The organism is Nonomuraea phyllanthi, from assembly GCF_006334985.2.
In the GTDB taxonomy this organism is placed as follows: domain Bacteria; phylum Actinomycetota; class Actinomycetes; order Streptosporangiales; family Streptosporangiaceae; genus Nonomuraea; species Nonomuraea phyllanthi.
Map to the genome: position 1 here is coordinate 515414 of NZ_VDLX02000003.1, position 57671 is coordinate 573084.

The window sequence follows — 57671 nt, forward strand, 5'->3', positions numbered from 1 at the left end:
CCGAGGGTCTTGAGCACGTACACGACGGGGATGACCAGCACCTGGCCCGGGATGAACGTCCCCGCGAGGAAGAACAGCATCAGGACGCGGAAGCGGCGCTTGGGGCTGCGCGCGATGACGTACGCGGCGGGGGCCGCCAGCAGCACCGACAGCACGTTGACCGCCACCACGAACAGCAACGTGATCGCGTAGCCCTTGAACACGTTGAACTGCGGGTTCGTCAGCGCCGTGCCCAGCGGCTCCAGCGTGAGGCCGCCGAAGCCGAACGGGTTCTCCAGGATGTCCTGCTGGCCCTTGAACGCGTTGACGGTCAGCACGTACAGGGGGATGAGCATGAAGGCGACGGTCGCCCAGAGGAATGGCTTTCTCACTGGTGCACCGCCAGTTCACCGCGCCTGCGCAGCTTCGTCACCACGAACGCCAGCGCCCCCGTGACCAGCATCAGCAGCACCGACTGCGCGGAGCCGAAGCCGAGGCGGGCGTCGTGGAAGGAGTTCCACAGGATGAGGTAGGCGACGGTCTGCGTCTGCCCGGCCGGGCCGCCCGCCGTGAGCGAGACCACCAGGTCGTACGTCTTGAGCAGCGTCACCAGCGACAGCACGATGTTGACCGTCACGGACGGGCCGAGCGCGGGCAGCGTCACGTTCCTGAACACCTGCCAGCGCGTCGCGCCGTCGATGCGCGCCGCCTCGACCAGCGAGTGCGGCACGGCCTGCAGCCCGGCCAGGTAGAGCACCACGTTGACGCCGAACCCGGCCCACACCAGCACCGCGATCATGGTGATCGTGGCCCACGTCGGGTCCGACAGGAACGGCAGCACCTCGCCGCCCCACCGGGTCACCAGGTTGTTGACCGCGCCGTTGGTGCCGAGGATCGCCGACCAGAGGAAGCCGACCACGAGGGCGCTGAGCACGTGCGGGTAGAACAGCACGATCCGGAAGAACGTGTTGGCCCGGGAGGCGCCGTTCACCAGGACGGCGAAGCCGAGGCCGAGCAGGTTGAGCCCGGCCGTGCCGGCCACGGCGACCAGCAGGGTCACCAGGGCGGCGCGGCGCAGTTCGGGGTCGTCCAGGAGGTCGACGTAGTTGGCGGCGCCGACGAAGGCGGGGTTCGCGCTGAAGCCGTCCCAGTCGGTGAGGCTCAGGTAGAGCGCCAGGGCGACCGGGACGATGAGCATCACGACGTAGAGGACGGTGGCGGGAGCGACCATGATCGCGTTCGCCCACCCGTCGCGCGGCCTGCGCTTCGGCGGGCCTGGCGGCTTGGTGACCACTGGGGGTGCTTCCCGGGTGAGGGTCATGATCGGCCGTCCACCCAGCGGTCGACGCCCTCGGCGACCTCCTTGGGCGACTTGCCCACGTACAGGCCCTGGATCTCGGTGTTCCACGCGGCGCCGAAGCCCTTCGGCAGCGTCGCGTCGCCGTACCCCTCACCCTGCGGGACCCCGGAGGGCGCCGCGTCGAGGATCTCCTGCACCTGCCTCTCCAGCGGGGTGAACTCGCGCTCCACGCCGGTGCGGAAGTTGCCGTCCTGCTTGAGCTGGCTCTTGACCGCCTCGGGGTCGGTGACGAGCCACTGCACCAGCTTGACCGCGGCGTCCTTGTTCGGGGTCGACTTGAGGATCATGTACGGGGCCGCCATCGTGGCGCCCTGCGGGCCCGGGTACTGCTGGCCCTTGGCGACCGGGGCCGGGAAGACGCCGATCTCGAAGTCCTTCTCGGCCTTGGACTCGGCGGCGGTGAACCAGCTGCCCATGACGTACATCGCCGACTTGCCGGACAGGAAGGCGGTCTCGGCGTCGGCGTACTTCAGGCCCAGGGCGTTCTTGTCGACGTACCCCTTGTCGATCCAGGTCTGGTAGCGCTCCAGGTACGGCAGCATCGACTCGCCCGCCTTGAGCTTGCCCGCCTTGATGTCCTGGTGCCAGGTGGGGTACTGCTGGGCGCGGGACGGGTTCGTCAGCTGGAGCAGCTGGAGGCCGGTGAGGAAGTCGCCGCCGGTCTGCAGCGGCAGCCACCCGGCCGCCTTGAGCTTGCCCATGGCGGCTTCGAGCTCCTCGAACGTGGCCGGCGGCTTGTCGATGCCGGCCTTGTCGAACGCGCTCTTGTTGTAGAAGACCAGCGACTGCGCCTGCACGCCGACGCCGACCGTGTAGATCCTGCCGCCCAGGGCGGCCTCCTGGGCCAGCGGAGTGTCCTTGGCCCACGGCTGGTCGGACAGATCGAGCATCTGCTTGGCGAGCGTCTCGTCCGCCATCAGCGTCTCGACCACGTCGGGCGCGTTGCCCGCGGCGAGCTGCTGGGGCAGCGTGTCGGCCACGCCCTTGCCCGTAGGCGCCTCGACCTTCACGTCGATGCCGGGGTTGGCCTGCTCGAACGGCTTGACCAGGCCGTCCCAGTAGGCCTGGGTGAGGTTCGGGGTGATGTTGACCAGCATCCTCACCGTGACCTGGCCACCCTCGCTCTGGCCGGCCTGCGACCCTTCGGAGTCGGAGAAGCCGCCCCCGCCGCAGCCGGTGAGCAGGAGCAGGCAGCCGAGCGCGGCGGGGACGAGGGATGGACGGGGGGAACGCATCGCACCTCCAAGGGGCGAGATCTGCGACGCCTTTTAATGGGTCGATACTCGATTAGCGATTATTTAATACGTTGGTCACATGGCCTCGTCAAGGGGCTATGTGGTGCTACAAATACATTTCCAGCGGGTGGCTGAGTCATAAATACGTTAAGGTGTGATCGTGGCAGGACGTACGGACGACAAACGGCTGGTGCTCGGCGAAGAGGAGCGCGCGACCCTTCGCGAGTGGGCGGGGCAGTCCTCGGGAGGGTTGGCGCTGCGCAGTCGCATCGTGCTCGCCTGCGCCGACGGGCTGGCGCGCAAGGAGATCGGCGACCGGCTGGGCGTGAGCCCGGCGACGGTGGCGAAGTGGCGGGCCCGCTTCGTCGAGCGAGGGCTGGACGGGCTCGCGGACGCGCCCCGGCCCGGCCGCCCGCGCAGCGCGGAGCGGGAGGAGGCCGAGCGCGTGATCGCCGCCGCGGCAGGCGGGGCGGCGGTGCCCTCGACCCGCACGATGGCGCGCCAGCTCGGGCTCTCGCAGTCCACCGTGGCGCGCATCTGGCAGGAGCAGCAGGTCGCGCCGCCCACCGCCCGGCTGCTGCCCAGAGAGCTGCTGTCCGACCGGGTCTACGCGCTGCTGCGCGGCTGGATCGTGTCGGGCGAGCTGCTGGCCGGGCAGCGGCTGGTGGAGGCCGAGATCGCCCGCCGGGTCGGCACCAGCCAGGCCCCGGCCAGAGAGGCGATCAAGCGGTTGGCGCACGAGGGGCTGGTCATCTCCTATCCCAACAGGGGCAGCTACGTCGCGGAGATCTCCGACGAGCAGGCCCGGGAGGTTCGCGACATCAGGGTGTTGCTGGAGGAGTATGCCGCACGCGGCGCCGCCGTCCGCATCCAGCCCGAGACGTTGCGTGAGCTCTCGGCCGACGTGCTGGCCATGCGGCGGGCCGCCCGCGACGGCGACATCGGCGCCTTCCGCGACGCCGACCTCGCCTTCCACCGGCGGGTCTGTGCCACCTGCGGCAACTCCTTCCTGCTGCGGCTGTGGCGGACGATCGAGTCGAACCTGTGGAGCCTGCACGTGGTGGGCAACCCGCTGTACGACGGCGACTGGTCGGCCATGGCGGGGCACCACGACGACCTGGTGGCGGCGCTGGCGTCGGGCGACCCCGACGAGGCGGCCCGGCTCTTCGCGGCCCACGCCCGCGGTGAAGCCTCCCGCACCCGCCCGGCACGGCGGGCGGGTGCGCCCCCTCAGGCCGACGGGGCCAGGTCGTAGGTGGCTCCGCGGCGGGTGTCGAAGACGAGCACGCCCGCCTCCGGCCGCGACACCTCGACCGGCCGCCCGCGTTCCGTGACCGCCAGCGGCCGCGCGGTGCGCAGCGTGAGCCGGCGCCCCAGGTCCGAGCGGATCCGGCCACCCGAGACCGCGCCGCCGCTCCACGACACGGACACCTCGAAGCCGCCCCGCGCCCGCAGCCCGCGGACGGACCCGGCGGGCCAGGCGGCGGGCAGGGCGGGCAGCAGGTGCACCTGGTCGCCGTGGCTCTGCAGGAGCATCTCCGTGATGCCCGACGTCCCGCCGAAGTTGCCGTCGATCTGGAACGGCGGGTGCAGGTCGAACATGTTGGGCGCCGTACGGGCGGGTATCAGCAGGTTCGACAGCCGCTTGTACGCCTCGGCGGCGTCCAGCAGCCGGGCCCAGAAGTTGATCTTCCAGGCCAGCGACCACCCGGCCCCCGCCTCGCCCCGGAGCTCGAGGGAGCGGCGGGCGGCGGCGGCGAGCTCGGGCGAGAGGCGCGGGTCGATCTGGTGGCCGGGGAAGAGACCCCACAGGTGGGAGGTGTGGCGGCTGCGCGACAGCGCGGCGTCGCCCCGGTAGTCCTCCTGCCACTCCTGGATCTGCCCGAGGTGCCCGATCTGGTTGGGGACGAGCCGCGAGCGGGCCTCCTGCGCCTTGGCCCGCATCCCGTCCTCCACCCCCAGGATCTCCGAGGCCTCCGCGAAGGCGCCGAACAGGTCCCGCAGGATCTGCATGTCCATGGTCGGGCCGGCGCAGATGCTGACGTTCTCCCCGTCGTCCTCGTGGTGGCCGACCTCGGGCGAGTGCGACGGGTTCGTCACCAGGTAGCCGGTCCTGGGGTCGGTCTGCAGCGTGTCGAGGAAGAACTCCACCGAGCCCTTGATGAGCGGGAAGTGCTCGCGCAGCCGCCGCTCGTCGCCCGTGTAGAGGTAGTGCTCCCAGAGGGTCAGGCAGAGCCACGCCCCGCCGCTCGGCCACACGCCGTAGAAGGCGAAGTCGACGGGCGCGGTGCCGCGCCAGCCGTCGGTGTTGTGGTGCGCCACCCAGCCCTTGGCGCCGTACTGCGTCGCGGCGGTCCTCGCCCCCGTCTCCGACAGGTCCTTGATCAGGTCGAACAGCGGGTCCATGCACTCGATCAGGTTGCCGGGCGCGGCGGGCCAGTAGTTCATCTCGCAGTTGATGTTGATGGTGTACTTCGACTCCCACGCCGGCGTGAGCGAGTCGTTCCAGACGCCCTGCAGGTTGGCGGCGTGGCCGGGCGCGCGCGAGCTGGAGATGAGCAGGTAGCGGCCGTACTGGAAGTACAGGGCGGCCAGGCCGGGGTCCGTGTCGAGCTGCTTGCGCGCGATCCGCTCGTCGGTGGGCAGCGCCGCAGCCTCCGAGGTGCCGAGGTCGATCTCCACCCGGCCGAAGAGCCGCTGGTGGTCGCGTACGTGCTTGCGCCGCAGCACCTCGTACGGCTGACCGCTCGCGCGCCTGAGATGCCGCCCCGCCACCTCGGCGGGGTCGCCGCCGACGTCGTCGTAGCGGCGGTAGCTGGAGCCCATGGAGATGAGCAGCGTGACCTCGTCGGCGCCCTCGACGATCAGCGTGCCGCCGTCCGTGCGGACCGTGCCGCCGCGGGCCTCGGCCTTGACCACGGCGCGGAAGCGGACCTCGCCCTCCCGGCCCTCCCAGGCGGTGCTCACGCCGTCGATCGCGATCGCGTCACGCCCGGCGGAGGACGAGGTGGACTCCTGCGGGCTGGTGAAGGCCGCCTGGAAGCCGACCGAGCCCGGCTTGTCGGCCTTGTGGCGCAGGACGATGACCTGGTCGGGGTTGCTGGCGAACGCCTCGCGGGTGTGGCGCACGCCGTCCCGTACGTACGTGACGGTCGTGACGGCCTGGGTCAGGTCCAGCTCGCGGCGGTAGTCGGTGAACTCGGCGGAGCCCGGGTAGGTCAGCGTGAGGTCGCCCAGCACCTGGTAGGCCGCCTGCTCGCTCGGCCTGCCGAGGAACTTCTCGTCCGCCAGGTTCTGCGCGAGCTTCCACTTGTCCTCCCAGACCCACTGCCTGATCTGGGGGAGCGCGGCCAGCGCCTCGGGGTTGTCGTACACGTGCGGCCCGCCGGCCCAGATGCTGTCCTCGTTGAGCTGCAGCCGCTCGGTGGCGACGCCGCCGAAGACCATGGCCCCGAGCCGTCCGCAGCCGATCGGCAGGGCTTCCAGCCATTCCGCGGCGGGGCGGGTGTACCAGAGCGTCAGGGGGTCGTCGCCGGGCGCGGACGCGAAGGCCGGGCTGGTCACGAGCAGGGATCCGGCGGCGGCTCCTAAGCCGGTCTTGAGCACGCCTCGTCGGGTGTAGCCGTCGTTGGACACCGTTCACTCCTGGGGGTGGAAGAGTTATAGGTAGGATGTATCTTTACGTGAATGCGGCGTTACCGTCCAGACCTGGCGTAAATCTGGGCAAAAGATAGGATGACTGTCATGGAGAAGATCGACGCCCACCACCACGTCTGGGACCTGGCAGCCCGCCCCCACCACTGGCTCGACCCCGACGCCATGTCGCCCGTCCGCCGCACGTTCACGCTCGACGACCTGGCCGCCCCGGCCGCCGCGGCAGGCGTCGGCGCCACCGTGCTGGTCCAGGTGCTGCCGGACCCCGACGAGACCAGGGAGTTCCTGGCCCTCGCCGCGGAGTCCGACCTGGTGGCCGGCGTCGTCGGCTGGATCGACCTCACCGCGCCCGGCGCCGCCGACACCCTGGCGAGCCTCCCCCCAGGGCTGGTGGGCGTGCGGCACGGCGTCCAGTCCGAGCCGGACCCCGCCTGGCTGGCCCGGCCCGACGTGCGCAGGGGGCTGGCCGCGGTGGCCGCCGCCGGGCTGGCGTACGACCTGCTCACCCTCCCGCACCAGCTGCCCGCCGCCATCGACACGGTGGCCGCGCTGCCCGAGCTGACGTTCGTGCTCGACCACCTGTCCAAGCCGCCGATCGCCGCGGGCGAGCTGGAGCCGTGGCGCGGCCGGATCCTGGAGCTGGCCGCCCACCCGAACGTCTACTGCAAGCTGTCCGGCATGGTCACCGAGGCCGACTGGGCATCCTGGCGGGTGGCCGACCTGCGGCCGTACGCCGAGACCGTCCTGGAGGCGTTCGGGCCCGAGCGGGTGATGTTCGGCTCCGACTGGCCCGTCTGCCTGCTCGCGGCGGACTACGCGCAGGTCGCCGGGGCCGCGGACGAGCTGTGCGCGGGGCTGTCGGACGGCGAGCGGGCCGAGGTCTTCGCCGGTACGGCCCGCCGCGCGTACAAGCTGCATTAGGACACGCGGAACGTGGTGTGGTACGACCGCGACTCCTGCGGCCCGAGCCAGATCATGCTGCCGTCCCGCCTGGCCGCCGCGTCGCCCGCCACGTGGTGGGTGGACGGTTCCAGGCCGACGGCGTAGTTGCCGGAGCGCAGGTTCAGCCACTCGAAGAAGTACGGGAACTCCGCCGCCGGCCACTCCACGCTGACCGTCATCCCGAGCCGGTCGTTGACCACCGCCACCCGGTGCAGCCCGTCCGCGCCGGGGTTCAGCGCGTGCTCGTACACCTGCTCCACGAACCCCGGCACCGGACCGGGGAAGGTCACGTGGTCGGCCTTCTGCTCGGCCACGCTGTCGCTCTGCCAGAGCGTCTCGCGGATGTCGGCCTCGAACCTGGCGCCCTCGTCGAGCAGCGGCCAGCCGAGGTTGATGTGGTAGAGGAACATGTGCGGAGCCGGCTCGAACCCGGCGTTGGTGACGGTGTCGACGAGCCTGATCTCGTCGCCGCCCAGGTCGGCCTCGATGCGGCGGACCAGGCGCAGGTTCTCGGCGAAGACCGCCGCCTGGCGCACCTCTCCCTCGGCCCACAGGACGCAGCGCTCGCCGTCCCAGCGCTCGCCGTACCCGGTGAGCCTGGCCGGGAGGTTGCCCGCGCGGCCGTGCAGCCCGTGCCGCACGGACTGGCGGGGCGGGTAGCGGTAGCTGTCGGCCGGCACCTCGTCGCCGAAGAGCGTGTGGTCGAGCCCGGCCGTGACGATGAGCCCCGAGAACGAGCGCAGCCACGACAGGCCGTCCTCGTCGGCGTTCTCGTGCAGGCCCGGGTGGCGGAAGCCGGTGGGGGAGCGCCAGCCGAACGAGCGCCCGGCGTGCTCGGCGTGCCCGATGTCCATGCACCGGTCCACCAGCACGTCGAACGCCAGCCCCGAGCCGGTCCTGAACTCCAGCGTCCTGATGCCGCGCTCGACGCCGTCCCCGAGCGTCACGAGCCGGACCCCGCCGGCCGCGCTCAGGTCCCCGGTCAGCTCGGCCAGCCGCCTGCGGTCGGGCGTCATGCCATCACCCACCCTCCGTTGACTTCGATGGTCTGCCCCGTCACGAACGAGGCGTCAGGTCCCGTCAGGAACGACACGACGGCCGCCAGCTCTTCGGGCGTGCCGCGCCGCTGGAGCGCCTGCCGCTCCAGGACGAACCGGTTGTACGCCTCCGGGTCCTCGTGGATCTCCTCGGCCGCCGTCGGGAACGCCCCGGGCGAGACGCAGTTGACCCGGATCTCGCCGGGCCCGAGCTCGCGGGCCAGCGCCCTGGTGAGGGAGGTCGCCGCGCCCTTGGTCGCCACGTACGCGGCCAGGTCGGACCAGCCGCCGTGCATGGTGATCGAGGCGACGTTGACGATGGCGCCGCCCGAGGTCATCTGCCTGGCGGCGTGCTGGGCCATCAGCCAGTAGGCCCGCTGGTTGACCGCGTGCACGTCCTCGTACTCGGCCAGCGGCACCTCCAGGAACGGCCGGGCCGGGTAGATCGCGGCGTTGTTGACCAGGATCCCGACCGGGCCGAGCCGGGCCGCCGTCTCGGCGAACGCGGCCTCGATCGCGTCCGCGTCGCGCAGGTCCACCTTGAGGTTGAGCGCGCCTTCCAGCGCGCTCGCGTCCAGGTCGAGCGCCGCCACCTGGTGGCCGTCGGCGGCCAGGCGGCGCACGATCGCCCGGCCGAGAGCGCCGGCGGCGCCTGTCACGAGCGCCGTGGTCATGTCTGCCTCCATTCGTTCCGCAGGGTCATGAGGAGGTCGCGGGGCTTGGCACGGGCGAGCAGCCCGTCCCGGATGAGCGCCGACGAGCGCTCCTGCAGCGCGATGTAGCCGGGGAAGCGCGGCCTGATCCAGGCGGCCTCCATCGTCGCGAGCGTGGGGGCGTCCCGCCAGGCCGAGCGGGCGGCCGGCTGCCCGCCGAGGGCGGGGAACAGCCCGGCCTGCACCGGCTCCGACAGCAGGCGGCGCAGGTGGGCGCGCACGGCGTCGCGGACCAGGTCCACCCGCCGCCGCGAGACGGCGAGCCCGGTGCCGCCCAGCACGCTCCCGGGCGCCCGGCCCGGCCAGGCCGGCGCGTCGGAGAAGGCCAGCGGGTACGTGCCGTACTCGTACACCAGGGGGCAGTACACGGGCCCGCCCGCCGCCATCGCGTCGAGCACGCCGATGGGGTTGAGCAGCGACACCTCGCGGTCGGCGAGCGCGAGCAGCTCGCCCATCACCTCCAGTGCCCGCAGCCCCGCCTCGGAGTCCTGGAAGTCGCCCGAGCACAGCGCGCAGAACATGAGGAACGCGTGCGGCCCGCCCAGGCACAGCGCCGTCCGCGTGCCCCGCGCGAATTCCGCCATCTCCGGCCACGTCCCCGGCGCCTCGACGCCCGACCGGGCGACGGCGACCTGGGTGGCGGCGTCCAGCGGCAGCGCCCACTGGCGGCCCTCCAGGTGGTAGCTCTCCCAGGTGCGGCCGACCGTGCCGGCCCGCATCCGCGCCAGCTCGCCCGCCTCGAACAACTCCTCCATCGGCACCAGCGCGTCCAGCGCCGCGCCCAGCCCCGGATGGTCGATCACGAGCACGTCGTACGTCTCGCACAGCGCGGCGATCGGCTCCGACTCGAACCCCTCCAGCGGCTGCCGGTCCCATGCGATCGGCTCCGGCACGGCGCCGTACGAGCGGTCGCCGGCCGCGTCGAGCCGGGTCAGCTCGTCCAGCGGGGCGTACCCCCGGGGATGGTCCCAGGTCAGTCCTCGCATGCCAGCACGCCCTCCGCCACCAGCTCGGCCGTGCGCTCCGGCGGGTAGCCGAGCTCCTCCAGCAGCTCTCTGGTGTGCTCGCCCACCAGCGGCGCGCCCCTGCGCACCTCCGGCGGCGTGGCGCTGAAGCCGTAGGGGAAGCCGGGCGTGGTGACCGTGCCCTCGGTGCGGTGCTCGTAGGTGACGAACGAGCCGTTGTGCCGGACCTGCGGGTCGGCCACCAGGTCCGCGTACCCGTACACCGGGCCCGCCCACAGGTCGTGGCGGGCGCAGATCTCCAGCCACTCGGCCGTCGTGCGCTCCGGCAGCCGCCGGGCGACCATCGCGGTGATCTCGTCGCGCCTGGTGTGGCCGTCGGCGTCGCCGTCCATGCCGGCCAGCTCCGGCAGGTCCAGCGCCACGGCCAGCGCGTCCAGCCGGGGCATGCCGAGCGCGAGGTAGCCGTCCTTCGTGGCGAACACGCCGTACGGCGCCCGGATGTAGGTGTGGCCGTGCGGCTCGCGCCCGCGCCGCTGCGGCACCCCGCCGACCGTGAAGATCGACAGCTCCTGCATCTGCACGGCGACGGCCGCGTCCAGCATGTTGACGCTCACCCGCTGGCCCTCGCCGGTACGCTCGCGGTGCAGCAGCGCGGCCAGCGCGCCCTCGAACGCGCTGTAGGCGGTGATGGCGTCGATGGCGTACGTGCCCGCGGGCGCGGGCGGGTCGCCGTCGCGGCCGGTGCTCAGCATGGCGCCGCTCATCGCCTGCAGCAGCAGGTCCTGGCCGGGCCTCGACAGGTACGGGCCCGTCTCGCCGTACCCGGACATGGAGACGTACACGACGGCGGGGTTGAGCCCGCTGATCGTGTCGTAGTCCATGCCGAGCCGCTCGGCCACGCCGGGGCGGTAGTTCTGCAGGAACACGTCCGCCGTCGCGGCGAGCTTGTGCACGATGGCGCGGCCCTCGTCCGACTTGAGGTTGACGGCGAGGCTGCGCTTGTTGCGGTTGAGCGACAGGAACGAGGCGTTGACCCGCTTGCCCGTCGCGCCGCCCGCGGGGGCGTGCCGCTGCCACTCGCCGGTCACCGGCTCCACCTTGACCACGTCCGCGCCCAGGTCGCCCAGCCGCATGGCGGCCAGCGGGCCCGCCATCGCGATGGACAGGTCGACCACGCGGTAGCCGTCGAGAACGCCCATCAGCGCCCCTCGAAGACCGGGTCGCGGCGCTCGGCGAAGGCGGCCCTGCCCTCGGCCGCGTCCCGCGTGGCGAAGCAGACGGTCTGCAGGTCGCGTTCGTACTGGATGGCCTGGTCGAGCGGCATCGAGTAGGCGGCCTTGAGGTTGGCCTTGGCGGTCTGCGCCGCGATGGGCGGGCGCTTGGCGATCGCGCCGGCCAGCTCCAGGGCCGCGGGCAGCAGCTCGTCCTGCGGGAACACGTCGGTGACCAGCCCCCAGGTCTGGGCGCGGGCGGCGCCGACCGGCTCGCCGGTCAGCAGCATGGTGGCCGCGTTGCTCGGCCCGACGGCGTGGGCCAGCAGCGCCGACTGGCCGCTGCCGCCGATCCAGCCGAGCTTGATCTCCGGCGCGGCGAACGTCGCCGTCTCGGCCGCCAGCCGGATGTCGCAGGCCATGGCCAGCTCCAGGCCGCCGCCGTAGGCGTAGCCGTTGACCGCCGCGACGATCGGCTTGCGCAGGGCGCGGACCGCGTCGCCGTAGTCGCCGCGGTTGCGGAACTCCCACGGCGTGGCGTACTCGTCCAGCTCCCTGATGTCGCTGCCCACGCAGAACGAGCGCTCGCCCGCGCCGGTGAGCACCGCCACCCGGATGGCGTCGTCGGTGTCGACGCGGGTCAGGCAGGCACGCAGCGCGGCGGCCATGTCGGGGGTGATCGCGTTGAGCTTGGCGGGTCTGTTGAGGGTGACGACGGCCACCGGGCCGTCGATGTCGATGAGGACGTCCAAGGGTCGGCTCTTTCTCGTTTCTAACAGCACAGGCGTGCGTGCTGCTCGGCATCGGCGCGCGCGACCTCGACCACCCCGCGCATGGCCTCCTCGGCCTTGCGGTGGTGGTGGCGCCTGATCGCGAGGGCCACGCGCTCGTGGCCGGGCAACGTCTCCTTGTTGTGCGCGACCGACCGGGTGTGCACCTGGCGTACGGACCGCAGGGCGATGCTGATCATGTCGTAGACGTAGAGCAGCAGGTCGTTGCCCGCCGCCGCGAACACCGCCTTGTGGAAGGCCAGGTCCGCCTCGATGAACGGCTCGGGGTCGTCGGCCGTGGCGTACAGGGCCGCCAGCGCCTCGTCGATGCGCTGGATCGCGCCCGCGTCCGCCCGCTCGGCCGCCACTCTGGCCGCGCCCGGCTCCAGGGCGACGCGCAGGTCGGCCAGCATCCGGACGTCCTCCGGGCGCGGCTCAGGCTCGAAGCGCCAGCTCAGCACGTCGGGGTCGAGCAGGTTCCAGGACGCGCGCGGGCGCACCCTGGTGCCGGCGCTGCGCCTGGTCTCCAGCAGGCCCTTGCCCGCCAGCACTTTCACGCCCTCACGCACGGCGGAGCGCCCGACGCCGAGCTCCCCGACGAGCTCCTCCTCGATGGGGATGGACGTGCCGGGCGGCAGGGAACCGCCGACGATGCGGGCGCCGAGGGCCTGGACGACCTGGGCGTGCCGGTCCGGCTTGGGATCGATTGCCACGCCCTGGACGCTACCGCTCGCGCCAGATTTTTCATAGCATTTCATCTGATGAAGATGAGATTTCATCCGATGAAGTGAGGCTCATGACCAAGAGGCTAGGACTCATCCACACCTCCGCGACGCTGGTCGACGTGTTCGCCGCCCTGTGCGCCGAGCACCTGCCGGGGGTCGAGACGTTCAACATCGTCGACGACAGCCTGATCAAGAACACCGTCGCCGCCGGCCGGCTCACCCCGCAGACCGCCCGGCGGGTCGCCGGGCACATCGGCTCGGCGGAGGCGGCCGGGGCCGATCACATCCTGGTGACGTGCTCCTCGATCGGCGCCGCCGTGGAGGCCGCCGAGCCGCTGACCGGCGTGCCCGTGACACGCGTCGACCGCCCGATGGCCGACCGCGCCGTCGCGCTCGGCGACCGGATCGGCGTGCTCGCCACCCTGTCCACCACCCTCGACCCCACCGCCGACCTCGTACGGCGGCGCGCCGCGGCGGCGGGCAAGGAGATCACGCTGACCGCCAGGGTGTGCGAGGGCGCCTTCGAGGCCCTGATGAGCGGCGACGCCGCCACCCACGACGAGCGGGTCGCCGGCGAGCTGGCCGCCCTGTCCGGCGAGGTGGACGTGGTCGTGCTGGCCCAGGCGTCGATGGCCCGCGTGGCCGGCACGGTCGAGTCCCGCGTGCCCATCCTGGCCAGCCCGCCGCTCGCCATGGAACACCTGGCGGGGGTGCTGTGACGGCCCACACCGTCGCGACGTACCGCGTGCTCACGCGCCTGCCGCTGGAGCGGGCCGTGAGCGCCGTCGCCGGGGAGCAGAGCACCGGCACCTTCGTCAGCGTGCGCGGCGAGACCGACGAGCTGCGCGCCCGGCACGGCGCCGTGGTGCGCTCCATCACGGAGATCCCGCCGCCCGTCTCCGAGCCGCTGCCGGGCGCGACCGGGGACGGGCCGCTCAGGGCGGCCCTCGTCGAGATCGCCTTCCCCCTGGAGAACACCGGTCCGTCGCTCACGAACCTCCTCCCGGTGGTCGCGGGCAACCTGTACGAGCTGCGCGAGCTGGCCGGGCTCAAGCTGGTCGACCTGGAGCTGCCCGCCGCCTTCTGCGACGCGTACCTGCCCGCCGGGTTCGCCGTGGAGGGCACCCGGCGGCTGGTGGGCCGCCCCGAGGGCGTGCTGATCGGCACCATCGTCAAGCCGAACGTCGGGCTGCGCCCCTCCGACTACGTCGACCTGGTGCGCGAGCTCGGCCTGGCCGGCGCCGACTTCATCAAGGACGACGAGGTGAACGGCGACTGCCCGCCCGCCCCGCTCGCTCAGCGCATCCGCGCGGTGGTCTCGGCCCTCGACGAGGTGGAGCGGCGGACCGGGCGGCGGCCGATGTACGCGTTCAACATCAGCGACGAGCCCGACCGCATGCTGCGCAACCACGACATGGTGGTGGCGGCCGGCGGCACCTGCGTGATGGTCAACGTGAACGTCGTCGGCCTGCCGGCCGTCGCCATGCTGCGCAGGCACGCCAGGGTGCCCATCCACGCCCACGTCACCGGCACCGGGGCGCTGTTCCGGCATCCGGCGATCGGGATCGAGCACGTCGCGTACCAGAAGCTGGCCCGCCTCGCGGGCGTCGACCAGCTGCACTGCGGCGGCTTCCACAGCAAGTTCTACGTCACCGACGACGACGTCGCCGCCACCGTGGCGGCGGTGCGCGAGCCGCTGCTCGGCGGCTTCCCCTGCCTGCCCGTGCTGTCGTCCGCGCAGTGGGCCGGCACCGCGCCCGTCACCCTGGAACGCGCCGGGACCACCGACCTGCTGGTGCTGGCGGGGGGCGGCGTCCTCGGCCACCCGGACGGGCCGGCCGCCGGGATCGCCAGCATCCGTCAGGCGTGGGCGGCGTCGGCGGCCGGCGTGCCGCTGGACGAGGTGGACGAGCCGGAGCTACGGGCCGCGCTCAACCGTTTCGGCGGGGTGGTCCGCAAGTGAGCCGTCCTTCTGGGGAGGCGACGGGACGGGTGGCGCCTCTCGGCCGGGCGGCGTGTCTCGGACGGGTGGTGTCATGACGCTCTTCGCCTTCGTCGCGGACGATTTCACGGGCGCGACCGACGCTCTGTGGCAGTTCAGGCGGTTCGGGCTGACCGGCTCGCTGGTCACCGACGTGGCCCACCTGCACGACGGCGACGACGTCATCGGCCTGGCCACCACAGCCCGCGCCGAGCCGGACCCGGTGCCGGCCGTGCTTCCGGCCTTCAAGGCGCTGGCCGCCCTGGAACCCCTGGTCATGCAGTACAAGGTGTGCTCGACGTTCGACTCGTCCCCCTCGCACGGGAGCATCGGCGCGGTCATCGCGGCACTCCGGCGCGAGGGCCTCGCCCGAGGCCCCGTGCCGGTCCTCGCCGCACAGCCCGAACTGGGGCGCTACACGTGGTTCGCCAACCACTTCGTACGGGCGGGCGCGGAGGTCCAGCGGCTCGACCGCTACCCGCCGATGCGCGACCACCCGGTGACCCCCGCCTCGGAGGCCGACCTGCGTCTCCGTCTGGCCGAGCAGGGGGCGGGGCCGGTGGGGTGGCTGCCCGCGTCGCCGTCCGGGGAGGCGTACCGGGCGCTGGACGGGGAGGCGGCGTTCGTGGCGGACGCGGTGACGGAGGAGCACGTCCGTGCGCTCGGCCGCCTGCTGCTGGCCGACGCCGCCCATCGCGCCCCGCTGTTCTGCGTCGGCTCAGGCGGCCTCAGCTACGCCCTCGCCTCAGCCCACACCGCCCCGGCCCCGGCCCCGGACGGCACGGCGCGCCCGGCGGACGCCATGGAGCCGTACGGGGGACGGGACACCAAGCCCGACATGCTCGGGCCGGCCACGCCGGTACTGGTGGTCTCCGGCAGCCGCTCCCCGATCACCGCCCGCCAGATCGACACGGCCGAACGAGCAGGATGGCGCGTCCTGGACACCCCCTCCGACCCTGCGCCGGATGCGTACGGGAAGGTCCTCGCCCAGGTGACGGAGAGCCTTTCCGAGGGCCGGCACACGATCGTCCAGTCGACACGGGGCCCGTCCCGAGACCCGGCCGGCATCGGCGAGCAGTTGGCCAGGCTGGCCTCCGACGCCGTCGGGACCGGCCTGGTGGGGCGGCTGGTGGTGGCGGGCGGCGACACCTCAGGCCAGGTCGTGGCGTCCCTCGGCGCCAGCTCCCTGGACGTGGTGACCTCCCTCGCCCCCGGCGCCCCGGTATGCGTGCTGACCTCGGACAATCCCGCATGTGACGGCCTCGAAGTAGCTCTGAAGGGCGGCCAAGTGGGCGGTGGCGACTACTTCCTGCGCGCCGCCGCGGGCACGCCGCCGCCCTGACATACCCTCGCCTACGACCTACGGAGTACGGACCGCGCCCCGGTGCACGCCCGCGGGCGCAGCCGGGAACGCCCCTCGCGCCTGACGCCCCGAGCCCCCGCGCCGGGCAGTGTGGACTCCCGAGGGAACGGCCGCGATGCGCGAGGGAGTGGGAGTCATGATGTATCAAGACCTGCAGGGCAAGGTCGCACTGGTCACCGGCGGCTCCGGGGGGATCGGGCGGGAGACCGCGCGGGTGCTGGCCGAGCAGGGCATGCGCGTCGTGATCAACGGCCGCGCCCCGGTGGCCATCGAGGCTGCCGTGAAGGAGATCGGCGGCTCGGCGATCGGGGCGGCCGCCGACACCACCGACTCCGCCGCCGTCGAGGCGATGCGCGAGGAGGTGGAGCGGCGGCTCGGCCCCGTGGACGTGCTGGCCATCTTCGCGGGCGGCGGCACCGGGCGGCCCAGCCCCATCGACCAGACCAGCGAGGACGACTGGCATGCCACGCTGAACGCCAACCTCACCTCCACGTTCCTGGTCATCAAGAGCTTCCTGCCCCGCATGCGTGAGCGGCGGAGCGGGTCGATCATCACGATGTCGTCGCTGGCGGCCCGTACCCCGACGCCCGCCTCGGTGGCGTACACGGCGGCCAAGGCCGGCATCATCGCGCTGACCAAGCAACTCGCGCACGAGCTCGCGCCCACCGGCATCCGGGTCAACGCCGTCGCCCCATCGACGATCATGACGGACCGGCTGGAGGGGCGGATGCCGCAGGAGTTCAAGGACCGCATGCTGGCGGAGCACCCGCTCGGACGGCTCGGCACCCCGCTCGACGTGGCGAACGTGACGGCCTTCCTCGCCTCCGACGCCTCCTCCTGGCTCACGGGGCTCACGATCGACGTCGCGGGCGGCAAGTGGATGCCGTGAGCCACCACGCCCCGATATTTCATTCCGCCGTCGGCTCGTCCCAGATCGACGTGCCGTACAACACCTGGTAGTGATCAACCGGGATGACGATGTCCGCTGTCTCGACCGGGCGCGCGTCGGCGTAGTACGTGCGCTCGATCGTCAGCACGATGGCAGGGGGCCTGATATCGAGCGTCTTGGCCTTATCGACTGTGGCGTTCCGGGCGGACACCACCTCGGCCGCGTGAGTCACCTGGACGCCGATCTGCCGCAAGAACATCACCGGTTGGCCGTCCCCGCGAAACCCGTACTGTGTCCATATCACTTCGGGCGCTGACGCCGTTCGGCTGTTGTAATCCCAGGAACCTGTCAGCCCCTGGCTCGCCATGTGGCTACGGATACTGAACGCCGTGACGACACCACTCGTTTCGCCACGGCGTCGCACGCCGTGGCTCTCATAGGTCATGCTCAGGCGGGATTCGCAGGTCCACAACACGCAGGGTGGAGACAGACTTCTCCGCGGCCAGTTCGCGTAGCTCGTCCAAATCTCCGCTCGCGACGAATCCGTAAGCGAGGCCGGAGTGCGCCGCACCGCGCAGCTCTGTCAGGTTCAACCCGGATGCGGCCAGAGCAGGCTGGTCCTCAGCGGTAAGGCTGGAAACCCAGGCGCGAAATCCCGACACAGGAGACGCGGGGTGGTCGGAGGCGCATGTCGGCAGTCCTCGGTCCATGCAGAAGGACACGCCCCACGAAACGGGTTTGCGGTCTCTTCGGCGCGGCGAGAAGAAGAGAACGTCGGCACCGCCGGGCCAGAACCTCTGAATCGATTCCTCCGTCTGCGGGGCGGCCAACCACACAACGGCGAGCGCGACGACACCGCGGCGGGGCACCTCTGATTTCAGTAGCGCCTCATCCTCAGGAAGTAGCCGCCGCCGGGCGTCCTCGTCCGGCATCTTCAGCGCTCTCGTCATTCGCCAGTCAACCAACTCGGGTGGTGACGGCAGCCCCTTCTCATCCAACTTCAGGGTGACCGGACGCCTCGCTTCGGGCCCATGCGTCAAAGGAAGCGGAGGGCGGGGCTCCACCAGCACGGAAACGGCATCATCCGTTGCCGGGGCTGCTCCGTCCACGGTGAACAGATAGTCCGGATGGGCCGCTGACAAGGCGTTGATCAGCAGGAATCGCCGATTCGCTGCGGCGGGCTCATTTCGCCCATGCACCAGTGGCGCCATCGCCACCGCTACAAGGGGGATGGCGACGACCAGCAGGATCGCCACACCGAACCGTTTAGACGACACGACCACGGCCTGAGCCATCGAGGTCAGCCTAGCCCTCCGAAATCAATGATCTTCCAAGGGGCGTCGTCCGACTGCCTCCCTACTAGAAAGCTATAGGGAAAATGCCGGTCGTCATTCGGGGGCTCTTCGTCGCATCGGCGAACCTCGATCCCAACGTAGACTCTCTGGACTTTCCGATAACCGCCAGGCCCGTAGGTGTCGGGATTTGGCTCGCTGACCTCGGAGACTTTTATGTTGGTCCATGTATCTATTGGATCATCAGGCCAGCTGTGGACACGTTCGTAATAAGATGAGGACGATAAGGAACGAACCGCATCGGTATCGCGCGCCTCTATCGCATTGAGGTATGCGCGGACCACAACGTCGGCAGTAGCATTGGGCTTCGGCAGAATGACCGGTGGGCCCTGTGTGACCGTACAAGTGGCACAGCCGCTGTCGAAGTTCACAATAAATAAGGTGACCAGTGCCACAGCTATGCTTCGCATTTTCATATGGGGAATCCTTTGGCTGGATACAGTAGTAAGGAATGAGTTTTTCGCTTATTAGAAAAGCTCATTCCTTACTGCATGGGATATGTCGCAGCCGTCAGAACAGGACCCTTATTGCATAGACCTTCATCTTCGGGTGTGCCTTCTTGGCTGCTGGCAGAGAAACTGCCATTGGGCGATAATTATATGGATCGCTATGCTGGGCGTATTGCACGCCTTTCCACGAGTTTGAGGTGACGCGACTAACTATGGCGACGTGGCCAAAGTCGGGATTCCCGCCGGTGAAGTCCCACAGCAGTATATCGCCGACTCGAAGGTTCTGCCATGAGGTCACCCAGGTGGCGCGACGTTCCCTGGACATGAAATGTTGGAAGAATGAGTTAGCTCCCGACCATGACCAGCTCGTCGCGGCCCTGATGGCCCACGAGTTGTACCACGTGACGTTGTTTCTCGATTGGAACCACTGCGATGGGTCACGGCGGTCTGCCTCGGTGGGATTTGTTCCATTCGTATCCATGGCAGCTCCACCTCCATAGTGAAGTGCTCTCGACACGAAGTTCGTGCAGTCGTTGCCGAAGAGGGGATCGTCTAGATAGTGGCGGAGGGCCCACTGTACTGCAGCCGTCCTGTTCACTGTAGACGTGGCCGCAGACGTCCCGTTGGAGGCGGAAGGGCCCATGAAGGCATCATCAATGGGGAGCTCAGGGAACCCGTCGGAGTCGATGGGTAGATCCATGCCGTCCGCTGGGATGGAACCCGGCCCTGTGGGCACCTCGTTCATGTCTGGAGTTACACTGACGAGCCGTCCGCCTTCAGATGAATCTCTTACTTGTATGCCGTCGCAGCCGGCCATTAAGAAGGTATAGGACTTGAGCTGCCGCGTTTCGTTGGTCTCAGTTGCTGGGGTGGCCGTGCCAATATCTCCTATATATTCGAAGGTTTGGGTCACCTCGGCCTGGGCAGTCGTAAATTTTCCTTCCTGATCATGGAAAAGCATCACTCGGACGACGCCGATGGAAGAAGCGGTTTGTCGAATTCCTCGCTTGTCAAGCTTCTCGGCCACATCGACCAAGCTTGGTTGCTGGGTATACAGGATCGCCTTGGATGTCTGGGCGTCCTTATTGGTTGAGGTAATGTCTTCTACGGTTCTAGCAGTCTGCTCACGGAGATCGTTTCTTGAATCCTCATATGCCTTGATGGCTTTCGAGAAGATCTCGGGATCGTCGCAAGCATTCGCCGCGGCTGCCGGAACAGTGACACTGGCCGAGCTCCAAGGCCCTTCGCCGAATCGGGATTTGGCGCGCACGGCGATTGTGTAGCTCGCCTCAACGGCAAGATCGAAAATCTCTGCGTGGGTACTCGCAATAGAGTGCGTCTGGATAACTTGCGAGTTCGAGTCGGTGACCTGTACATCATATTCCTCGACCGGCGCCATGGAACCAGGATCAGTAGGTGGAAGCCATGAGAGCACAGCGCCATTGCTGGCTCCCATAGCATGTAGCTCCCCGACTGGACCCGGAGCAGAAGGCAGGCGGTAGCGCAACCTTATTTCAGTAAATCCGGAACCACCGAACTCGACAGGTTGCTCGCTAGTGGAAGAGACCACAATCCATCCAAGAAGTGAAATTGGGTCAACCTGTAAACCTTCGGAAGGAATTGATCCGTATGGTCCAGGATCCGCCTCGATGGCGGCCTGAATGTCGGAGCCTGTCGTCGATGGACCGACTTCACCTGAGACTGATGACAGCCGAACCTCAACGGCAGCGGTACATGAAGAGCCTTCACAGGAAGGTGCTCCCAGGCGTAGCGTCGCGCCAACCGGCACAGAGCCATCTGGCAGTTCAGCGAGGCTGAGTTTGAACGCGGACACCATCTGCGAGGAACCTGTGCCACCGACCTTAAGCGTTGTCGAGTCCGCGAACAGGCACGGCTGGCCTTCGCATGAATCCACGCCGGTCTTGGCCGTTCTCACTGAAACGTTCTCGCTGCCAAGAGCGATCTCGTGGATAGCCCCTGGCGGTTGACTAGGTGGAGGCGTGCCAGCTGTAGTGAATGAGACCGCTGGGGTCTTCGCGGTGCAGGCTTCCTTGAGATCGACGTTGTTCGCCGCAACAGCATTTTGCTTCTCCGCCGGCAGGGCAGCTGATGCTGTGGCGCCTCCTAGCGGGGTGTTCATGTCGGTGGTGATTTCGGCGGCGGATTGGGCGCGGTTGTAGATGCGGACGTCGTCGATGGCGCCGTTGAAGTATTCGCCGTACGCTTCGTTGCCCCCGATGCGTAGCGCGCCTGTGTCGCTGAGCAAACTACCCGCTATATCGCGCTCGGAGGCCTGACTGCCGTTGACGAACATGCGGAGCTTGCTGCCGTCATAGGTAAGCGCCAGATGGCTCCAGGCGTTGACCGGCAGCCTGCTCGGCCCGGTGATGCTGCCGCCGTCCTCGACGTCTGTCAACGCGTACCCCCACGGGACCCGGCTCGTTGAGCCGTTGGAGGCGAGCAGCCCGTAGGACAGCTCGTCCCAGCCTTCGTTGTACTTGCCTACAACGGTGGCCGCGCTGGCGATGCTGGCCGGATTCACCCAAGCCGACAAGGTCATGCCGGTGCTCAGCGTCTGCGAATCGTCGTGCGGGATGTGGACCCAGCTGTTGGAGCCGTTGACTTCAGGGCCGTCCCGTACTTGCCGGCAGTCCACGTGGTGTTGACGGCGGTGCCGGCATTCGTGCCGGTCGCATCCTCCACAGTGCTGCCGCTGCCCTCGTCCATGCCGTAGGCGGCGACCAGCCCTTCCGGAAGGGGAGTGGGTGTTGGAGTCGGCGTAGGTGTGGGCGTCGGATCGGGGTCAGGGTCGGGATCGGGGTCGGTTCCTGGGTCTTGTGGGCCGGTGACGCAGGCCTTCATCTGCCACTTGTACGTACGGCCTGGCTGCACCGTGTTGGCCGGCACCTGGAAGGAGGCTCGTTCGCCGCCGTTGACCGTGCGGGTGCCGAGTGGCGCGGAGCCGACTGGTAGTCCCTGGTCGTCGTACAGGTAGTACTTGGCGGTGACGGGTCCTCCGGAGGGGCGGTTGACCATGCCGGACAGGATGGGCTGGGTCGGGTCCGCCATGCCGGTCTCGGTGTCGGAGGGCAGGACGGGGGCGTCGCTGGTGATGCGATAGGCCGGGCTCTCGTTGCAGGAGGGCGGGTTGACGCCGCTGCGGCAGGCCTTGACCACGAACTTGAAGCTGGCCGGGTTGTCCAGCGTGAACACCTTGTCCAGCACCTGGCCGGAGGGGATGTTGTTGTGTGTGGTGGTGCCGGGTACGCCGACGAGGGCGCGGATGTCCTGGTCGGTCAGCGCGCGCTGGTAGACGTGCACATCGTCGACCGCCCCGTCCAGGTCCCCGGTGGTGGCGCGTGCGTGGCCGATCTCGAAGGCGCCCTGGGCGTTCCAGGTGGCGGTGTAGTCGCGCTCTCCGGCCAGTGTGCCGTCCACATACAGGCGGATCTTGCCGGCGGCGTGGTCGTACTGGACGGCCACGTGTGTCCACTCGTTGATCTTCGCCAGGTCCTTGGACTGCACGACGGTCTCGTAGATCCTGTCAGGCCGGTCTTCGCGGATCATGGACAGCAGCCAGCGCTGGTCGTACTCCGGTGCCGAGGAGGTCTGGTAGGACAAGGTGAAACCGGGTTGGTCGACTCCCATCTGGGACAGTACGGTCTGCTCGGCGGTGCTGCTGTCGAGGCGTACCCAGGCGGCCACGGTGAAGCTCTGGTCGGTGTTGATGACCGGTCCGTTGGCCGCGGCGTGCGCGCCGCCGGTGAATTTCACCGCCTGCCCGAGCTGGCCGGGAATCCGGGTGTAGGACCCGGACAGGGTGGCCGGGATGTTGTTGCCGGAGGAGTCGGCGACCGTGGCGCCGGAGGTCTCATCCAGCTTCCAGTACGCCTGCTCGCCTGAGGGAAGCTCGGTGGCAGGGGGCGCCATGGTGGAGTCGTTGACGGTCACCGTGTAGTTCAGCGGCGTCGCCTCGGGCACGCTGGAGGTGTAGCTGACCTTCACGTTGGTGCTGCGTGCGATGGCGTCGTTGCCGACCATCGAGTCGATCGACTCGGCGCTGACGGTGGGGATCTCCGGGGGGAGCACCCAGTCCACGCTCAGCTTCGGCTTGGTGCCGCCGGAGAACATCTGCGGCCAGAACAGGAAGTCCTCGCCGTAGTTGGGCGGGGTCGAGTCCTCCTGGGTCAGCTTGAGCAGCAGGCCGTGGTTGGGCGTGCCCGAGGCCCACAGCCTCGCCATCGTGGTCAGGTCCCAGCTCCAGATGGAGCCGTTGCCGCCGGGCAGGGCGCACGGGTCGACCGAGGCGCGGCCTTCTTCGGTGCTGGCGGGCTGGTTGTCCCAGAAGGTGTCGTCGGCCACCCAGGATTCGGTGATCCGTTGTGCCGCGATGCCCTGAAATTCGCTGCAGTTGATCACGTCTGCGCGCAGTTGCAGCTGCATGGTGGCATTGACCACCTGCCGTCCGTCGATGGGGGCGGTGTCGAAGGCCATCAGTGTACGGACGAGCCGCTCGTTGTAGGCGCACGAGGTGCCCGGGCAACTGCCGTTGCCGTAGTTCGACCTGCTGACCGTGCCCGGCGAACGCTGCGCGTCCGGCGACTGGACACCGACCTCCTGGGAGACCCCGAGGGTGGTGGTGGGATCAACGATGACCGGGTATTGCGTCGCCGGATCGGCCAACCAGTCCGGATCCGGCTTCAGCACCAGCACCGAAGAGCCGTTCTTGGTCTCGACCTGGGTTTTGATCTTGGTCTGTCGTCCCGGGTGGGCGGCGCTGGGCTGATCAGTGGCGGCGTCCCACATCAGCGGCGCCGGAGCCGAGGCCACCTTCTTGCCCTTGGCGCTCGACAGCTTGAGCCCACCGGACTTGGTGACCTTCAGTTCCAATCCTTTTGAGTGCACCGGGATGCGGTACTCCACCGGCCCGGTGGGCCGCTCGCGCAGCACCACGTCGTGTCGGAATCCGGTGGGCAGGGCGGTGACCACCAGGTCCGCCGACGGGCCGGCCGCTCCTACGTACGTAGCCACGTTCCCCTTGACCTGTGGACGCGGCAGTTCGGTCGGCCAGGACAGGCCGAAGGTGGCCTCTCGGCCGAACCGCATGCTCGCGAACGGGGCCGTGCCTCCCGTTGACACCCGAACGCTCCCCTTGGCCAGCTTCGGTTTGAGCACGCCATTCTTTTCGACCAGCGTGGCGTCGATCCAGGCCCAGGAGCCGTCGGCCTGCCGCAATTGGGTGGGGCCGCTGTAGGACTGGGTGGAGAGATGCCCGTCCGGGTAGACCCAAGTGCGCGAGGTTTCGGTATAGGCGGCCTCGACCGCTATGGGCTTGTTCTGCTTCTTCGCTTCTTCCAGTGCCGCCCGTAATTGCGCGTCCGGATCCTCTGGGCGGGGGAATGTGGTAACGCAAGGGCCTGTGGGACCCGAGGCCGGGTCTGCCTGTGCGTTGCCGGAAACGCCTGCCACCAGCAGCGATGCTGCCACCGTGAGCACCGCTGCGATCGTGACCTGCTGACGGGCAGGTCGGCGGCGTTTCGGCGTGTTGACTAACTTGTCCACTAACACCCTCAATCTGATGTGTGTTCGAATTGACAGACAATCCATATCTTCAAGCAAGATCACGCGACATTATGAGAAAGATCACGATAAATAGTCTATAAATTCCTGGGACGCTTGATGGCCGAGGAGCGATAGGGAGACAAAAGTGGTAATCGTCATTCTCGAAATCGCCGAAGGATCCATCCGCCAGTCTCGATGGCCAGGTCGCTTCCATGTTCGCTGAGCCGCTAATCAGTAGAGCGGAGGTGTTCGCCTTATCATCCCTTTTGCGGTCTCCTGCAGACTGGGGCAGACGTCCGAAGACACTCGGGTGGGCGGCGGTTTCTGCGGGACCGTAGGGGGTTGCGGCTCCGTCCAGGGGTATCGGCACGTGTTCGTCCTGGCCCGTCGGGTGCTGGGAGAGCTCTGACCGCGACCGCACGCAGTCGGTCAGCGGCGTGTCGTCCGCAGCCCTCGGCGAGTCGCCATTGAAGGCCCAAGACCCGGTACCTTGAGGCGCTGCCGGATCAGCCCGCGGTACCGAGGATTGTGGCGATCATGCCACGCACGGCGGAAGTCGCCGGAGACGATCAGGCCGACCTCGTCGCGGTCGCCGAGTTGGACGGTCCGCAGTTCGCCGAATCCGTGGCTCACGTAGTCTCGCCACGGTGCTCGTCAATGGCACACGCCAGGTCCTCGACCACGATCTGCTCGTCGGCCTCCTGGGTGGCCACTGCGCCGGCGCCGTACATCGCGGTGCGGGTGGCAGGAGTGTGACTGGCGGCGATCTCGCGCAGGGCGCCGCGTGCGAGGACGGCCGAGACGCTGAGCCCCTTCTCCTCGGCGTACTTGCGCACGGCGTTCAAGATCCATGATTCCATGCTGACCGACGTCTTCTCTATTGCCATACTCGGACTCGGTTACCCGCTATTCGCCTGCAGAGGCACGGATTGACTCCACCAGCTTCCACGCTGAGCTGGACGGGTTTCGCATGTCGTCGTTTCCATCTGAATCGATGGCCTTGGCGCGCTGGCACGCCACCTCGATGCCGTCCTGGAAGTCGCCGAAGCGGGTGCTTCCTTTGGTCCAGCCGCGCACCGCGGATTTCAATGCCTTCTCAACATGTCCCGCTGTCTGAAACGGGGCTCGATGATCCTTGTGGTGGAGCAGAAGCCAGAAGTCGAAGCATGGGGTGGAGAGAGCGAGTTGAACCTTGGGGCCGGCCTTTGCAAGCATCGCTTCGGCGAGCCTGGAGTCCAGTTCCGTGTCCAGAACGCACCAAATCTGGTCATCGTCGTCGTAATCATCGACGAGTTGGCGTCGCTTGGCCCTCCTCAATGATCCTGAGGTGATCAACCTTAGGGTTGGCCACTTCAAGCACCGGCCCTCCACGCGTGCGCATCCCGACAAAGTAAGCTTCTTCCGTCTCGCCTTCGCAAAGGATCAGGAAGCGCTTGCGTTCGAGTCGGGTGCCGGCGCTGCGGCGCTCGAGAGACGATCTTCTCTCGATTGAGGATCGACGTGTGGGTACGTTGTTGCCTTTAGGCTGCCGGGGGGACACGTCCCTAATTTACACGCGTAGCGAGCGCTGTCATGAAGAGATCGTCGTCCACATTGGGAACGGCACCGTATCGTCCTGTCAAATATCGACGTTCTCTATTGTCCTCTTTGCGTGGTTTGAACTCTGTCAAGGGGAAGATCTGTGTACCACCCGCTTCGTCCTTCTCGGTGAACCAGATTTGGTCACGTCTGAGGACGTCTCGACCCTGCACTCGGCCAAGCAGTGCTGAGTCGTGGCTGGCGAAGATGAGCTGGGCACCAAGTGGGTTGCTGACCGGATCCTGAAAGAGCTGAATCAGTTTTGCGCTCAGATATGTGTGCAGGCTCGCGTCGAGTTCGTCCGCGAGGAGGACGCCGCCGGATCGCAGAACAGGAAGTACTGACATGGCAAGGTGAAACATCTGCTGTGTGCCATCGGATTCGTCTTGCAGTGCAAGCCTGAACTCACCCGACGTGCACTTGTGCCGGAACAGAAGCTCGGTATGGCGCGGCGGCGCGTAGTCGGCTCCAAGCCTCTCTCTTACAGCGTCCCTTTGTGCGAACTCCTCGTCGGTTTCCTCTACTATTTCAAAATCGACCACCCCGGTATCCGCCGCCCGCATAAGATCCGCTATGCGCTTCTGCAGTTCGGGGATCCCGAGGGATCTCACCAGCTCGGGCGGGACTCCAAAGGCCCCCAGCCTGCTTGCGACCCTGCTGGGGCTGGTCGGCGAGCGAAGGCGTTGGGCGGCGAACCACCCATAGAGGGGTTGCAGCATGGCCTGCCGAGCTCGCGCCCCTACGGACAACAGGAGCACGTTCGGCTCTACCAGATCCTCCAAGGCTTTGATTGAATCGGGAGTGGTCGTTCCATACGAGAAGCCGCTGGCATTGCGTTCGAAGATTTTTCGCTCGCGCTTGCGTGGGTAGCTGTACAGCCACTCCTCCACGACGGCGAAGTCGTCTACTGCAAACCCATACGTGTGGCGAACGCCGTCGATTGACAAGTCGACTACATATGTGGACGGTTCATCGCTGTTGAGCGCAAATGGGTTTCGCCGCAGACCTGTCCCCGGTTCGTTCTCGCGAAACGACCATCTGACCACGTAGGCCATATACCTGATCGCGTCGAGCACGTTCGACTTGCCTGATGCGTTCGGCCCGAAGATCGCCGCAACGGTCACCGCTTGCCAGGCACTGTCGTGACCGTCCTGGTCGCCGTAGGCCGGCGTGAGCAGCAGATGCTGCTCCTCCCTCAAGGATCGATGGTTCGCCGTGCGGAAACTCAGCAACATGTAGACCGTCACTCCGTCCTGGACAAACCCTCAGCCTACTTCTTGCAGAATAGTTGCACAGGGGATGGCTGGCCAAGGCAGGCTCAGCCTGCCGGTGCGCGGCGGATCGCCTGCTGGTCCACCACAGGCGGGCCGGCTCGCGATCGACGTTGCGCGCGGCGCGTGGATGCCGTGGGATGACCCTCTTTCCTGACAAGATCTCGCCATGTATGTTCGATGACGAAAGAAACCTTCACCTATGGAGGGATAGTGGGCAAGAAGCTTCACCTCGTGGCGTTACCGCTCGCTGCCGCCGCCGTGGCCGCGCTGGCGGCTCCCGCCCAGGCGGCCGAAGGGTACGACCGCTGCCAGGACGGCTACTACTGCATGTTCTCCGGCTTCGACGGCACCGGGGACATCATCCAGATCAACACCGACACCCCCGACCTGGCCGTGCTGGGTATGGCCAAGCGCGGCAAGTCCGACTGGAACCGGACCGACTCCTGGATCCACCTCTTCGAGGGCACCGGATACACCGGGTGCTCGGCGGTGACGGCTCCGCGCGACAAGGGCAACTTCTACATCGACTTCCGCGACTACTTCCAGTCCGTACGCTTCGACGGTCCGAACGGCCAGTCCTGCCAGTTCTCGGTCAAGAGCGGCGTGGTCGACTCGCACGGCTGATCACAGCCTGAACGCCTCCAGGAACCGGTCGGCCTCCGCGGCGATCCGTGGCAGGTCGGCCGCCGGGTCGGCGGAGCGGGCCAGCAGCATGCCGCCCTCGCACAGGGCGCCGAAGACGAGCTGGGCGCGGACGGGCAGGTCGCCGTCGGCCATCTGCCCGCCCGCCGCCGCGAGTTCGAGCCCGCCGAGCAGTACGCGCAGCGTGTGGGCGTACTCGATCTCCCTGACGGTCTCCCAGCCCAGCACCGACGGCCCGTCGAGCAGCACGATCTGCCGGAAGCCGGGATCGAGGCAGTGCTCCAGGAGCGTGCGGCAGCCGCGACGCAGCGCCGCCCAGATGTCGGACTCCGAGGCCGGGATCCGCTCCAGCGCGGCCGCGACCTCCTCCTGCTCCGCCACGAACGCCGCGCGGAACAGCGCGAGCTTCCCGCCGAAGTGGTGGTAGGCCGCCCCCTTCGTCGCGCCGGCCGCGGCGGCCACCGCGTCGATCGACGTGGGCGCGTAGCCGTGGGCCCCGAACAGCTCCCGCGCGGCCCGCACCAGCCGCCCCGTGGTCTCGTCCGATCGTTCTGCCTGGGTACGGCGGATCATCGTGCTCCCCATTGACTTGCATACTCGCGGTACGTAACTTCGTAACGAAGTTACGTACCATCAGTATGAATCATGGAGGTGGGTCGTGTCCTCACCGCACATCGCCGTCTACGGAGCCACCGGGCACACCGGACGCCTGGTCGCGGCCGAGCTGCGCGCCCGCGGCCGGGACGTCATCCTGGCCGGTCGTGACGGCGGAGCGCTCAAAGCCCTGTCAGGCGAGCTCGGCGGCGCGCTCGTGCACGAGGCCCCGCTGGACGATCCGGCCGCGTTACGCGCGCTCGCGGAGCGCGCCGACGTGCTGGTCCACTGCGCGGGCCCGTTCACGCACACCGGCCGGCCGGTCGCCCAAGCGGCGGCCGAGGGCGGTTGCCACTACGTGGACCACGCCCTGGAGCAGCACCACACGAAGTGGATGTTCGACGCCATGTCCGAGCCGGCCAGGAGGGCGGGCATCACCATGGTCACGGCGATGAGCTTCTACGGCGGGATGGGGGACCTGCTCGCCGGCGCGCTGGCCGACGGCGCGACGGACGCCGACAGGGTGGTCAGCGCGTACGCGGTGAGCGACTGGCGGCTGACCACGGGGGCGAAGAAGACGGCCGAGCTGCTGTTCGCCGACACGCGGCGCATCACCTACGACGGCGGCGAGCAGCACGTCGGCTACGTCGAGCCGCGCAACGCCGTCTTCCCGTTCCCGCCGCCGCTCGGCCCGCGCACGATGATCGCCCCCGTCCCGTTCTCCGAGGTCGTCACCGTCCCCAGGCACGTACGCACGCGGCGGGTGGAGGCCCAGCTCACGGCGGGCACGTTCGCGGAGCCGGAGGTGTTCACCAGCGAGGACGCCGACCCCGAGACCCGGGCGGGCTCGGCCTTCACGGTCGCCGTCCAGGTGATCGACGGGCAGGGCAACCGGGCGGGGCAGGTCAACGGGCGCGACCTGTGGCGGCTGAGCGCGCTGGCCTCGGTCGAGGCCGCGGTCAGGCTGGCGGAGCGTCCGGGGGAGCCGGGCGTGTACAGCCCGGCCGAGGCGTTCGACGCCGGGCCGTTCCTGCGCGATCTGGAACGGCTCGGGTTGTTCACCCTCACCCTGCCGGAGGACCGCGCCTTGCCCGAGAACCGCACCCAGCCGGAGGAGGAGCGATGATTCTCGTCACCGGGGCGGCGGGCGGGCCCCAGGGCTCGACCGGGCGGCACGTCGCCCGCATGCTGCTGGAGCGCGGCGAGGCCGTGCGCGCCTTCGTGCACTCCGACGACCACCGGGCCGACGAGCTGCGCAAGCTCGGGGCGGACGTGGTGGTCGGCGACCTGCGGGAGATCGCGTCGGTGCGGCCCGCCATGCGCGGGATCCGCCGGGCGTTCTTCACCTACCCGGTGACGGCCGGGCTGCTCGACGCCGCGGGCACGTTCGCCGCGGCGGCCAGGGAGGAAGGGGTGGAGCGCGTCGTCGAGGTGTCGCAGCTCGACGCGTCGCCGCAGGCCGGGACGCCGCGAATGCGGCGGCACTGGGTGGCGGAGCAGGTGTTCGACTGGGCCGGGGTGGGCGCGGTGCACCTGCGGGCCGCGGTGTTCTTCGAGAACCTCGCCGTCGCCACGTCGGGTGACACGCTGGCGCTCCCGCTCGGGCCGTCCGATACGAAGGTCCCGCTGGTGGCCGGCGCGGACGTGGCGCGGGTCGCGGCCGGGCTCCTGCTCGACCCGGGGCCGGCGGAGCCGGTGTGCCTGGTGACGGGCCAGATGGCGACGATCGGGGAGGCGGCGGACGCGCTCGGCGTCTCGTACGCGGACCTGCCGCCCGAGGAGTGGGAGGCGCGGGCGGCGGCCGTCTACGGGGACCCGTACGCCGTCGAGCACCTGACGCACCTGTGGGCGATCTTCCGCTTCATCGGCTCCGGCGACCACCCGCTCTACCGGGTCACGGAGAGCATCGAGCGGTACGGCGGGCGCCCGCCGATGACATTGCGCGAGTTCGACCGGCGCTGAAGAAGGCCGAACCCCCGGCCGGAATCCCGGCCGGGGGTTCACCATGGACGGTGGATCAGGCGGTGAAGCCGATCGCGGTGACGTCGTAGGTCTTGTAGCCGCGCGCGCCGTAGTTGGCGAGCGTCTTCTTGGTCGCCTGGATCTCGGGCCGCTGGTACAGCGGGATGGTGTGCACCATGTCCCAGATCAGCTTGTCGGCGGCGTTGGCCAGGTCGATGGCCTTGGCCGGGTCCATCTCGTCCACCGCGGCCTGGATGGCGGCGTCGACGGCCGGGTCGCTGGCCTTCGGGAAGTTGCTCTCGGAGCCGGTGAAGTAGATCTGCTTCAGCGAGCCGATCGGCAGCGGGCTGCCGATCCAGGAGAACGGCACCAGGTCGAAGTCGCCCTTGATGATGTAGTCCGTGAAGAACTTGTCAAGCGGGACGGGGCGGATGTTGATCTTGACCCCGATCTCCTTGAGCATGGCCTGGGTGAGCTCGCCCTCCGTCTGCGAGACCGGGGTACCGGTCGGGATGACGAAGTCCAGCGCGAGTTCCTTGCCGTCCTTCTTGCGGACGTCTCCGTCGAGCTTCCAGCCGGCCGCGTCGAGCAGCTGCTTGGCCTTCTCCGGGTTGTACTTGCCGAGGTCGCCGGAGTTGTCGACGTAGCCCTTGTGGTTGTTCATGAAGACGTGGTTGCCGAGCGTCTGCAGCGGCCAGTCCATGTCCTTCAGGTCGGACTGGGTGATCACGTCACGGTTGATGCCATACGCGATCGCGTGCCGGACGTTCTTGTCCTTCAGGATCTCGCTCTGGTTGTTGACCGTGAAGTGGCGCCAGTTCGGGCTGAGCGACTTGCGGATGTCCGCGTCGGGGACCTCCTTGGCCCGCTTCAGCTCGGCCGGGGCGCCCGACGGGATCGACACGGCGTCGAGCTCGCCGTTGGCGAAGGCGTTCACCTGCGCGGCGGGCGTCTCGATCGCCCGGAAGATGACCTTGTCGAGCTTGGCCTTCTGGCCCCACCACTTGTCGTCACGCACGAGCGTGAGCGTCTTGGTGCCCTCGTCGATCGACTCCACCTTGAAGGGGCCCGCGGTGACCGGGACCTTCTGCAGGTAGTCCTTTTCGTACGCGTCGGGCGTCTCCATGCTCTTGGCCGGGTAGAGCCACGAGGAGTTCCGGTTGTACAGGCCCTGCCACTCCGGGTACGGCTTCGCGAAGGTGACGACCGCGACCTTGTCCGAGTCGCCCTTCTCGATCGACTCGATCTTGTCCCAGCCGTCCGTGGAGGCCGGCTTGTACTTGTCGTTCTTGCCGCTGTTGGCCTTCCACTGGGCCTGGAGGTCCTTGTACGTGATCGGCGTGCCGTCCGACCAGGTGGCCTTCTCGTTGAGCGTGTAGGTCACCGTCTGCTTGCCCGACGACATGTCCATCTTGACGTCGGTGACGTAGTCGGGGTTCGCCTTCCACTGGGCGCCCTCGTCGGCCACCATCAGCTGCGGCATGATCCAGTCCAGCATGTCCGCCGTGTCGGCCTGGTTGCCGTCGACGTGGTTGCCGTTCCACTGGCTCGGCCACTGGCCGATCGCCAGGGTGAGCGTGCCACCGTCCTTGACCTGGTCGTACGGGACGGGGTTGATGCTGATGGCAGGGGTCTCCGCCATCTTCTGCTGTGCCTGCTGCGACTGCTGGGCGCTCGGCTGCTTGCTCTCGCTGCCGCCACCGCCGCAGGCCGCCACGGCCATCGCCAGGACCGCGAGTCCTGCCGCCGCCCGGTATCGAACCTTCACTCTTCCTCCTGATTGTCCGAGGCCGTGATGACCTCGACTTCCTCCGCGTAATGGCAGGCGGCGCCGTGGTCCACGACGTTCGCGAGCCTGGCAACCGAGGGCTCCTCGTCCACACACCGCCGCCGCTCGGCCTCGCTGAGCACGGCGAACTTGGGGCAGCGGGTGCGGAACCGGCATCCCGACGGGGGGTCCGCCGGGCTGGGCAGGTCGCCTTCGAGCAGGATCCGCTTGCGCGTGCGCTCCCTCTCGGGGTCGGGCAGCGGGATCGCCGACAACAGCGCCTGCGTGTAGGGGTGGGCCGGGTGGTCGTAGACGTTCTCGACCGTCCCGATCTCGGCGATCCTGCCGAGATACATGACGGCCACGCGGTCGGCCAGATGCCTGACCACCGCCAGGTCGTGCGCCACGAACAGGTACGACAGCCCGAGCCTGTTCTTCAGCTCCTCCAGCAGGTTGATCACGCCCGCCTGGATGGAGACGTCCAGCGCCGAGACCGGCTCGTCCAGCACCAGCAGCTTCGGTTCCAGCGCGAGCGCGCGGGCGATGCCGATGCGCTGGCGCTGGCCGCCGGAGAACTGGTTGGGGTAGCGCTCCGCGTGCTCGGGGGCGAGCCCCACGAGTTCCAGCAGCTCCGCGACCCGCGCGGAGGCGTCCTTCCTGCCGTGCGCGCGCAGCGGCTCGGCGATGATGTCGCCGACCGGCATGCGCGGGTCGAGCGCGGCCATCGGGTCCTGGAAGACGATCTGGAGGTCGCCGCGGAGCCCCTTGCGTTCGGACTTGTCCAGTTTGGCGCTGTCCTTGCCGAGCACCACCACCCGGCCGCCCTGCGGCGGCTGCAGCTGCATGATCTGCTGCAGCGTGGTGGTCTTGCCGCAGCCGGACTCCCCGACCAGGGCAAGGGTCTCGCCCTCTGCTATGTCGAAGCTGATGCCGTCCACCGCGAAGACGGTGCCGACGCGGCGCTTGAAGACCGCGCCCTTCATCAGCGGGTAGTGCCGGATCATGTCGTCGAGCTCGAGCACCGTGGCGCGCTCGGCGCGCGGCACCCGTACCACGTCGCTCGGCGGGATGACCGGCACGGGGAACACGTCGGCGCCCGTCAGGCCCTTGTGCTCGATCTCGTGCGAACGGATGCACGCCACGTGCCGTCCGGCGCCGAAGGCGGTGAGCGGCGGCTCCTCGTCGTCGCACATGTCCACCTTCATCGGGCAGCGCGGCGCGAACGGGCAGCCCGGCGGCAGCGCCGCCGGCGACGGCGGGCTGCCCTCGATGGGCACCAGCGGCCCCTCCTCGCCGTCGACCCGGGGGATCGAGGCGAGCAGGCCCATCGTGTACGGCATGCGCGGCCGGTAGTAGATGTCGTCCACCGGCCCCTGCTCGACCGGCCGGCCCGCGTACATGACGAGCACGCGGTCGGCCATGCCCGCGATCACGCCCAGGTCGTGCGTGATCATCACGATGCCGGCGCCCGTCTCCCGCTGCGCGGTCATGAGGACTTCCAGCACCTGCGCCTGGATGGTGACGTCGAGCGCGGTCGTGGGCTCGTCGCAGATCAGCAGGTCGGGGTCGTTCGCGATGGCCATGGCGATCATGGCGCGCTGCCGCATGCCGCCCGAGAACTCGTGCGGGAACGACTTGGCCCGCAGGTCCGGGTTCGGGATGCCGACGAGGTCGAGCAGCTCGACGGCCCGCTTCGCGGCCTTGTCCTTGCCCATCTTCTGGTGGACGCGCACGGCCTCGGCGATCTGGTCGCCGATCGAGTAGACGGGCGTGAACGCCGACAGCGGATCCTGGAAGATCATGCTGATCGACTTGCCGCGTACCTTGATCTGCTCGTCCTCGTCCATGCCGAGCAGTTCGCGGCCGTGCAGCTTGGCCGACCCGCTGACCACGGCGCCCGGCGGTAGCAGGCCCATGACGGCCAGCGAGGTCACCGACTTGCCGGAGCCGGACTCGCCGACGATGCCGAGCACCTCGCCGCGGTCGACGTCGTAGCTGACGCCGCGCACGGCCTCGATGCCGCCGGGGAAGGTGACGGTGAGGTCCCTGACCTCCAAGATGCTCACGAGTTGCTCCCCGGGTCGAGTGCGTCACGAAGGCCGTCGCCGATGAGGTTGATGCTCAGCACCAGCAGGACGAGCAGTCCCGCCGGGAAGACGAACAACCACGGGTAACCGGTGGCGTTGCGGGAGCCCTCCGCGATCAGCGTGCCGAGAGAGACGTCGGGCGGCTGGACGCCGAAGCCGAAGAAGGACAGCGCCGCCTCACCGATGATCGCGAGGCTGACGTTGAGCGTGGCGTCGATGATCAGCAGGGACGACAGGTTGGGCACGATGTGCCGGAAGATGATCTTCCAGCGGGGGATGCCCATGTAGGCGGCGGCCAGGACGTACTCCCGCTCCCTGAGCGAGAGCGTCATGCTGCGGACCACCCTGGAGGTGATCATCCAGCTGAACGCGGCGAGCAGCACCACGAACCAGAGCCAGGAGCCGCCCTTCAGCCGCGGCGAGATGATCGCGATGATCAGGAAGCTGGGGAGGACGAGCAGCAGGTCCACACCCCACATGAGCACCTTGTCGACCCACCCGCCGAAATATCCGGCGAACGATCCCACGATCGCGGCGAGGCCGGTCGCGATCAGCGCCACCAGCAGGCCGATGACGATCGACTTCTGCATGCCGCGCAGCGTGACCGCGTACATGTCCTGGCCGATCGCGCCGGTGCCCCACCAGTGGTCGCTGCCGGGGGCCGACATGAAGGCCAGGAAGTCCTTGTCGGTCCAGTCGTACGGGCCGATGAACGGGCCCACGTACGCCAGCAGGATCAGCAGCACCAGCGCGGAGATGCCGTAACGGGCCTGCTTGTTGCGGAACAGGCGCCGCAGGACGACTTTCGATCGCATGTCAGCTCACCCGCACCCGAGGATCGAGAGCCGCCACCAGCAGGTCCGACAGGAAGGCGGCGAACAGCACGCAGATCGCGGTGAAGAGGGTCACCGCGGCCACCGAGTTGACGTCGTTGGCGTTGATCGAGTCGACCAGCCAGGCGCCCATGCCGTGCCAGGCGAAGATCTTCTCGGTGAAGATGGCTCCGGTGAACATCGTCCCGAACGCGAAGGCGAAGTACGTGGCGGAGGGGATCAGCGCGGTCCGCAGCGCGTGCTTGGTCAGCGCGGTCCTGCGGCGCAGCCCCTTGGCCATGGCCGTGCGGACGAAGTCCTGGCCGAGCACGTCGAGCATCATGTTGCGCTGGATGCGGCTGTAGAACGCGATCGAGCCGAGACTCAGGGAGATGGTCGGCAGGATCAGGTGGTTCAGCCGGTTGAGGAACTGGTCGAAGCCCGACAGCTTCGGGTTGTACTCGCCGGTGTACTCGATGAGCGTGAACCCGAGCCCGTCGTTCAGGCTGTACGTCGCCATCGCGAGCAGCGTGGCCAGGAGGAAGACGGGCAAGGCCATGATCACGAAGGAGCTGACGCCGATTAACCGGTCACTGAGCTTGTACTGCTTCACCGCCGAGACCGCTCCCAGCGCCACCCCGACGACGAAGCCGAGGATCGTGCCGATGAGCAGCAGGCGCAGGCTGACGAAGATCCGCCGGCCCATCTCCTGGTTCACCGAGCCGCCGTTCCAGGTCCTGCCGAAGTCTCCCGTGAGGACGCCCTTGGCCCAGGTCCCGTAGCGCTGGAGCACAGGGGTCTTGTCGTTGAGGTTGTAGGCGTCAAGCGTGGCGTCGATGACGGACTCGGCGATGGGCGGCTGGCGGCCCTGGTAGGCGGCCCGCGGGCTCATGGTCGTGGCGGCAAGCATGTACGCGAGGCTCGCCGCCACGGCAACCAAGATCACATTTATAGCCAACCTGCGGAGCAGGTACTTACCCATTACTCTCCGTTCGCGCTGACCGGGGGCACGTGCCTCCATCCGGAGAGGTGTCCCCGCAACGAAAACCCATCTCGTGCTGAGAAATGGACTAGCACGTCGAGATGGCGATCAACGCGCAGAATATAAGCAAAAATATAACGGTCAGAAACCGTCCGGCATAACGTTAAGGTCACTCGCAATAGATCGGCGAGGGTGGTCGGTAGTCTTACCGGAAGGGGTCTGACCTGCGGAAACGTACATCATTTAGAGGGGGTTTACGGGGGGTTCGCGGGGGTCAGTGTCACAGAATCCGGACATAAAGTAGGATCTTCGCGGAGTGATCCACTTCACGTTGATCTGGCCGTCAAGTGAGTTCCGCGCTCGCCTGCCCGGTTCGCATCCGCCCGGAGGGCGCCGGACGGAGTTCTGGTACGGCAGGCGGGAGAGTGGGACGGGGTCAGAGGCAGCGGGGCGGGTCAGAGGCGGGCGCCCACCCCGGTGCCGTGCTTGGGGCGGAGGAAGGCCGACCGCGGTATCCCGCCATCGGGGCGGCGCGGCCCGGTCAGCGTCGAGGGGTCGGTGCTGATCAGCGCACCGTCGTCCCACGTCCCGCCGAGATCCCAGGAGTTGCCGCCACCGCCGGCCGCCCCGCCCAGCCCGGCCGGTACCGCGTTGCTCGCGGCCAGGTTGCGCGTGAGCGTGGCGGCCGAGTCGGAGAAGTCGAAACCGGTCCCGCCGTTCCGCCAGGCCGTGTCGCGGCTCAGCCTCAGCGCGCCCGGGTTGCCGTTGTCGACGAACCCGCCCACCTGGTTGCGGAAGGCGATGCTGTTGGTGACGACGTGCGCCGCCGGCAGGTCCTCGTCGCCGCCACCCAGCTTGAACCCGTTGCCGTCGCCCGTGTAGTCGGGCAGGTCCCAGCGGTTGAAGCCGTTCCCGTACGCGACGCTGTCCTCGATGCGGATCGGCGACAGGAACTCCCAGGCGTCGAACCCGTCGTCCGAGTTGTTCCACAGCCGGGCGCCGCGCACGACGTTGCCCGCGCCGCTGCCCTCCTTGATGGCCAGGCCGTCGGCGCTCTCGCCGTTCTTGCGCGGGTCGCGGTTGCCGTAACTGTCGAGATCGAGGATGAGGTTGCCCCCGGAGGCACCCTGGATGTGCAGGCCGCTCTCGTAGTTGTCGCGGGTGACGATCCGGTCGAAGACGTTGCCGCTGCAGTCCCTGCAGAAGATCCCGTACGGCCCGTTGGCGATCTCCAGTCCGGCGATGCGCCAGTGCGACGCCTCGATGTGGATGGCCCCGCGCTGCGCGTTGGGGATGCTGCCGCCGACCGGGGCCGGGGTGTTGGGCAGCGCCTCGCCGTCGATCAGGACCTTCTCCGAGCCGTACGCGGCCAGCGTGATCGGGTTCGACGCGGTGCCGCTCCTGGCGATCTGCAGGTTGGACGTGAGCGCGTACGTGCCGCCGCGTACGGAGATGACCGTGCCCGGACGCGCGAGGTCGATGGCCCGCTGGATCGTCGCGAGGGGGCGGTCGAGGGTGCCCGGCGCGGCGGTAAAGCGGCGCTGAAAGTTTCACGCGCCAAGGCCGGCCGGCCGGCGCTGTTGTGTCATCTTCCTCCTTCGTGCCACAGTTAAGTGGAGAGATTTTCCCCGCTTAACTGAGAACCGCAAGGTGGTAGACCATGAACGACACCCAGGACCAGGTCCTCGACCTCGTACGCCGCTGGGCCACGGCCGAGCGGGACGGTGACGCCGACGCCTTCGACGCCCTCCTCACCGACGACTTCGCGGGCATCGGCCCCGTCGGGTTCGTCCTGGACCGGCAGCAGTGGGCGGCCCGCCACCGCGGCGACCTGAAGAACCACCACTTCGAGATCCTCGACCCCCGGGCACGGCTCCACGGCGACGCCGCGATCGTGGGCGGCGTGCAGGAGCAGCGCACCTCGGTCATGGGTCACGAGGTGAACGACTCGTTCCGGCTGACCCTGGTCGCCGTACGCCAGGACGGCCGCTGGCTGATCGCCAACATCCAGCTCAGCGGGCCCCTCCAGTCGCCCTCCGCGCCGCCGCCGTTCGCCCGCGAGCGCTCCTGAGAAGCACGCCGCCCACGCGCGCGAACCGGGGCACGCCGTCAGGCGCCCCCGCCTGTCCGGCGTTTCCCACCGGAGCGGCGGGCATGCCCTCGCGCCCGCCGAGCACGGCAACCCACCGGCCCCCTGCGACCTCTGCCCGATGGGATGCCGTCCTACTTCTGGTGACCGCTGATGCTCACCGGGGAGCTTCGTTACCCGCGTGCCGAGGCGGTTCTCGTGCCCATCGACACCTCCTCGTCACCGGGACGATCAGGAGAGTCGGTGATCCACATCCAGGTCTCGTTCAGGGTTACATGGCTCTCTTCCGGAGTCACCGAGTCGTACTGCGATGTCGTGCCGTGGTGTGGTGCCCAGGGATGGTGCAACTTCTTCTCGGGCTTCTCGGGCTTCTCGGGCTTCTCGGGCTTCTCGGGCTCCTTGGGCTCCTTGGGCTCCTTGGGCTTCCCCGGCGTGCCGTGGTGCGGCCCTTGCACCACGTGGATGGTGGCCGTGACCGGGGCGGAGGTCAGGTCGCCGGCTCTGGCCACGGCGGTGTTGGTGACGGAGCGGCGGCAGCCGTGCCCCTTGCACGTCGGCTTGTCGCCCGTGCTGCTGGGCACGGTGAAGGTGCCCGTGCAGGTGGTGGTGGAGCCAGGGTCAAGGGTGGTGGCCTGGCAAGTGATGTCCTGTATGTGGCTGTCGTCGATCCGCAGGTCGTCCACCGTGCTACCGGAGTTGTTGGTGACGGCGTATCGGTAGATGGCCGTGTCCCCAGGACGGTACGGCCGGGAGTTGTCGACGCTCTTGTCCAGCTCGAGCGTTCCGTCGTCGCCCGCGACCTGGATCGTGACCCGTGATTCGGGGGAGGTGACCTCTGTCGAGTCTGCCCTGCCGGTAGCGGCGGCGGTGTTGGTGACCGAGCCTCGTGCGGCGTCCTGCGGCGTGACGGTGTGGACACCCCGGCAGATGATCGTCTCTCCGACGTCCAAGGTGGTTCGCGGACAAGTGATCTCGTCCACCACGTCGTCGTTCACGGCCAGGTCGGTGATGTTCATGTTCCCGCTGTTGGTCACCGCGTACTCATACGGCACCGTGGTGCCCACCGGCACGGGGTCGGGCAACGGTGAGTCGTCCGCGAGCCGCTTGACGAGCGTCAATTCCGGCTGCTCCGCCACGGGGCGGACGACGACGTTACGAATCAGGTGGACGTCGGTGAACAGGCCGGTGGAGGCTGCGAACCCGAACTTGTACGTCGAGGGCACCGGTGCGGGCGCGGGCGTGGACAGCACCTGCCGCATGCCGTTGCCGTCGTTGAAGTCGATCGACACGGTCAGCACGGGGTCGGGCGCCGGGGTGATCCGGACGTTCACCGTGCGGCGCGACGGTTCGAGCGCGGCCTGCGCCGCCTGGGGGTCATCAGGGACCGTCGTCGTTTCTCCGTGCAACCGGCCCGGCAACGTCGAGGGCCACGGCCCGGTGGTGGTGAAGTTACTGGTGGTGGCCGTCAGAAAGCAGTAGCCCTCCGTTCCGTCACCGGGCCCTCGCAGCGTCACCATGTTGGCCCCCGGGGCCGGGATCCGGAACCCGGTGCCGGCTGGTGAACGCTGAGCGCAGCCGCGGCCTCGCTGTTCCCAGTCTCCGAAATAATTGCCCAGGACGTCCAGGCCGACGCCGACGTAGCCCTGGTTGACTCCGGGCTCGAACGCGTTGGCGGGGTTGTCGTCGGGCAGCTTCTGGGCGTATCCGAGGCTGCCGCCGAAGGCGCCGGGCCGGTCGAGCGTGGCGGCGCCGTTGATGAGGAAGAAGGAGATGCCGTCGGCGGGCGAGAACTCCGGCGTGGTGGTGCCGTACTGCCATTGCTCGAAGGTCACCTCCAGGCCCTGTCCGGCCGGGATCGGCTCGTCATACAGGACGGCTGAGGTCTGGTCGTTGTCGGCACTGGTCAGCTGGAGGTAGCCGTAGGGGGCCGCTCCGGTCGGCGGCACGGGCCCCGCGGCGTTCTCTGGACACCCCCTGAGAGGGCGGTCACCCGGCCCTGGTGGCTCGGCGGCTGGCGCACCGGTCAGGCAGGCGGATCCCACGGCTCGGAACTCCGGGATCGCGGTGGCTCCCGTGAAGTCCTCCTCGACCAGCGGCACCGGCTGCGCCGCGGCCGGCTGTGCCGGTAGGAGCGAGGCCGACAACGTGCCCAGAAGCGCCACGCCGGATATGGCCCACCGTTTCAGGCCGGATTCGATAATTCTCGATCGAGTGGTAGCAGATCGTTTCCTCACAGACACCAAAAGTAGGCGTGCGTGCACGGGTATCGATTGACCGACATGTCAAACGATCACCATGAGCCGTCCTGTTGCTCGCTCCACAACGAGCCATGTGCGACACGCCTGCCGACACCGCCTGGTCGAACAGGACCACGGTTCGGAAAAGCCCACCGGGAGGCCACATGAAACTGTCAGTGCCCACCCGCATACTCCGGGCATGCAGGTTGACGAGCCTCTCGAGATCGGCGAGATCGCCACCCCCCACTGGAGCGCCCACAACGAGAAGATGGCCGAGGTCGGTTTCCTGGCCATCGCCAGGCGGCTGCCGTCACTCGTGGCCCAGGCGATGCGCATGGCCTGGGGCGCGAGCCCGCGCGACACCCTGGCCGCGATCGTGCTCAACCTCCTCGGCGGGGTGTTCACGGCCTTCGGGCTGCTCGCCACGACCGGAGTCCTCACCGCCCTCTTCAGCGAGGGTCCCACCCCCGACCGGGTGGTGGCCGCCCTGCCCAGCCTCGCCCTGGTGGGGGGCGCGGCCGTGCTGCGCACGACCGTCCAGGCGGGCGCGGGCTGGGCCGAGTCACGCCTCACACCGCAGATCTCCCGGCTCACCGAGGAGCGGCTGTACGACCTGACCAGCCGGGTGGAGCTGGTGGCGTACGACGACCCCGAGTTCCACGACGCCCTGGAGCGCGCCGAGAGCAGGGGCGTGGCCGTGGCCGACTCGGTGGTCTCCTCGGCCGTCGACGTGGTCACGGCGGCGGTCGGCATCGTGGCCGCGGCCGGCGTGCTCGGCGTCCTCCACCCGGTGCTGCTGCCGCTGCTGCTGCTCGCGGTCGTGCCCGACGCCTGGGCGGCGGTCCGCAGCGCCCGGATGCGCTACGCGACGATGTACGGCCTGATCCCGGCCCGCCGCCGCAAGTGGATCATCGCCGAGCTGCTGGCCGAGCGGGCGGCCGCCGCCGAGGTGCGCTCGTTCACGATGCGCCACTTCCTGCTCCGCATGTACGACATGGTCGCCAGGGCCGAGCAGGAGGTGCTGCTGCGGCTGGCCAGGCGTCAGACCTTCGCCCGCGTGGTCGGCGAGGCGCTGGGCGGCCTCGGCACCGTCCTGGTCTACGTCGCGCTCGGCGTGCTCCTGGCGGTCGCCGCCATCCCCCTGGCGGTGGCCGGCACGGCGGTCCTGGCGATCAGGTCGGGCCAGTCCTCGCTGAGCAGCCTCCTCTACGCCACCAACCGCCTCTACGAGCAGGGCCTCTACTTCACCGACTTCCTGGAGTTCTGCGCGAAGGCCGAGCTCCGCGTGACCCCGGCCCGCCCGGCACCGACCCCCGAGGGCTTCGACCGCATCGTGGCCTCCGACGTGACCTTCACCTATCCGGGCGCGGACGAGCCGGCGCTGCGCGGGGTGTCCATCGAGATCAAGCGCGGCGAGGTCATCGCGTTCGTCGGAGAGAACGGCTCGGGCAAGACCACCCTGGCCAAGATCCTTTCCGGCCTCTACGAGCCCAACACCGGCACCGTCTCCTGGGACGACACCGACCTGCGCGAGGTCGATCCCGACGGCCTGCGCCTGCGCATCGCCGTCATAGCCCAGGACCACACCCGCTGGCCGCTGACCGCCCGCTACAACATCACGATGGGCACCGGCAAAGGGGAGGAGGCCCTGTTCGCGGCCGCCGCGGTGGCCGGTGCCGACCAGGTCGTCGCCGGCCTCCCGCACGGCTACCGCACCTGGCTCGACCGCCGCTTCAAGGACGGCCACGAGCTGTCCGGCGGCCAGTGGCAGCGCATCGCCGTGGCTCGCGGCTTCCATCGCGACGCCGACCTGCTCATCTGCGACGAGCCGACGGCCGCCCTCGACGCGCGCGCCGAGCACGCCCTCTTCGAGCGCATCCGCCACCACTCCGACGGGCGCACCGTTCTGCTCATCACCCACCGGCTGGCCAGCGTGCGCTACGCCGACCGGATCTACGTGCTCGACCGCGGGAAGGTCACGGAGCAGGGCGACCACGCCACTCTGATGTCCCTCAACGGCCTCTACGCCGACCTCTACACTCTCCAGGCCGCCGCCTACCGCTGACATGCCCCCGCGCCGCCTGCCGCCGGCCCGCTCACCCGGGGAGCGAGCGTCGTCGGCGCGTCCCCCCGAGCGTGGGAGTCACGCGACGCCCGCATCCGCTCCTCGGGGTGGGAGGTGAAAGGCCTGAGGTGAGAGGTGGAGTCCCGGGGCTGCAGGTGGGCGTGCGGCGGGGTCAGCAGGAGGAGGAGAGCATGGCGTCGAGCGCCGCCAGCACGGCGTCCTCCACGGTGGCGTGCACGTGCAGGACGGTGTGCGCCTGGGTGAGCTCCATGATGCGCGCCAGTTTCGGGTCGGGCGCCGCCAGGTGCAGGCTGCCGCCGTGCTGGCGGGCGAAGGCGTGCGTGTTGAGCAGGACGCGAAGGCCCGCGCTGCCGAGGAAGTGCGCCTCGCTGAGGTCGATCACCACGTGCTCGCCCGGCAGCCGCCGGCTGCGCCGGATGTGGCGGTCGAGCTCCCCGGCCGTGACGACGTCCACCTCGCCGGCCACAGAGATCACGCTCACGCCCGGTAACCTTTGGGTGGCGAACGACAGATCCGGCATACGGTGCCCATCGATCGGGTTCGGGAGACGGTGCGCAGGTGTGTGGCTTGCCCGTATCGCACCATATCCGGACACCCGTGTGCCGCCTAGTCACCGCCGCTGACTATTTCCTGAGAACTGCCGCCGTCGCGCTGATCGGGGCCGAGGGGTCAGCGGGGGATGACGATGGCGGTGACGATCAGCCCCCGGTCGACCAGCCACCGCCCGGAGAAGGAGTCGAGGCGCCTGCCGTCGACCCTGGGCCCCCGTACCAGCAGCCGCGCCGAGAAGGTGCCGGTCGCGGGCTGGAAGGTGATCACCGCGTCCTCGAAGTCCAGCCAGCGCTTGGCCAGCGGATACCACGCCTTGTACACCGACTCCTTGGCGCTGAACAGCATCCTGTCCCAGGACACGTGCGGGTGGAGCGCGGACAGGCGGTGCAGGTGGGCGCGTTCCTCGGGGAGCGAGACGGCCTCCAGGACACCGTTGGCCAGCGCGTCGTTGGGCTCCGCGTCGATCCCGACGGTCGCCACCTTGGTGGCGTCGCCCAGCACGGCCCCCCGGTATCCCGCGCAGTGCGTGATGCTCCCGACCACCCCGTGCGGCCACTGCGGCTCCCCGCGCAGGCCGGGGAGCACGGGCGCGGGCGGCAGGCCGAGCCGGCCGAGCGCCGTGCGGGCGCACAGCCGCGCCGTGGCGAACTCCCTGCGCCGCTTCTCGACCGACTCCTCGATCACCTTCTCCTCTTCGGGGAAGAGCGTCGCGTCAGGGGGATCGTGAAAGAGGTCCGCCGCTACCACGCAGCGGGGAAGGATGGCCTCGATCATGATGTCTCCCTCGCAGGCCGGGCTTTTCGGAAAAGCGCTTCTCCGGCCTGGTCACGAGGTGAGCGTAACCGGGCGCCGGAAGCCGGGGGAATCGCGCGGCGGGGTTTCTCGGGCCGGTTCGCCCTGGATAAGGGCAGATAGGGGGTGGCCGTCCACGCTCTGTGGTCATCGCCGTTATCAGGAGAAGATTGATGAAAAATCAACAAATTACTTAATGTCATGAACTGGTGACTTCCGTAGACATTTCCACGGTGCTGTGCGGTAATGCTCATGTCTTCGCCAACGGGGGGTGGGGACGTCACCGACACGCGGGTTTCTCAGCGGGGGAGATACCGGTGGACTTTTACGTGCTCGGACCTCTGACCGCCGAGAGTCGCGGCGAGTCGCTCGACCTGGGGAGCGCGCGGCAGCGGATCGTGCTGGCCGCGCTCCTGCTCGACGCCAACCGCACGGTCACAGTCAATCGCCTGATGGAGGCCGTGTACGGGCAGCACCCGCCGGTCACCTCGCGCGCCCAGGTGCAGGTGTGCGTGTCCGGGCTGCGCCGCCTCTTCGGGGGGTACGGCCAGGCCGGGCTGATCGTCACCACCGCCCAGGGGTACGCCATCCAGATCCCCGGCGAGCGGCTCGACGTGCACCGTTTCCAGACGGCGCTCGCGCGGGCCAGGCAGGCGAGGGACGAGTGCCGGCAGGCCAGGGCGATCGAGCTGTACCGCGAGGCGCTCGCCCTGTGGCGCGGGCCGGCGCTCGACGGCATCAGGAGCGGCCTGGTGCAGGCCGCCGCCGGCCGGCTGGCCGAGGAGCGGATCACCACCGCCGAGGAGTGCGTACGGCTGGAGCTGGACCTCGGGGGCCACGACCGCCTGGTCGGCGAGCTGACCCGGCTGGTCAGGGACTACCCGCTGCGCGAGGAGCTGCGCGGGCAGCTGATGAGGGCGCTGTACCGGTCGGGGCGGCCGGCAGAGGCGCTGGAGGTGTACCGGCAGACGCGGCAGACCTGGGCCGAGGAGCTGGGCATCGAGCCCAATGAGCGATTACGCCTGCTCCAGCAGGCCATCCTCGCCGACGAGGAGCACCCGGACCTGGCGGAGCGCGTGCGCGGGCGGGCGAGCCTGACCGGCATGCCGCCGCCTCCGCCCGTGGCGGACTTCACCGGGCGCGCGGAGCAGCTGGCTCGGATCCGTACGCACCTGACGGGCGGGGACGGCCCGGCGCGGGCGCGCCTCGCGGTGCCCGTCACCGTGATCGTGGGCAAGGCCGGGGTGGGCAAGACCAGCGTCGCGGCGCGGGCCGCGCACGACCTGGCCCGGCACTTCCGCGGCGGCCGGCTCTTCGCCGCCCTGCAGGCGGGCTCCGGGCGGCCGGTCAGCCCCTCGCAGGTCCTCGAACGGTTCCTGACCGCGCTCGGAGTGCCCGCTTCAGAGGTGCCCGAAGGGCTGGAGGAACGCGCCGAGACGTACCGCCACCTGCTGGCCGCCCGCAGGACGCTGATCGTGCTGGACGACGTGGCCGGCGAGGGCCAGGTGCTGCCGCTGCTGCCCGGCCACCCCGGCGCCGCCGTCGTCATCACCAGCCGCAGGCGGCTGTCCGGGCTGGCCGGGGCCGACCACGTCGAGGTGCCGGTCTTCGAGCCCGGACAGTCGGTGGAGCTGCTGTCCCGCATCGCCGGGGCCGAGCGGGTGGGCGCGGAGCCCGAGGCCGCGGTGGAGCTGGCCGCGCTGTGCGGGCACCTGCCGCTCGCGCTGCGCGTCGCCGGCGCCCGCCTGGCCGCCCGGCCCCTGTGGAGCCTGCGGCGGCTGGTGGAGCGGCTGCGGGACGAGACGCGGCGGCTGGACGAGCTCCGGTACGGTGACATGGGCGTCAGGGGGAGCATCACGCTGAGCTACGACGCCCTGGACGAGGACGCGAGGCGGCTGTTCAGGCGGCTGGCGATCCCCGACGTCGGGGAGTTCCCCGCCTGGATCGGCGCGGCCCTCGTGGGCCGGCCGCCGGCCGAAGGCGAGGACCTGCTCGCCGACCTGGCGGACGTCCAGCTGGTCGAGGCCGTGGGCGTCGGCAGGGGCGCCGAGGCCCGTTACCGCTTCCACGACCTCATCCGGGTCTTCGCCAAGGAGCGCCTGGCCGCCGAGGAGTCCGCCACCGAAAGGGGCGACGCCCTGGCCAGGATGCTGGGCGCCCTGCTGCTGGTGGCCGAGACCGCCCGTGACCGCCACGACGACCTCGTGGCCGAGATCGCTCCTGGCCCCTACGACGACCTGGTGGGGGAGGTGCCCGGTGGCGGGAGGCCGTCCGCGGGTGGTGGCGGGTGCCGGTGGATGCCGCCGGAGCTGGCCGGGGAGCTGGCCGTGGTGCCGCTGTGCTGGATGGAGCGGGAGCGGCGGCTGCTGCTCGCCGGCGTGCGGCAGGCCGCCCAGGCGGGGCTGCCCCGGCTGTGCGGCGCGCTGGCCCTGAGCATGCTCCCGCTCTTCGAGTCGGGCGGCCACTTCGACGACTGGCGGGAGAGCCACGAGGTGGCGCTGGCCGCCGCCGAGCGCGCGGGCGACCGTACCGGCGTGGCCGCGCTGCTGGGCTCGCTGAGCACCATGTGCCGGCTCGACCACCGTCCGGAGGAGGCGCGCCGCCCGGCCGCGGCGGCGGCCGGGACGGACGCGCGGACGGCCGGGTGGCGTTATTCACCGGAGCCCGGATCCGAGGTGTTCAGAGCATCAGAGAATTGACCAGAAATTGTGGTGAAATTCCGCTCATAGTGTCAAATTCCGTCAATTCCCCATGTGCTTGACTGGAAAGCAGATCCGAATGGGGCATCGCGACGGGGATTGTTCGGATCGACGCCATCGCGCGGCTAGCGAAGGACAGGAGAATGTTCGCTGGTCGTGCCGTAGGGCGACATCTGGGGAGAGACATCGTGAAAAGGCAGACGGCGCTGTTCATCGGCCTGGCACTTGTCCTCACGGCCTGCGGGACGTCGACGCCGCCCGCGGAGCCCGCCTCCGTGATCGACGTCGGCTCTCTGTACGAGCCGCAGAACCTCGACAACGCGGGCGGCGGCGGGCAGGGGGTGATCGAGGCGCTGGCCGGCAACGTCTATGAGGGGCTGTTCAGGCTGACCGACGACGGCCAGGTCGAGAACCTGCTGGCGGCCGGGCACAAGGTCAGCCGCGACGGGCTCACCCACACGTTCACCCTGCGCGAGGGGGTGCGCTTCCACTCCGGCGACCCGCTCACGGGCGCCGACGTCAAGCACAGCCTGGAGCGGATCATCGGCGACGGCTCGAAGTCCGCCCGCAAGGGCGACCTTAGCGTGATCAAGGGCATCGACGTGCCCGACCCGTCCACGGTCGTGGTGACGCTGTCCACCCGGTCGGTCTCGTTCGTCTACAACCTGAGCCAGGTGTGGATCGTCAACGACGCCGTACGCGACCCCGCGACCACGGAGGACGGCACGGGCCCCTACAAGGTGGGCACGTGGCGGCGCGGCTCGTCGCTGACCCTCGACAGGTTCGACGGCTACTGGGGCGAGCGCCCCGACAACGACGGCGCCGTGTTCCACTACTACACCGACGCGAGCGCGCTCAACAACGCGCTGCTGACCGGCGTGGTCGACCTGGTGACCAGCGAGCAGAGCCCCGACGCGCTGGCGCAGTTCGAGGGCGACCCGCGCTTCCGGATCAGCGAGGGCACGTCCACGACCAAGCTCCTGCTGGCCTTCAACGACCGCGAGCCGCCGTTCGACAGGGCGCTCGTGCGCAGGGCCGTCAGCGCCGCCATCGACGACAGGAAGCTGCTGCGCTCGATCTGGGGCGACCACGGCATCCTGATCGGCTCGATGGTGCCGCCCAGCGACCCGTGGTACGAGGACCTGTGCCGGCTCAACGCGTACGACGTCGCGCTGGCCAGGAAGCTGCTCGCCGAGGCCGGCTTACCCGACGGCTTCACCTTCACCCTCGACACGCCGAACTACGACCCGCACCCCACCATCGCGACGTTCGTCAAGTCGGAACTGGCCAAGGTCGGGATCACCGTGAACATCAGGATCATCACGGCCGACGAGTGGTACACGAAGGTCTACCAGCGCCACGACTTCACCGCGACCCTGCAGGAGCACGTCAACGACAGGGACATCCGCTGGTACGGGGACCCGGGCTTCTACTGGGGCTACGACAACCCCGAAGTGGCCGAGCTGATCAAGAGGGCGGAGACGTCCGCCACCGCCGAGACGCAGGCGAGCATGATGCGGACGGCCGCCCGCAGGATCGCCGAGGACGCCGCCAGCGACTGGCTCTACCTCAACCCGCAGATCGTGGTCAGCTCGTCGCGCCTGTCGGGCTACCCGGTCAACGGGCTGAACGCGCAGTTCCCCGTCTACGACATCAAGGAGCGCTGACGGCCAGGTGATCGCCTACCTGCGCAGGCGCGTCCTGCTGCTGGCAGTGTCGTTCCTGGTCGCGAGCTGCGTGCTGTTCCTGCTGCTCAGGCTGCTGCCGGGCGACCCGGCCAACGCCCTGCTGCCGATGGGCGCCACACCCGAGCAGGTCGCCGAGGTCCGGCACGAGCTCGGCACGGACCTGCCGCCGCTGGAGCAGTTCGCGTCCTGGGCGCGCAAGATGGCCACGCTCGACCTGGGCAGGTCGCTCATCAGCTCGCTGCCGGTGGGCTCCGAGATCGCCGCGCGCCTGCCCGTCACCGTGCCGCTGACGCTGCTGGCGTTCCTGCTGTCGGTGCTGGTGGCCGTGCCGGTGGGGTTCTTCACGGCCTGCCGCGGCCGGACGTGGTACGGCTCGCTGATCGGCGCGGCCTCCCAGTTCGGCCTGGCCGTGCCGGTCTTCTGGGTGGGCATCCTGCTGATCGACCTGTTCGCGCTGCGCCTGCGGCTGCTCCCGGCCGGCGGCTTCCCGGTGGACGGGTGGGCCCACCCGGGGGCGGCGCTCACCGCGCTGGCGCTGCCCGTGCTGACCGTCTCCCTGGTCATGTCCGCCTCGCTCATCCGGTACGTGCACTCCGCCGCCCTCGACGTCCTGGACAGCGACTACCTGCGCACCGCCAGGGCGCTCGGCGCGTCGTTCGCCGGCGCGGTCTGGCGGCACGGCCTGCGCAACGCCGCCGCCCCCGTGGTGTCGGTCCTCGGCATCGAGCTGGCCACGACCTTCCTCGGCGCGGTCGTCGTGGAGGGCGTCTTCGCGCTGCCGGGGCTGGGCAGCATGCTGGTCAGGGGGTTCGCCCAGCACGACTACCCGGTGATCCAGGGCATCCTGGCGCTGAGCACCTTCACCGTGCTGGTGATCGGCTTCCTGACCGATCTCGTCCAGCGGCTCATCGACCCGCGGCTGCGCCGCACGACGACCGGGACGCCCGCATGAGAGTTCGCTCGCCGGCGCTGGCGGCCGGCTGCGCGCTGGTCGCGGTGATCGTCGCGATGGCCCTGCTGACGTTCTTCTGGACGCCGTACGACCCCGCCGACACCACCGGCGGGCGCCTGGAGCCACCCGGTGCCGGCCACCTGCTCGGCACCGACCGGCTCGGCCGGGACCTGCTCACCCAGCTGATGCTGGGGGCCCGCGTGGCCGTCGTGGCGAGCCTGGGCGCGGTCGCGGTCGGCGGCCCGCTGGGCCCGGCGGTGGGCGTGCTGGCCGGACTGGCGGCCCGGTGGCTGGACGACGCGCTGGCCGTCGTGCTCGACATCCTCCTCGCCTTCCCCACGCTGCTGCTCGCCATGCTCGTGGTCGCGGCCAAGCAGACCTCCCTGGCGGCGGCGATCACGGCGATCGGCCTGGCCGTCTCGGCCGTCGTCGCCCGGCTGACCAGGGTGCTGGTGAAGCGGGTGCTGGCGCAGGACTACATCACCGCCGCCCGCACCTCGGGCACCTCCTGGCCCAGGATCGTGACCGGGCACGTGCTGCCGAACATCTGGCCCACGCTGGCGGTCAACCTGGCGTTGCAGGCGGGCCTGGCCGCGCTCGCCGAGGCCAGCCTGTCCTACCTCGGGCTGGGCGCGCCGCCGCCGAACGCCTCCTGGGGGCGCATGCTCAAGGAGGCCGAGGCGACCGTGCTGACCTCTCCCGTGGCCGTGCTCGCGCCCGGCGCGCTGCTGGCCATGCTGGTGATCGGGGCCAACCTGATCGCCCAGGGGATCAGGGAGCAGGCCGACCCGACCCTGAGGAGATCACGATGACCCTGCTCGACGTACGCGACCTGTGCGTGCGCGCCCCGGACGGCCGGAGCCTCGTCTCCGGGCTGTCCTTCTCCATGGAGCGGGGGGACCGTCTCGGGCTGATCGGCGAGTCCGGCGCGGGCAAGACGCTGGCCGCGCTGGCGGTCATCGGCCTGCTGCCGAGGGGGATGAGCGCGTCCGGCAGCGTGCTCCTGGACGGCGAGCAGGTGCTCGGCGCGCCCGGCCGGCGGCTGGACCGGCTGCGCGGCCGGGCCGCCGCCGTGGTCTTCCAGGAGCCGCTCACCGCGCTCGACCCGCTCAAACGGGTCGGTGCGCTCGTCGCGGAGCCGCTGCGGCGCAGGCGGCGGCTGCGCGGCCGGGCGCTGCGCGGCGCGGTGCTCGACGCGCTCTCGGAGGTGCGGCTGCCCGGCCCGGAGCGGCTGGCCAGGGCCTTCCCGTACGAGCTGTCCGGCGGCCAGCGCCAGCGGGTCGCCATCGCGATGGCGCTGGCCTGCGAGCCGGCGCTGCTGATCGCCGACGAGCCCACCGCGGCGCTGGACACCACGGTCCAGGCCGAGATGCTGGCGCTGCTGGACGGCCTGGTCAGGAGCTCCGGGATGGGGCTGCTCCTCATCGGTCACGACCTCGGCGTCGTGGCGGGCGTCGCGGACGGCCTCCTCGTGCTCCACGAGGGCCGGGCCGTCGAGCGCGGCACGGCCGCGGAGATCGTGCACGCCCCGGCGCATCCGCGTACCCGCGAGGTGGTGGCGGCCGCCAGGCGGCTGCACGGCGCGCTGGACGGGCTCGCGCGTTGAGCCCGCCGGTGCTGGAGGCGCGCGGGGTGCACTTCGCGTACCGGGGCGGGCCCGAGGTGCTCACCGACGTCTCGTTCCCGGTGGTGGCGGGGCGCGGCCTGGGGCTGGTGGGCGAGTCGGGCGCGGGCAAGTCCACGCTGGTACGTCTGCTGCTCGGCCTCGCCCGCCCGACCGCCGGGCAGGTGCTCCTGGACGGCGAGGGGTTACGCGGGCGGGAGCGGGCGCTGCGGCGCGCGGTCCAGCCGGTGTTCCAGGACCCGTACTCCTCGCTCGACCCCCGGCAGCGGGTGGACCGGATCGTGGCGGAGCCGCTGCGCTCCCTCGGCCTGCTCACGTCCCGCGACCGGCGCGCGGAGTCGGCGCGCCGGGTGGCGGAGGCCCTGCGCTGGGTCGGGCTGCCGGAGGAGGCCGCGAGCCGCTATCCGCACGAGTTCTCCGGCGGCCAGCGCCAGCGCATCGCCATCGCCAGGGCCGTCGTGTGCGGGCCGCGGGTGCTGCTCGCCGACGAGCCCGTCAGCGCGCTGGACGTCGTCACCAAGGTGAGCCTCATCGACCTGCTGGCCGAACTGCGGCACAGCCGGGGGCTCACGGTGGTGATGGTCTCGCACGACCTGACCGTGGTGGCGTCCCTGTGCGAGGAGACGGTGGTGCTCGAGAAGGGCCGCGTGGTGGAGCGGGGGGCGACGGCCGCGGTGCTCGGCGCTCCCGGCCACCCGCACACGCGGCGGCTGGTGGCCGGCGTGCCGCGCCTGCCCGGCCCCCCGGCACAGCGGACGGCGGAACCCCCGGACAGCGGCTGACCTGCGGAATGCCGGGCCAGAAGCGATCCGATAACGAGCGAATGGCGCCCCTTCCTAGCCTGAGACACGTACACCAACCCCTCTAGGAAACCGAGGTCGGAAATGAACAAGCACGCACGCGGTCGCCTGGCCAAGCTCGTCCTCGTCCTGGCCACCGCCGTGGCCGTCCTGCCGGCGCTCGGCTCGGCCGCCGGCGCCGAGACCGGATCGGCCACCCCCGTGGCTGTCAAGACGCCGGACATCGAGTACCCGATGTGCTGCAACACCTGGCCGTGATCGTCCCCTGGGCGCGGTCCCCGGCGAAAGCTGACTTCTACGGTGACAGATCCGGGCCTGGATCCGTAAACAAGTGACAGCTTTTATCGCGAAGAAGTAGGATTTTTCGCGAAACCTGCAGCCTTGGGAACGCGCTGGCATCAACTGGCATCAAGGGGAGATGCGAGTGGGCTTTAGCATCCTGGGTCCTCTCGAAGTCTCCTTGGACGGCGAACGAGTGGATCTCGGGGGAAGCAGGCAGCAGACCGCACTCGCCGTGTTGCTGCTGGACGTGGGGCGGGCCGTCAGCATCGGCAGGCTCATGGAGGCCGTGTACGGGGACGAGCCGCCGACGACCGCCCGCGCCCAGATCCAGATCTGCATCTCCGGCCTGCGCCGCCTGTTCGCGGCGCACGGCAGGCCGGACCTCATCTCCACCCAGGCCCAGGCGTACGTCGTCCGGGTCAGGGACGACGAGCTCGACGGCCACCGCTTCGAGCGGCTCGCGCGCGAGGCGCGCCGGCTGCGCAAGGAAGGCCAGGTCGCCGAGGCGGTCACCCGCTACCGGGAGGCGCTGGCCCTGTGGCGCGGCCCGGCGCTGGAGGGCATCCAGAGCAGGCTCGTCCAGGCGGCGGCGAGCAGGCTGGACGAGGACCGCATCGCCGCCAACGAGGACTGCGTGGACCTGGAGCTCGACCTGGGCCGCCACCACGAGCTGGTGGGCGAGCTCAGCGCGCTGGTCGAGGAGCACCCGCTGCGCGAGCGGCTGCGCGGCCAGCTCATGCTCGCGCTGTATCGCTCCGGCCGGCAGGCCGAGGCCCTGCAGGCCTACCGGCGGGCCAGGCAGACCATGATCGAAGAGCTGGGCATCGAACCGAACGAGCGGCTCCAGCAGCTGGAGCACGCGATACTAACCTCGGCTCCCAGCCTCGACCTGCCCGAGGCGCCGCCCGCCGCGGCCCCGGCGGCCCTGAAGGTGGTGCCGCGCCTGCTGCCCACCGACATCGCCGACTTCACCGGGCGCACCAAGCAGATCGACGAGATCCTGGAGCGGCTCGTGGCCGTCGCGGGGGAGCGCCCCGGCTACGCCGTGCCCATCGTCGCGCTGGTCGGCAAGCCGGGGATCGGCAAGAGCACCATCGCCGTCCACGTGTCGCACCGGGTGGCCGAGCACTATCCCGACGGGCAGCTCTTCGCCGACCTGCACGGCGGCGCCGCCCGCCCGGTGAGCCCGGCGCACGTGCTCGAACGCTTCCTGCGCGCCCTCGGCGTCACCGGTACGGCGGTGCCGGACGGGCTGGAGGAGCGGGCGGAGATGTACCGCGCGCTGCTCGCCGACCGCAGGATGCTGATCGTGCTGGACGACGTGGGCATGGAGAGCCAGGTGCTCCCGCTCCTGCCGGGCGGCTCGGGCTCCGCGGTGATCCTCAGCAGCCGCGGCCGGCTCGCCGCCCTGCCCGGCGCGGTCCACGTGGACGTGGACGTCTTCGACTCCGCCCAGTCGCTCGACCTGCTCTCGCGCATCGCCGGGGCCGAGCGGGTGCACTCCGAGCCCGAGGCCACGGTGGCGCTGGCCGAGCTGTGCGGGCAGCTCCCGCTGGCCCTGCGGATCGCGGGCGCGCGGCTGTCGGCCCGGCCGCACTGGAGCGTCGGGCAGCTCGTGGAACGCCTGGAGGACGAGACCCGCAGGCTGGACGAGCTCAAGCACGGCGACATGGGCATCAGGGCCAGCATCTCGCTGACGTACGAGAGCGTCGGCGAGGAGGCCAGGCGCCTGTTCCGCCGGCTGGCCATCCTCGACGCGCCGATCTTCTCCTCCTGGATCAGCGCCGCTCTGCTGGACCGGCCGCTCCACGAGGGCCAGGACCTGCTGGACGACCTGGCCGACGCCCAGCTCATCGAGACCTCCGGCACCGGGCGCGGCCCGCACACCCAGTACCGCTTCCACGACCTCATCAGGGTGTTCGCCAGGGAGCGCCTGGCCGCCGAGGAGCCGGCGGCCGAGCGCACGGCGGCGCTGGCCAGGGTGCTCGGCGGGCTGCTGTCCCTGGTGGAGGCGGCCCGCCGCCGCGAGCACGAGGACCGCATGATCATCCCCGCGTCCATCGCCACCTGGTCGCTGCCGGACGCGCTGGTCGAGCGGATGGTCGAGGTGCCGCACGCCTGGTTCGAGCGCGAGCGCTCGAACCTCGTCTCCGGCATCAGCCAGGCGGCGCAGGCGGGCTTCACGGAGATCTGCTGGGGCCTGGCCATGGGCGCGGCCTCCTTCTTCCAGTCGCGGGTCTACCTCGACGACTGGCGCGAGACCCAGCGGATCGCGCTGGACGCCGCCCGCCAGGCCGGGGACGTGGCGGGCCACGCCGTCATGCTGTACTCGACCGGCGCGCTGGCCAGCGCCGAGCAGCGGTTCGACGACGCGCGCCGCGACTTCGACGCCGCGATCACGCTGTTCACCAAGATCGGCGACGAGCGCGGCCTCGGCTCCGTGATGGCCAACAGGGGACACCTCGACCTGGTGACGGGCCGGATCGAGGACGCCGCCGCGCACTTCGAGCGGGCGCTGGAGCTGTCGCGCCGCGCCGGGCCGCCCAGCACCACCGTCTACGTGCTGCAGAACCTGGCACAGGTCAGGCTGGCGCGCGACGACATCGAGCACGCCAAGCGCCTGCTGTCGGAGGCCATGGCCCACGTCGGCAGCGGCGTGGGCAGGAGGCTGCAGGGCCAGGTGCTCAACCGCCTGGGGCAGGTGCACCTCCAGGAGGGCGAGCTGCGCCTGGCGGTCGAGGTGCTGGGCGAGGCGCTGGCCGCGGTGCAGGAGGTCGGCGACCCGACGGGGGAGGCGTACATCCTGCACGGCATGGGCCTGGCCCGGCTCAGGCTCGGCGAGTTCGCCGAGGCCGGCGGCACGCTGCGGCACGCGCTGCTGCTCGCCAACACCTCCAGCGAGCGGCTCGCCAAGGGCAGGACCCTGGCCGCGCTGGCGGAGCTGGCCCTGGCGGAGGGCCGCCCGGAGGAGGCCGTGGACTCCTGCGACGAGGCGCTCGCGCTGTTCGGCACGATGAACGTCCCCCTGGAGGAGGCGGACACGCTGAGCGTGCTCAGCGACGCGCACGCGGCGCTCGGCCAGCCGGCGGACGCGTACGAGACCCTCGCCAGGGCGCTGGACGTGACCGCGAAGATCGACACCCTGGTGGCCCAGCGCATGCGCGCCCGGTACGCCGAGCGCATGCGCCTCATGCGGCGCGCCTGCCCGTCCGAGCCGGGGGAATGACCGCCCGCGATAGTGGGCGAAAGGCGGACCGATAGCGGCCCCCTGCACTCTGAAGGCGAGCCGATGCGGGTGGATCGGGCTCCGTGACATGGACCGTGCCCGCGCGGTGAGCGCCTGCCGTGGTCCTGCCGCCGGCCGGCGAGCTCGCAGGCGTGGCAGGAGTCCGTCGTGACGGACCTGGCAGATGGGTGTGGCTGAGATGAGCATCATCGCGGAGGCGGTGGACGGCGTGTACGGCCGGTCGGCAGCTGGCCTGCGGGCCAGCCTCGAGCACCCGCTGGAGGGCTGCTGGAAGCCGCTCGCCAGGTCGGAGACCGACGTGGCCGGCCGCATCAGCGAGTGGGCGGACCTGAGCCTGGACCGCGGGCTCTACCGCATCGTGTTCGACAGCGACCAGTATTTCGTCGGCCTCGGCGTCGTAGCCGCCTATCCCGAAATATCGGTCACCTTCCGTATGCAGGACGAGGACGACGTCTGCAAGGTCCAGGTCCTGCTCGCGCCGCATTCGTACTCCACGTACTTCGGCACCGCAGGTTGAGGACGACCCGTGAGGACAACACCGTGAGAACACCAAGGAGACCGGCCGCCCGCTACACCGCCACCCAGCCCGTCGACCTCCCGGACCGGACCTGGCCGGGCAGGACCGTGACCGCCGCGCCCCGCTGGCTCTCCACCGACCTGCGCGACGGCAACCAGTCGCTGGCAGAGCCCATGGACCCGACGCGCAAGCTGACGATGTTCAACCTGCTCGTGGACATGGGCTACAAGGAGATCGAGGTCGGCTTCCCCGTCGCCAGCCAGGACGACCACGACTTCCTGCGCATGCTCATCGAGGAGGACCTGATCCCCGACGACGTGCGGATCTCGGTGCTGACGCAGGCGCGCGACGAGCTGATCCACCGCACGGTCGAGAGCCTGGCGGGCGCGCCGCGCGCCACCGTGCACATCTACAACGCGACCTCCCCGACGTTCCGCGACCTGGTCTTCGGCATGACCAGGGACGAGTGCAAGGACCTGGCCGTACAGGCCACCCGCCTGCTCACGAAGTACGCGGAGCGCGCGCTCGGCGGCTGCGACCTCGGCTACCAGTACTCGCCCGAGTTGTTCAACGACACCGAGCAGGACTTCGCGCTGGAGGTCTGCGAGGCCGTCATGGACGTCTGGCAGCCCGGCCCCGGGCGGGGCATCATCCTCAACTTCCCCACCACGGTCGAGCGCTCGATGCCCAACGTGTTCGCCGACCGGATCGAGTGGCTGGACCGCAACCTGTCCCGCCGCGAGCACGTCTGCCTGTCGATCCACCCGCACAACGACCGCGGCACCGGCGTGGCCACCGCCGAGCTGGCGCTGCTGGCCGGGGCCGAGCGCATCGAGGGCTGCCTGTTCGGCAACGGCGAGCGGGCCGGCAACGTCGACCTCGTCACGCTCGGGCTCAACCTGCTGACCCAGGGCGTCGACCCCGGCATCGACTTCTCCGACCTCGACGGCATCAGGCGCACGGTCGAGTACTGCAACGGGATCGCCGTGCACCCGCGCCACCCGTACGGGGGCGACCTGGTCTACACGGCCTTCTCCGGCTCGCACCAGGATGCGATCAAGAAGGGGTTCGACGCGCAGGAGCGGGCGGCCAGGATCGGCGGGGTCAGCGCGCACGACCTGCCGTGGGCGGTGCCGTACCTGCCGATCGACCCGCGGGACGTGGGCAGGACGTACGAGGCCGTCGTGCGCATCAACAGCCAGTCCGGCAAGGGGGGCGTGGCGTACGTGATGGACGCCTGGCACGGCATGCGGCTGCCGCGCGCGCTCCAGGTGGAGTTCGCCGGGATCGTGCAGGCCGACGCCGACGCCGGGGGCGGCGAGATCACGCCGCGGCGGGTCAGGGAGCTGTTCGACCGCGAGTACCTCGCCGAGCCTGGCCTGACGATGCCGGCGGCACCGGTGACGGCGGAGCTGCACATCGACGGGCTGGGGTTCGACGCCGGCCGGTCTGAGGCCGTGCGGCGCATGGCGGCGACGCTGGCGCCCTGGGGCATCGACGTGCGGGCCGTGCACAGGACCGGGCGGCGGAGCCCGAGCCGCGAGGTCGTGGTCTACGCCGAGTGCCGGGTGCGGGGGCGCCTGGTCTGGGGCGCCGGGACGGGCTCCGACGTGGAGGCCGCGGCGTTCGCCGCGGTCAGCGCGGCGGCGTCCCGCGAGATGGCGTCCCGGGAGGCTGCGTCCCGGGATTCGGCGTCCCGCGAGTCGGTGTCATTTGAGGTGGCGGATCGCTCGCCGGCGGCGGCCGTTCGATGAACACGCGAAACCAGCACGATCTGGCGTTCGGATCGTCGGGGTAAGGAGGCACGAGATGGACTTGATCGAACGCGACGAGGCACGGGCCTCCCTCGAGGGGCTGCTGGCCGACGCGGCGAACGGGCGCGGCCGCGTCGCCCTGGTCACCGGCACCGTCGCCACCGGCAAGAGCGAGCTGCTGCTCACGCTGGCGGAGCGGGCCATCGACCTCGGCGCGCTGGCCATCACGGCGACGGGCTCCAGCGCCGAGCGGGACCTGCCGCTCGGCGTGCTGAGCCAGCTCGTCCACGACGCGCCGCTCACGCCCGGGGAGCGGGAGCGCGCGCTCGACCTCGTCCACGAGGGGACGAACGCGGCGCTGGCGGGTTCGGAGCCGCTGGCCCACATGGACGCGCAGATCGTGCACGCGCTCTGCACCGTGCTGCTGGAGCTGTCGGAGCGCCACCCGCTGCTCATCGTGGTGGAC

General features: G+C 69.8%; 50 protein-coding genes (2 of these 50 running past the window's edge). 23 read left to right on the forward strand and 27 right to left on the reverse strand.

Annotated features, from left to right (window positions below; genetic code table 11):
• The 3 genes in view from FH608_RS11170 to FH608_RS11180 are tightly spaced (each overlapping or abutting the next) and all read right to left on the reverse strand, a layout consistent with a single transcriptional unit that may run on beyond the window.
• Positions 1-371 carry the 5' end (the start) of a carbohydrate ABC transporter permease gene (locus FH608_RS11170; protein ID WP_226899293.1) on the reverse strand. The gene continues 436 nt to the left of window position 1, outside the view, so 371 of the gene's 807 nt are visible here — the first part of the coding sequence; the start codon lies at positions 369-371; the stop codon falls past the left edge of the window.
• Positions 368-1300, reverse strand: coding sequence for a carbohydrate ABC transporter permease (locus tag FH608_RS11175; protein ID WP_139630337.1), 933 nt, complete (start codon positions 1298-1300; stop codon positions 368-370). The genes FH608_RS11170 and FH608_RS11175 overlap by 4 nt, the downstream gene beginning before the upstream one ends.
• Positions 1297-2574: an ABC transporter substrate-binding protein gene (locus FH608_RS11180; RefSeq protein WP_139630338.1), complete on the reverse strand. Its 1278-nt coding sequence runs from the start codon at positions 2572-2574 to the stop codon at positions 1297-1299. The genes FH608_RS11175 and FH608_RS11180 overlap by 4 nt, the downstream gene beginning before the upstream one ends.
• 160 nt (positions 2575-2734) lie before the next feature.
• Here FH608_RS11180 and FH608_RS11185 point away from each other — a divergent pair, with 160 nt between their 5' ends.
• Positions 2735-3829: an FCD domain-containing protein gene (locus FH608_RS11185; RefSeq protein ID WP_139630339.1), complete on the forward strand. Its 1095-nt coding sequence runs from the start codon at positions 2735-2737 to the stop codon at positions 3827-3829.
• Here FH608_RS11185 and FH608_RS11190 read toward each other — a convergent pair.
• Positions 3805-6210 carry a glycoside hydrolase family 95 protein gene (locus FH608_RS11190; RefSeq protein WP_226899295.1) on the reverse strand — a complete coding sequence of 802 codons (2406 nt, stop codon included), beginning with the start codon at positions 6208-6210 and terminating at the stop codon, positions 3805-3807. The genes FH608_RS11185 and FH608_RS11190 overlap by 25 nt on opposite strands.
• Positions 6211-6318: 108 nt before the next feature.
• Between FH608_RS11190 and FH608_RS11195 the strand changes: the two genes are divergently transcribed.
• Entirely contained in the window at positions 6319-7149 is an 831-nt protein-coding gene (locus FH608_RS11195) for an amidohydrolase family protein (RefSeq protein ID WP_139630340.1), read from the forward strand.
• Here FH608_RS11195 and FH608_RS11200 read toward each other — a convergent pair.
• The 6 genes from FH608_RS11200 to FH608_RS11225 are packed head-to-tail and all read right to left on the reverse strand — an operon-like array spanning position 7146 to position 12579.
• Positions 7146-8186 carry an aldose 1-epimerase family protein gene (locus FH608_RS11200; protein ID WP_139630341.1) on the reverse strand — a complete coding sequence of 347 codons (1041 nt, stop codon included), beginning with the start codon at positions 8184-8186 and terminating at the stop codon, positions 7146-7148. The genes FH608_RS11195 and FH608_RS11200 overlap by 4 nt on opposite strands.
• A complete protein-coding gene (locus FH608_RS11205) occupies positions 8183-8881 on the reverse strand; it encodes an SDR family NAD(P)-dependent oxidoreductase (RefSeq protein WP_139630342.1) in 699 nt (232 codons plus the stop codon). The genes FH608_RS11200 and FH608_RS11205 overlap by 4 nt, the downstream gene beginning before the upstream one ends.
• Complete coding sequence (locus FH608_RS11210) at positions 8878-9906, reverse strand: type 2 periplasmic-binding domain-containing protein (protein WP_139630343.1); 1029 nt, start codon at positions 9904-9906, stop codon at positions 8878-8880. The genes FH608_RS11205 and FH608_RS11210 overlap by 4 nt, the downstream gene beginning before the upstream one ends.
• Positions 9894-11084 carry a CaiB/BaiF CoA transferase family protein gene (locus FH608_RS11215; protein ID WP_139630344.1) on the reverse strand — a complete coding sequence of 397 codons (1191 nt, stop codon included), beginning with the start codon at positions 11082-11084 and terminating at the stop codon, positions 9894-9896. The genes FH608_RS11210 and FH608_RS11215 overlap by 13 nt, the downstream gene beginning before the upstream one ends.
• A complete protein-coding gene (locus FH608_RS11220; protein ID WP_139630345.1) occupies positions 11084-11848 on the reverse strand; it encodes an enoyl-CoA hydratase/isomerase family protein in 765 nt (254 codons plus the stop codon). The genes FH608_RS11215 and FH608_RS11220 overlap by 1 nt, the downstream gene beginning before the upstream one ends.
• A 20-nt stretch (positions 11849-11868) precedes the next feature.
• Positions 11869-12579, reverse strand: coding sequence for a FadR/GntR family transcriptional regulator (locus tag FH608_RS11225; RefSeq protein WP_193318349.1), 711 nt, complete (start codon positions 12577-12579; stop codon positions 11869-11871).
• An 83-nt stretch (positions 12580-12662) separates the two neighbouring features.
• Here FH608_RS11225 and FH608_RS11230 point away from each other — a divergent pair, with 83 nt between their 5' ends.
• The 4 genes from FH608_RS11230 to FH608_RS11245 all read left to right on the forward strand — a co-directional run bounded on the left by FH608_RS11230 (position 12663) and on the right by FH608_RS11245 (position 16824).
• Entirely contained in the window at positions 12663-13310 is a 648-nt protein-coding gene (locus tag FH608_RS11230) for an aspartate/glutamate racemase family protein (protein ID WP_139630347.1), read from the forward strand.
• Positions 13307-14554 carry a RuBisCO large subunit C-terminal-like domain-containing protein gene (locus FH608_RS11235; protein WP_139630348.1) on the forward strand — a complete coding sequence of 416 codons (1248 nt, stop codon included), beginning with the start codon at positions 13307-13309 and terminating at the stop codon, positions 14552-14554. Before FH608_RS11230 ends, FH608_RS11235 begins: the two co-directional genes overlap by 4 nt.
• 73 nt (positions 14555-14627) lie before the next feature.
• On the forward strand, positions 14628-15914 hold the full coding sequence (locus tag FH608_RS11240) for a four-carbon acid sugar kinase family protein (RefSeq protein WP_139630349.1): 1287 nt from the start codon (positions 14628-14630) through the stop codon (positions 15912-15914).
• 157 nt (positions 15915-16071) lie between these two features.
• Positions 16072-16824, forward strand: a complete 753-nt coding sequence (locus FH608_RS11245; protein WP_139630350.1) for an SDR family NAD(P)-dependent oxidoreductase — start codon at positions 16072-16074, stop codon at positions 16822-16824.
• 19 nt (positions 16825-16843) lie between these two features.
• On the opposite strand, the gene FH608_RS11250 is transcribed toward FH608_RS11245, so the two are convergent.
• The 8 genes from FH608_RS11250 to FH608_RS11285 all read right to left on the reverse strand — a co-directional run bounded on the left by FH608_RS11250 (position 16844) and on the right by FH608_RS11285 (position 26964).
• A complete protein-coding gene (locus FH608_RS11250; RefSeq protein WP_139630351.1) occupies positions 16844-17269 on the reverse strand; it encodes a UTRA domain-containing protein in 426 nt (141 codons plus the stop codon).
• On the reverse strand, positions 17259-18119 hold the full coding sequence (locus FH608_RS11255; protein ID WP_139630352.1) for a hypothetical protein: 861 nt from the start codon (positions 18117-18119) through the stop codon (positions 17259-17261). Before FH608_RS11255 ends, FH608_RS11250 begins: the two co-directional genes overlap by 11 nt.
• Positions 18120-18124: 5 nt before the next feature.
• Positions 18125-18592 (reverse strand): hypothetical protein, encoded by a 468-nt coding sequence (locus FH608_RS11260; RefSeq protein ID WP_139630353.1) that lies wholly within the window; start codon positions 18590-18592, stop codon positions 18125-18127.
• 94 nt (positions 18593-18686) lie between these two features.
• The gene (locus tag FH608_RS11265; protein WP_139630354.1) at positions 18687-21281 is read right to left on the reverse strand and encodes a LamG-like jellyroll fold domain-containing protein; all 2595 of its coding nucleotides are present in this window, start codon (positions 21279-21281) and stop codon (positions 18687-18689) included.
• Positions 21194-24250 carry a LamG-like jellyroll fold domain-containing protein gene (locus tag FH608_RS11270; RefSeq protein WP_139630355.1) on the reverse strand — a complete coding sequence of 1019 codons (3057 nt, stop codon included), beginning with the start codon at positions 24248-24250 and terminating at the stop codon, positions 21194-21196. The genes FH608_RS11265 and FH608_RS11270 overlap by 88 nt, the downstream gene beginning before the upstream one ends.
• A gap of 566 nt (positions 24251-24816) precedes the next feature.
• Entirely contained in the window at positions 24817-25047 is a 231-nt protein-coding gene (locus FH608_RS11275; RefSeq protein WP_139630356.1) for a hypothetical protein, read from the reverse strand.
• A 46-nt stretch (positions 25048-25093) separates the two neighbouring features.
• Positions 25094-25543: an RloB family protein gene (locus FH608_RS11280; RefSeq protein ID WP_193318351.1), complete on the reverse strand. Its 450-nt coding sequence runs from the start codon at positions 25541-25543 to the stop codon at positions 25094-25096.
• Between the two features lie 188 nt (positions 25544-25731).
• Positions 25732-26964, reverse strand: a complete 1233-nt coding sequence (locus FH608_RS11285; protein ID WP_226899297.1) for an AAA family ATPase — start codon at positions 26962-26964, stop codon at positions 25732-25734.
• A 285-nt stretch (positions 26965-27249) separates the two neighbouring features.
• Between FH608_RS11285 and FH608_RS11290 the strand changes: the two genes are divergently transcribed.
• Positions 27250-27663 carry a peptidase inhibitor family I36 protein gene (locus tag FH608_RS11290; protein ID WP_139630358.1) on the forward strand — a complete coding sequence of 138 codons (414 nt, stop codon included), beginning with the start codon at positions 27250-27252 and terminating at the stop codon, positions 27661-27663.
• On the opposite strand, the gene FH608_RS11295 is transcribed toward FH608_RS11290, so the two are convergent.
• Positions 27664-28254, reverse strand: coding sequence for a TetR/AcrR family transcriptional regulator (locus FH608_RS11295; RefSeq protein WP_193318352.1), 591 nt, complete (start codon positions 28252-28254; stop codon positions 27664-27666).
• Between the two features lie 85 nt (positions 28255-28339).
• Between FH608_RS11295 and FH608_RS11300 the strand changes: the two genes are divergently transcribed.
• Together FH608_RS11300 and FH608_RS11305 are read left to right on the forward strand one after the other, a co-directional pair.
• Positions 28340-29401 (forward strand): saccharopine dehydrogenase NADP-binding domain-containing protein, encoded by a 1062-nt coding sequence (locus tag FH608_RS11300; protein WP_226899299.1) that lies wholly within the window; start codon positions 28340-28342, stop codon positions 29399-29401.
• A complete protein-coding gene (locus FH608_RS11305) occupies positions 29398-30237 on the forward strand; it encodes an NAD(P)H-binding protein (RefSeq protein ID WP_139630360.1) in 840 nt (279 codons plus the stop codon). Before FH608_RS11300 ends, FH608_RS11305 begins: the two co-directional genes overlap by 4 nt.
• Positions 30238-30292: 55 nt before the next feature.
• On the opposite strand, the gene FH608_RS11310 is transcribed toward FH608_RS11305, so the two are convergent.
• The 5 genes from FH608_RS11310 to FH608_RS11330 all read right to left on the reverse strand — a co-directional run bounded on the left by FH608_RS11310 (position 30293) and on the right by FH608_RS11330 (position 37157).
• The gene (locus FH608_RS11310; protein WP_139630361.1) at positions 30293-32005 is read right to left on the reverse strand and encodes an ABC transporter family substrate-binding protein; all 1713 of its coding nucleotides are present in this window, start codon (positions 32003-32005) and stop codon (positions 30293-30295) included.
• Positions 32002-34071: a dipeptide ABC transporter ATP-binding protein gene (locus FH608_RS11315; RefSeq protein ID WP_139630362.1), complete on the reverse strand. Its 2070-nt coding sequence runs from the start codon at positions 34069-34071 to the stop codon at positions 32002-32004. The genes FH608_RS11310 and FH608_RS11315 overlap by 4 nt, the downstream gene beginning before the upstream one ends.
• A complete protein-coding gene (locus FH608_RS11320; protein ID WP_139630363.1) occupies positions 34068-34907 on the reverse strand; it encodes an ABC transporter permease in 840 nt (279 codons plus the stop codon). The genes FH608_RS11315 and FH608_RS11320 overlap by 4 nt, the downstream gene beginning before the upstream one ends.
• Before the next feature lies 1 nt (position 34908).
• Positions 34909-35886: an ABC transporter permease gene (locus FH608_RS11325; RefSeq protein ID WP_139630364.1), complete on the reverse strand. Its 978-nt coding sequence runs from the start codon at positions 35884-35886 to the stop codon at positions 34909-34911.
• A 455-nt stretch (positions 35887-36341) separates the two neighbouring features.
• The gene (locus FH608_RS11330; protein ID WP_394367671.1) at positions 36342-37157 is read right to left on the reverse strand and encodes a right-handed parallel beta-helix repeat-containing protein; all 816 of its coding nucleotides are present in this window, start codon (positions 37155-37157) and stop codon (positions 36342-36344) included.
• Here FH608_RS11330 and FH608_RS54325 point away from each other — a divergent pair.
• Both FH608_RS54325 and FH608_RS11335 read left to right on the forward strand, forming a co-directional pair.
• Positions 37048-37431 (forward strand): hypothetical protein, encoded by a 384-nt coding sequence (locus FH608_RS54325; RefSeq protein ID WP_394367668.1) that lies wholly within the window; start codon positions 37048-37050, stop codon positions 37429-37431. The two genes, FH608_RS11330 and FH608_RS54325, sit on opposite strands and share 110 nt — an antisense overlap.
• Positions 37432-37546: 115 nt before the next feature.
• Complete coding sequence (locus tag FH608_RS11335; protein WP_139630366.1) at positions 37547-37957, forward strand: nuclear transport factor 2 family protein; 411 nt, start codon at positions 37547-37549, stop codon at positions 37955-37957.
• Between the two features lie 191 nt (positions 37958-38148).
• Here the strand turns inward: FH608_RS11335 and FH608_RS11340 are convergent, their stop codons facing one another.
• A complete protein-coding gene (locus FH608_RS11340; protein ID WP_139630367.1) occupies positions 38149-40137 on the reverse strand; it encodes a DUF7507 domain-containing protein in 1989 nt (662 codons plus the stop codon).
• 274 nt (positions 40138-40411) lie between these two features.
• Between FH608_RS11340 and FH608_RS11345 the strand changes: the two genes are divergently transcribed.
• Positions 40412-42277, forward strand: a complete 1866-nt coding sequence (locus tag FH608_RS11345; protein ID WP_139630368.1) for an ABC transporter ATP-binding protein — start codon at positions 40412-40414, stop codon at positions 42275-42277.
• A 172-nt stretch (positions 42278-42449) separates the two neighbouring features.
• Here the strand turns inward: FH608_RS11345 and FH608_RS11350 are convergent, their stop codons facing one another.
• Together FH608_RS11350 and FH608_RS11355 are read right to left on the reverse strand one after the other, a co-directional pair.
• Positions 42450-42818: an STAS domain-containing protein gene (locus FH608_RS11350; RefSeq protein ID WP_139630369.1), complete on the reverse strand. Its 369-nt coding sequence runs from the start codon at positions 42816-42818 to the stop codon at positions 42450-42452.
• 149 nt (positions 42819-42967) lie between these two features.
• A complete protein-coding gene (locus tag FH608_RS11355) occupies positions 42968-43624 on the reverse strand; it encodes a 4'-phosphopantetheinyl transferase family protein (protein WP_139630370.1) in 657 nt (218 codons plus the stop codon).
• A 335-nt stretch (positions 43625-43959) separates the two neighbouring features.
• Here FH608_RS11355 and FH608_RS11360 point away from each other — a divergent pair, with 335 nt between their 5' ends.
• The 11 genes from FH608_RS11360 to FH608_RS11405 all read left to right on the forward strand — a co-directional run.
• Positions 43960-46341 (forward strand): AfsR/SARP family transcriptional regulator, encoded by a 2382-nt coding sequence (locus FH608_RS11360; protein ID WP_139630371.1) that lies wholly within the window; start codon positions 43960-43962, stop codon positions 46339-46341.
• Between the two features lie 188 nt (positions 46342-46529).
• Positions 46530-48008, forward strand: coding sequence for an ABC transporter substrate-binding protein (locus tag FH608_RS11365; protein ID WP_226899301.1), 1479 nt, complete (start codon positions 46530-46532; stop codon positions 48006-48008).
• Between the two features lie 7 nt (positions 48009-48015).
• Positions 48016-48981 (forward strand): ABC transporter permease, encoded by a 966-nt coding sequence (locus FH608_RS11370; RefSeq protein WP_139630373.1) that lies wholly within the window; start codon positions 48016-48018, stop codon positions 48979-48981.
• Complete coding sequence (locus FH608_RS11375; protein ID WP_139630374.1) at positions 48978-49793, forward strand: ABC transporter permease; 816 nt, start codon at positions 48978-48980, stop codon at positions 49791-49793. The genes FH608_RS11370 and FH608_RS11375 overlap by 4 nt, the downstream gene beginning before the upstream one ends.
• Positions 49790-50587 carry an ATP-binding cassette domain-containing protein gene (locus FH608_RS11380; protein WP_139630375.1) on the forward strand — a complete coding sequence of 266 codons (798 nt, stop codon included), beginning with the start codon at positions 49790-49792 and terminating at the stop codon, positions 50585-50587. The genes FH608_RS11375 and FH608_RS11380 overlap by 4 nt, the downstream gene beginning before the upstream one ends.
• Entirely contained in the window at positions 50584-51387 is an 804-nt protein-coding gene (locus FH608_RS11385) for an ABC transporter ATP-binding protein (RefSeq protein ID WP_139630376.1), read from the forward strand. Before FH608_RS11380 ends, FH608_RS11385 begins: the two co-directional genes overlap by 4 nt.
• A gap of 102 nt (positions 51388-51489) precedes the next feature.
• Positions 51490-51663, forward strand: coding sequence for a hypothetical protein (locus tag FH608_RS51390; RefSeq protein ID WP_153261805.1), 174 nt, complete (start codon positions 51490-51492; stop codon positions 51661-51663).
• A gap of 217 nt (positions 51664-51880) precedes the next feature.
• On the forward strand, positions 51881-54913 hold the full coding sequence (locus FH608_RS11390; RefSeq protein WP_226899303.1) for an AfsR/SARP family transcriptional regulator: 3033 nt from the start codon (positions 51881-51883) through the stop codon (positions 54911-54913).
• A 199-nt stretch (positions 54914-55112) separates the two neighbouring features.
• A complete protein-coding gene (locus tag FH608_RS11395; RefSeq protein WP_193318354.1) occupies positions 55113-55451 on the forward strand; it encodes a hydroxyisourate hydrolase in 339 nt (112 codons plus the stop codon).
• 23 nt (positions 55452-55474) lie between these two features.
• Positions 55475-57205 carry a 2-isopropylmalate synthase gene (locus FH608_RS11400; protein ID WP_139630379.1) on the forward strand — a complete coding sequence of 577 codons (1731 nt, stop codon included), beginning with the start codon at positions 55475-55477 and terminating at the stop codon, positions 57203-57205.
• 55 nt (positions 57206-57260) lie between these two features.
• A protein-coding gene (locus FH608_RS11405; protein ID WP_139630380.1) for a helix-turn-helix transcriptional regulator crosses the window boundary here: on the forward strand, positions 57261-57671 show its start. Its footprint extends 2370 nt past the window's final position; 411 of the gene's 2781 nt are visible here — the first part of the coding sequence; its start codon is at positions 57261-57263; its stop codon lies beyond the right edge, outside the window.

Coding starts and splice junctions, on each gene's coding strand:
- FH608_RS11175 (WP_139630337.1), bottom strand. CDS start 1,300: ATGACCCTCACCCGGGAAGCACCCCCAGTGGTCACCAAGCCGCCAGGC.
- FH608_RS11180 (WP_139630338.1), bottom strand. CDS start 2,574: ATGCGTTCCCCCCGTCCATCCCTCGTCCCCGCCGCGCTCGGCTGCCTG.
- FH608_RS11195 (WP_139630340.1), top strand. CDS start 6,319: ATGGAGAAGATCGACGCCCACCACCACGTCTGGGACCTGGCAGCCCGC.
- FH608_RS11200 (WP_139630341.1), bottom strand. CDS start 8,186: ATGACGCCCGACCGCAGGCGGCTGGCCGAGCTGACCGGGGACCTGAGC.
- FH608_RS11205 (WP_139630342.1), bottom strand. CDS start 8,881: ATGACCACGGCGCTCGTGACAGGCGCCGCCGGCGCTCTCGGCCGGGCG.
- FH608_RS11210 (WP_139630343.1), bottom strand. CDS start 9,906: ATGCGAGGACTGACCTGGGACCATCCCCGGGGGTACGCCCCGCTGGAC.
- FH608_RS11215 (WP_139630344.1), bottom strand. CDS start 11,084: ATGGGCGTTCTCGACGGCTACCGCGTGGTCGACCTGTCCATCGCGATG.
- FH608_RS11230 (WP_139630347.1), top strand. CDS start 12,663: ATGACCAAGAGGCTAGGACTCATCCACACCTCCGCGACGCTGGTCGAC.
- FH608_RS11240 (WP_139630349.1), top strand. CDS start 14,628: ATGACGCTCTTCGCCTTCGTCGCGGACGATTTCACGGGCGCGACCGAC.
- FH608_RS11245 (WP_139630350.1), top strand. CDS start 16,072: ATGATGTATCAAGACCTGCAGGGCAAGGTCGCACTGGTCACCGGCGGC.
- FH608_RS11250 (WP_139630351.1), bottom strand. CDS start 17,269: ATGACCTATGAGAGCCACGGCGTGCGACGCCGTGGCGAAACGAGTGGT.
- FH608_RS11255 (WP_139630352.1), bottom strand. CDS start 18,119: ATGGCTCAGGCCGTGGTCGTGTCGTCTAAACGGTTCGGTGTGGCGATC.
- FH608_RS11260 (WP_139630353.1), bottom strand. CDS start 18,592: ATGAAAATGCGAAGCATAGCTGTGGCACTGGTCACCTTATTTATTGTG.
- FH608_RS11275 (WP_139630356.1), bottom strand. CDS start 25,047: ATGGAATCATGGATCTTGAACGCCGTGCGCAAGTACGCCGAGGAGAAG.
- FH608_RS11295 (WP_193318352.1), bottom strand. CDS start 28,254: ATGATCCGCCGTACCCAGGCAGAACGATCGGACGAGACCACGGGGCGG.
- FH608_RS11305 (WP_139630360.1), top strand. CDS start 29,398: ATGATTCTCGTCACCGGGGCGGCGGGCGGGCCCCAGGGCTCGACCGGG.
- FH608_RS11320 (WP_139630363.1), bottom strand. CDS start 34,907: ATGCGATCGAAAGTCGTCCTGCGGCGCCTGTTCCGCAACAAGCAGGCC.
- FH608_RS11325 (WP_139630364.1), bottom strand. CDS start 35,886: ATGGGTAAGTACCTGCTCCGCAGGTTGGCTATAAATGTGATCTTGGTT.
- FH608_RS11335 (WP_139630366.1), top strand. CDS start 37,547: ATGAACGACACCCAGGACCAGGTCCTCGACCTCGTACGCCGCTGGGCC.
- FH608_RS11345 (WP_139630368.1), top strand. CDS start 40,412: ATGCAGGTTGACGAGCCTCTCGAGATCGGCGAGATCGCCACCCCCCAC.
- FH608_RS11350 (WP_139630369.1), bottom strand. CDS start 42,818: ATGCCGGATCTGTCGTTCGCCACCCAAAGGTTACCGGGCGTGAGCGTG.
- FH608_RS11355 (WP_139630370.1), bottom strand. CDS start 43,624: ATGATCGAGGCCATCCTTCCCCGCTGCGTGGTAGCGGCGGACCTCTTT.
- FH608_RS11375 (WP_139630374.1), top strand. CDS start 48,978: ATGAGAGTTCGCTCGCCGGCGCTGGCGGCCGGCTGCGCGCTGGTCGCG.
- FH608_RS11380 (WP_139630375.1), top strand. CDS start 49,790: ATGACCCTGCTCGACGTACGCGACCTGTGCGTGCGCGCCCCGGACGGC.
- FH608_RS51390 (WP_153261805.1), top strand. CDS start 51,490: ATGAACAAGCACGCACGCGGTCGCCTGGCCAAGCTCGTCCTCGTCCTG.
- FH608_RS11395 (WP_193318354.1), top strand. CDS start 55,113: ATGAGCATCATCGCGGAGGCGGTGGACGGCGTGTACGGCCGGTCGGCA.